We start from the raw sequence: 55832 nt of genomic DNA, 5'->3' as shown, positions 1-55832 counted from the left end.
TGTGCAGACCGGCAGCCAGACCGGGCGCTTGTCCAGCACCGATCCGAACCTCCAGAACATCCCGGTGCGCACCGAGGAGTCGCGCCGCATCCGCAGCGCGTTCGAGGTGGGGGAGGGCTACGAGTCGCTGCTCACCGCCGACTACTCGCAGATCGAGATGCGCATCATGGCGCACCTCTCGGGCGACGAAGGCCTCATCGAGGCGTTCAACAGCGGCGAGGACCTGCACCGGTTCGTCGGTGCCCGCGTGTTCGGCGTGGAGCCGAGTGAGGTCACCCCGGCCATGCGCACCAAGGTCAAGGCGATGTCGTACGGCCTCGTCTACGGTCTGTCGGCGTTCGGCCTGTCCAAGCAGCTGCGCATCGAGCAGTCCGAGGCCAAGCAACTGATGGTGGAGTACTTCGCGCGGTTCGGTGCGGTGCGCGACTATCTGCGCGCCTCGGTCATGAAGGCCAAGGAGGTCGGCTATACCGAGACGATCTTCGGCCGTCGACGTCCGTTCCCCGACCTCTCCAGTCCCAACCGCGTGCTGCGGGAGAACGCCGAACGCGCGGCATTGAACGCCCCCATCCAGGGCAGCGCTGCCGACATCATGAAGATCGCGCTGCTCCACATCCATGAGGACCTCCGAAGCGAAGGCCTGGGATCCCGTGCGTTGCTGCAGATCCACGACGAACTCGTGGTCGAGGTCGCACCGGGGGAGTGGGACGCCGCCGAGCGCATCGTCCGTGCCCGCATGGGCGATGCGGCGCAGCTCACTGTTCCGCTCGACGTGCAGGTCGGTCGTGGCCGCGATTGGAACGAGGCTGCGCACTGAACGCTGCCATCGTCACTGAGCAGCGGCCGATGGAGTGAGTTCCGGGGCCGCGAACGGAGGTCTGCGGCCGCGGGAGTGACGGGGATAGGCTGAAAGGTATGACTTCAACCCCCCGCACTCCCTCTGCCATCGACAAGGTCGCCGATGAATGGGTCGACACCATCGCGGTGCTCGCACCGACGCTCGGCACCTACATCGGACGCACGGAGGCGAACGACCGCTTCGGCGATCTGAGCCCGGAAGGGCACGACGAGGTCGCCGCGGCGACGCGCAAGACCCTCCAGCAGCTCGATGCGCTCGAGCCCGTCGACGCGATCGACGAGGTCACGAAGGCGGACCTCACCTCGGAGTTGCGGCTCGACCTCGAGTTCCACGACGCCCAGTGGCACCTGCGCGACCTGAACGTGATCGCCTCAGCGGCGCAGGACGTACGTGCGGCCTTCGACCTCATGCCGACGGCGAGCGTGGACGATTGGGCGGTCATCGCGACGCGTCTCGCGGCCGTGCCCGATGCGTTGCGCGGCTACACCGAGACGCTCCGCGCCGGCATCGCCGCAGGTGTCACGCCGGCACGCCGTCAGGTCACCGAGGTCGCCACCCAGATCGACCGCTACACGGCCGACGACGGCTTCTTCGCCGCGTTCGTCGCCGAGGGCGGTCCTGAGGAGGGGCAGCTGCCCGCATCCCTCGCTCGCACCCTCGCTGACAACTCGGCCGCCGCGCGTGTCGCCTACGACGGGCTGCGCCGTTTCCTGGCCGAGGAGCTGGCGCCCGCGGCGAGCGAGGTCGATGCCGTGGGGCGCGAGCTCTACGCGCTCAATTCCCGCCGCTTCCTCGGCGCGACGATCGATCTCGACGAGACCTATGAGTGGGGCCGGGAAGAGCTCGCCCGTATGGTGGCGGAGCAGACTGCGATCGCGAACGAGATCCTTCCCGGCGCCTCGGTCGAAGAGGCCGTCGCGCACCTCGAGGCCGACCCGGCGCGCAAGCTGGTGGGGACGGAGGCGCTGCAGCGCTGGATGCAGGAGACCAGCGACCGTGCGGTGGCGGAACTGGGCGCCTCGCACTTCGACATCCCGGAAGCGATCCGCACACTCGAGTGCATGATCGCCCCGACGCAGGAGGGCGGGATCTACTACACCGGGCCGACCGACGATTTCTCCCGTCCAGGGCGCATGTGGTGGTCCGTACCCGAGGGTGTGACGGAGTTCGACACCTGGCGCGAGCTCACGACCGTCTACCACGAGGGGGTGCCGGGCCATCACCTGCAGATCGCGCAGGCGGTGCACAACCGCGCCGAACTCAACTCCTGGCGACGTCTGCTCGCCGGAACGTCGGGCCACGCCGAGGGCTGGGCGCTCTACGCCGAGCGACTGATGCAGCAGCTCGGGTATCTCGACGACCCGGCAGACCGGCTCGGGATGCTCGACGGGCAGCGCATGCGTGCCGCTCGCGTCGTACTCGACATCGGCGTGCACCTCGGCAAGCCCCGCCTCGACGGAACAGGGGTGTGGGATGCGGAGTACGCACTCGACTTCATGCGCAAGAACGTCAACATGTCGGACCAGTTCGTGCAGTTCGAGGTGAACCGCTACCTCGGCTGGCCCGGGCAGGCGCCGTCGTACAAGGTCGGTCAGCGCATCTGGGAGCAGGTTCGCGACGCGGTGCAGGAGTCGCAGGGCGACGCGTTCTCGTTCAAGGACTTCCACAAGCGCGCCCTCGACCTCGGCGGCGTCGGCCTCGACACGCTGCGCACAGCCCTCCTTCCGCGCTGACGGGAATGCCCGCCGGAACCCCGGTGTTCATTCACCTGAATAGGAAGGGCTGACATGGCTATCGAATTCGGGCTGGACACGTTCGGCGACATCACCCGCGACGCGGACGGAGAGCTCCTCACCGGCGCGCAGACGATCCGCAACATCGTGGCGCAGGCAGAGCTCGCGGACTCCGTGGGTGTGGACTTCTTCGGCGTGGGGGAGCACCACCGCTCCGAGTTCGCTGTCTCGGCCCCGGAGATGGTGCTCGCAGCGATCGCCGCACGCACGGAGCACATCCGATTGGGCACAGCGGTCACAGTGCTGTCCTCCGATGACCCGGTGCGCGTGTTCGAGCGGTTCTCCACCTTGGATGCCATCTCGAACGGGCGGGCGGAGGTCGTGCTCGGTCGCGGCTCCTTCATCGAGTCGTTCCCGCTGTTCGGGTACGACCTGCGGGACTACGACGCCCTGTTCGAGCAGAAGCTCGAGCTCTTCGTCGAGCTCCTCAAGGAAGAGCCGGTGACCTGGTCCGGCACGATGCGTGCATCGCTCGACAATGCGAACGTGTTCCCGAAGACCGAGAAGGGCCTGCGCACGTGGGTCGGCGTCGGCGGAAGTCCCGAGTCGGTCGTCCGCGTCGCCCGTCACGGGCTGGGCTTGATGCTCGCGATCATCGGCGGTTCGGCGGCCCGTTTCCGCCCCTTCGTCGACCTGTACCACCGCTCGGTCGCGTCGTTCGGAACCACTGAGCATCCGATCTCGGTGCACTCGCCCGGACACATCGCCGACACGGACGCCGAGGCCTGGGACGCCGCATACTCCGGGTTCGAGGCGATGAACAACACCATCGGCCGCGAGCGCGGGTGGCCGGCATACAGCCGCGCACGGTTCCAGAACGACATCGGCCCCGAAGGCGCGATCTATTCCGGTTCTCCTGATCGTGTCGCGGCCAAGATCGCCGAGACCGTCACCACTCTGGGCCTCGGTCGCTTCGACCTGAAGTACGCGACCGGAACCCTGTCGCACGAGGCGATGATGCGCAGCATCGAGCTGTACGGCACCGAGGTGATCCCGCGCGTCCGGGCGCTGCTCGCCAAGGAGTCCTGAGCGCGCGCCACGGTCGTCCTCGTCACCCTACGATGTAGAGCATGCCCTCCGAGGATCTGCCGAGCCGTGCGTCGCTCGCAGCGCGTCTTGACGACCTGCCCTTCACCCGGCGACACCTTCGACTGCTGAGCGGATCAGGGGTGGGCTGGGCGCTGGATGCGATGGATGTCGGTCTCATCTCCTTCATCCTCGCCGCGCTCACGCAGCAGTGGGATCTGACGAAGGGGGAGGCCGGCTGGATCGCCTCGGTGGGCTTCATCGGGATGGCGTTGGGCGCGACGCTCGGCGGTCTGCTCGCTGACCGCTTCGGGCGCCGTCAGGTGTTCGCGCTGACATTGCTCATCTACGGCGTCGCGACCGGTGCGAGTGCGCTCGTCGGCGGGATCGCGGCCCTCCTCGTGCTGCGGTTCCTCGTCGGTCTCGGCCTCGGCGCCGAGCTGCCCGTCGCGTCGACGTATGTGAGCGAGTTCGCGCCCGCGCGCATCCGCGGACGGCTGATCGTGATCCTCGAGGCGTTCTGGGCGGTCGGGTGGACGGCTGCCGCACTGATCGGCTTCTTCGTGATCCCGGCGTCCGATGACGGATGGCGCTGGGCGTTCGCGCTCGGGGCGATCCCGGCGGTCTATGCGCTGATCGTGCGGTGGGGGCTTCCCGAGTCGCCGCGCTGGCTCGCCTCCCGCGGGCGCGTCGCCGAGGCCGAACGGATCGTGTCCGCCTTCGAGGTCGATGCCGGTGTGCTCCGCGGGCCGGCGATCCGGAAAGAGCCGCCTTCCCGCGCCATGGCCGTGACGGTTCGGGCGCGGCTGGCGACGCTGTGGAACGCCGAGTTCCATGTACGGACGCTCTGCCTGTGGGCCGTCTGGCTGTGCGTGAACTTCGCGTATTACGGAGCATTCATCTGGATCCCCAGCATCCTCGTCGATGCCGGCTTCGATCTGGTGCGCTCCTTCGGTTTCACGCTGATCATCACGCTCGCTCAGCTTCCCGGCTACGCGGTCGCCGCGTGGCTGATCGAAGTATGGGGGAGACGCTCGACGTTGTCGGTGTTCCTCGTGGGCGCCGCAGTCTCTGCGGTGTTCTTCGGTACTGCGACGACGGAGCCGGCGATCATCGGAGCCGGCATGGCGCTGTCGTTCTTCACGCTGGGAGCCTGGGGCGCCCTGTACGCCGTCACTCCGGAGATCTACCCGACGTCGTTGCGCGGAACCGGAGCGGGCTGGGCGGCAGGCATCGGCCGGATCGCCTCGATCATCGCGCCTCTCGCCGTACCGGTGCTGCTGATCGCCGGAGGAGCCCCGCTCCTCTTCGTGATCTTCGGCGCCTGCTTCCTGGTCGCTGCCGCCGCTGCCTGGGGCCTCACCGATCGTCGTGGCATGACGTTGGACGACCGGTGAGCGCCGGCTCCGAGGTCGCTGCGACGGGAATAGGCTGGTCCGATGGCTGATGTGCGCTTCGTTGCGATTGGGGACTCATTCACCGAGGGCGTCGGCGACGAGCTGCCCGACGGTCACGTACGGGGGTGGGCGGACCTCGCGGCCCAGGGATGGGCGAATGTTCGAGGGCAGAGCATCGAGTATGCCAACCTCGCCATACGCGGGAAGCTCATCTGGCCGATCATCGAACAACAGCTGGAGCCTGCCCTCGCTCTCCAGCCGACCTTTCTCGCGTTCAACGGCGGCGGAAATGACATTCTCCGACCGCGCGCCGATGTGGAGCACATCGCCGACGCGTTCAGCAGGGTTCTGCGTCGATGCGATGAGCAGGGTGTCAGGCTGATCCTTCTCTCCGGAGCGAACCCCAGCGCGCAGCTCCCGCTCGGAGACGTCTTCCAGAAGCGCGGCGACCTGCTCTCAGCGGCCGTGCTGCGTCGGGTCGATGACCGCCCCGACGTCGTGCGTGCTCTCAACTGGCCGGATCGGACGTTGAGTCAGCCCGAGTTCTGGTCGGAGGACCGCTTGCACATGAACTCGGCCGGACACCACAGAGTGGCGGCGCGCGTGCTCGAAGGTCTGGGCATGGATCCCGACCCGGCGTGGTGGTCGCCCTCGGGTCCTGCGGCCGCCGGAGTCGCCGGCCTCGCTTACTACCGGCAGTTCGTCGGACCGTGGATCAAGCGCCGACTGACAGGAACGTCATCCGGCGACGGCCGAATGCCGAAGTACCCCTCATGGACCGAGATCGCGCCCACGGTGTGACGACCGGCTGTCCAGGACCCAACGCGGAAGCGTCGAAGAACACCTCTGGCTCTTCCTGATCGCCCTCGCCACGCTCGCGGCACTCGGCGGCGGAGCCGGTTCGTCCGCGGCCCTCACTGGAGGATCTACGTTGCTAGCGTTCGTGCACCGCAGCCTGCCTGCCATCTCGCCCCCTGACCAGAGAGTCGCCTCTCACCGCAGGGGGAAGTCATCGGCTGCCCACATCTGCTTCTCGTCGACGGCACCATCGGGCACGCGGACGTCATACCGGGAACCCCACCAGCTCGAGCTCTTCGCCCTCGTGTTGATGAAGCCCTGTCCGTCAACCGTCGAGTACCGGATCGTGACGGAGACGCCGTCCGGGCTATGCACGTCGAGTTCTCTCGCGCCCCACTGATCGGTGGTGACGGACTCGGTGGCCCACCCCGACGACTGCAACGTCTCGGCGATGCCGGTGAAGTCCGGTTCTTCGGCGGCTTTGAACACGAACCTCGCATCGAGCGCGTAGCAGTCCGCTGCTTGCGTCACCCACGGACACGTGCCCGACACGGTGCCTGATTGCGCGCCGGTCCAGTCAGTGGCAGAAATGAGGCCGCGCACCTCAGAGAGGGCTTCCTGCATGGTCGTATACCGCTGCTGATCGAGCTCGTCGCGGGCGCTGCCGCCCCTGGCCGCCGCGACCGCCTGGGTGTCGCCGTCCGCGTCGGTCGCCGACACGCCCAGCTGCACACCGACCACACAGATCACGATCAGCGCGGCCGGAATCGCAACCGCCGCCACCCAGGCGACGATCACACCCGCACGGCTCGGACGGCTGGGCGCTCTCCCTGCGCGTGCCCTGTTCGACAGTGCGATCGAGCTGGCGACGACAGCGATCCACGCGATCGTTCCTGCGAGCATCCCACCGACCATCAGCATCAGCTCGATGGCAGATGGGAGCCTCTCCCCGGTTAATGAGTTCGCGATCGACGGCAGCGGGGAGCTGTCCGTGATGCCGGGCATCGCGGCACCCACGCAGGTCCACCCCCACCAGATGACGAACAGGAGCGGGACGGTCGTCAAGGGGGCACTTCGGTAGCCGCGCTTGCGGAGCAGGAAGCGGGGGAGTGAGCCGAGCAACGCGAACGCGGGGACGATCAGCACGGCCCCGTAGATGAGCAGCAGGCTCTCCCAGCCACCGTTACCGGACAGCCCGTGAAGGCAGACGAACGCGGGTACGATCCAGTTCATCCACGGCCAGATCACCCACGTGAAGCGAGCGATCGGCGGCTCGACATGTGGCGAGGCGTGCGTGTGTGTCTTTGTTGCCAGCGATGGCTCGGTCATGACTGTCCTCGGGTACTCGTCCCATACAGCACGAGCGGGACGTGGAGTCGGTCGGGAGCTACAGGCATGATGCCGAGGCTATGCCGGCCGGCCGTCGGAAAGGCGTAGGCGGGCAGGCGCGCCACCCCGACCCACCCCTTCGAGGGGTCATGATCTTCGCGACGATAGGGCACGTGCATGGCCGGCGACGCAGGCCCACCCTGCCTGAAAGGCAGGGGCGTGATCGACGGATGGGTCACGCCGCTTCCAGTTCGTCGATGCGGAAGAGGCGCCAGGTCCGCGCGCCGACGAGCAGAGAGAGGAATGCGATCACGGCGGGGACGACGAGCCACGCCCACCCGCCCGACCAGCCGATACCGAAACTCTCGTCGTCGGAGAATGCGGTGACCGGAACGAAGAAGAACACGGCATCTGCGCTCATCGGCGCCGCGGAGTCCACTGCCGCCAGCATGCCACCCACGAACATGCCGAACATGATCCAGTAGGTCAACAGCGCCGCACCGGCGATCAGCGCGCCGATCGACCAGAGAGGGCGTGGTTTCCCGCCCTCGGCATAGCGTCCGGCGAGGGTTCGCGGCGATCCGAGGTCTTCCAGCACGGCGTCCAACGACCGCATGTCCGCGTCGATCTCGTCGCGCAGCGTGCGGATGATGCGTTTGCGTTCGGCTCGGGGCACCAGCCCTTCGAGATGCCATTCGAGGCGCTGCAGATAGAGCGACGCGCGGAGTCCCGCTGATCGAGTCGCGGTTTCGGTGCGTGACATGACTACCCCTTCTCGGGCTCGAGCGTCTTGTTGACGGCTGCGGCGGTCTGCTCCCACTGCGCCCGTGCAATGGCCAGCGCGTCGACGCCGGCATCCGTGAGCGCGAAGTACTTGCGCGGTGGCCCGCTGGGTGACGGCTTCGACGTCGTCGTGACGAGTCCGTCGCGCTCCAGGCGGTTCAGCACGGGATAGACCAATCCCGTGCTCACCTCTACGCCGAGGGCCACCACTCGTTCGACCAGCTCGTAGCCGTACGACTCGCGCTGCTGAATCAGTCGCAGCGAGAGGAGCGGCAGTACGGCGCGGATGAACTGCGCGTCCTGCCGTGCCTGTATGCGTGACATGCTAGTAGTGAAACATTAATAGTGCTGTCCGTCAATCCGTCCTCCCCGCATCGACACAGGGGAATCGGCATCGTCGAGGACGAGCGAAGATTGATGCATGTCTGAAGAAGCGTCGCCGTGACCGATATCGAGATGGCCCCTATCGGCGGAGGCGAGATCATGTTGCATGATGCGCGCGCGAGGACGCGCCGAGCCGTGACCCTCCGGCCGTTCCAGATCGGCGTGTACGCGGTGACAGAGGAGCAGCTGGCAGAGGTGCTGGGCATTGCCTCACGGCATCCGCGACGCCCGGCCGCGGACGTGAGCTGGTTGCGCGCCGTGCACTTCTGCAATGCGGCGTCGGAGTGGGAGGGGCTGGACCCTGTCTATCTCTTCGACGGCGAGGACGTGGCCTGGGATGTGACGGCGGACGGGTACCGGCTGCCCACGGAGGCCGAGTGGGAGTTCGCCTGCCGGGCGGGCTCGACCGGTCCTCACTACGCGCCTCTCGCCGATGCGGCGTGGACCAGCGCCGATGGGACGGCGACTCCCCAGAACGTCGGGGGGAAGCTGCCGAACCTGAACGGTCTGTTCGACACCCTCGGCAACGTCTGGGAGTGGTGCTGGGATCTGCTCGATCCCGCCCGATACGACGAGTACCGGGTGTTCCGTGGCGGCGGTTTCGCAGACGACGCCTGGAGCGTGCGCGCGTCGGTACGGCGCGGGGGAGCGCCACGCATGCATCACGAGGACGTCGGGCTACGCCTGGCGCGAGGAGAGTTCGACACTCCAGGCGAAGCGCAGGGCTGGTCCGCTCTCGCTGACCGGGAACGCGCGGCGGCAGGAGACGGCCCCACTCCGACAGGATGGACGCCGCGCGGTCGCTGACGCTGCTTCTTTTGCCTCCGGATGCGCCGGGATGCCAGGCTGGATGACATGACCTCTCCGTTCTCGCTCATCGTCTCCCAGGGCCGTGTGGCCGATCGCACCGACGGAGCACTCGTCGGCGCCAGACGGACGGCAGAGGCCCTTTCGACGCTCCTGCACCTCACCCCGACCGTCGTCGGCACGCCGTCCGCGGCGGCCACGGATGACTGGTCGGTCGCACTGCCGGCGGCCGAGGCGACCTTGACGGGGCTACGCGATGCGGTGCGCGGAGCGATCGACGCCGGAGACATCCCGCTGCTGGCGACGAACACCTGCGCGGCGAGCCTGGGAACGCTGCCGACGGTGGCCGAGAGGCACCCGGATGCCTTTGTGCTCTGGATCGACGCACATGGCGACTTCAACACTCCGGAGTCCACGGACTCCGGATATCTCGGCGGCATGGTGCTCGCGGCCGCCTGCGGGCTGTGGAACAGCGGACACGGCGCCGGTCTGAACCCGCACCAGGTCGTCGTGGTCGGCGGACGGGACATCGATCCGGTCGAGGGTGAACTGCTCTCGAGCTCGGGAGTCACGGTGGTGTCGCCAGCGGAGAGCACCCCTGAGCGCATCACCGAGCTGGTCGCCGGTCGCCCCGTCTGGATCCACGTGGACTGGGATGTGCTCGAGCCCGGCTACATCCCCGCGGCTTATCGTGTGGGGGCCGGTCTGCTGCCCCACCAGATCGCGGCGATCTTCGCGGCGATTCCCGCAGATGCGGTGCGGGGTGTCGAGCTCGCCGAGTTCGAAGCCGGCGATGAAGAGGTACCGGAGCGGGTGAGCGTCGAGCTCATCCTCGAGACCTTCCAGCATCTGCTGCGCTGAATGCGCCCTCCGCCCCGCGGCGTGGACGATATCAGCGGCGTCGTTCGGGATCGAGTCCTATCCGGATGCGGGTGCGCTTCCGCTCGATGAGGATGAAGATCACGCCGACGATCCACAGTGGCACGGGCATCAGGAAGGCGAGCCGGAACGCATCGAGCGAGTAGGTCTCCGGTGTGCCCGCGCCCTGAAGGTCGAGCGCCAAGCCGATCAGGAAGATCGCGATCAGAGCGGCGATGAAGCCGCCCGCGTTCGTCACACCGGTGGCCGTGCTGAGCCGGTGCGAGGGGTTGTGCGTGCGGGCGTGGTCGAAGGCGATCATCGACGCCGGTCCACCGGTCGCGAGCGCCACCGCCAGTACGTAGAGCAACCACAGCGGCGCCGGCTCGGGGAGCGCTATCACCAGGAGCCACGCCGTCATCTGCACGCCCACTGCGGGGAGCACGAGCGCGAGCGAGCGGTGGTTGGGCAACCGCCGCGAGAGATCTCCGATCACCGGACCGAGTGCCATGCCTGCAACGACATACACCGAGACGATCCCGGCCGCGTGGGCAGTATCGAGGCCCTGGGCGGCCGTCAGGAAGGGCATTCCCCACAGCAGTACGAACGCCGTGCCGGCGAACGGGGTCGTGAAGTGCGACCAGAACGCGAGACGTGTGCCGGGGTGCGCCCACGCGGCCCTGATTCCGACGCCGGTGTCGATCGCCGAGGTGACGACACGGATGACTCCGGTGTCGGTGTTCACCGTGACATCCGCGCCGCGTTCGGCCGGGTGATTGCGGATGACCACGGCGACGAGGATCGTGAAGAGCACACCGAGACCGGCGATGCTGCCGAAGGTGATGCTCCAGCTGGTCGCGTGCAACAGGGCGGCGAGCGGGACCAGCGCGATGAGCTGACCGGTCTGCCCGAGGATTCCGGTGAACTGCACCATCAGCGGTCCGCGCTGCGCGGGGAACCAGGTCGCCACAAGTCGCAGCACGGCCGGGAAGATCGCCGCATCACCGGCCCCGAGCAGGATTCGCGCGAACACCGCGATGCCGATGCTCGGTGACAGGGCCATGGTCAGCTGTCCCGCCGCCATCAGCAGCATGCCGACGGTCATGATCGGACGAGAGCCGAAGCGATCCAGGAGCACGCCGATCGGGATCTGCATCCCTCCGTACACGGCGAGCTGCACGACCGCGAACAGAGCGAGCGTGGACGCATCCGCCTGGAAACGATCAGCAGCGTCGACACCGACAGCTCCGAGCGAGGTTCGGTTCGTGATCGCGAGGATGTAGGCGGCGACGCCGACCGACCAGATCACCCATGCCCGCCACCCCGGAGTCGAGACGGGGGAGAGGGGGACACGCTGCACCCCTCCACGCTACTCCTCATAGTCTCGAGTGCCGGGCCCGAGACGGAGAACGGTGCCCCGCGACAGCATGTCGCGGGGCACCGTGTCAGAGGCGACGAGATTCAGCCGGCACAGAGCGTGCTGAGCGCCGTCGACGACTCCTGAACGTCAGCCATGATCGTGCTCATCTCGGATGCCGCAGCGGTGTCCTGGTCGATCAGGACCTTCGAGAGCACGTCGCGGAGAGCGCCGAAGTCGTCGTAGACGTCGCCCACGGCAGCCTTGACCTCCGGGTTGCCCACTGAGTCAGCGGCAGCGCCGATCGCGTCGACCGTCTTGCTGAACGCGTCGACGGTGCCCTGCGGGTCGGCTGCTGCTGCCGAGACGTCGAGCGACGACAGCTCCTGAGATGCGGCCTGCACCTTTGCGCCGGCCTCCGTGCAGGCGTCGGCGACACTCTGGTCGGTGTTCTGCGACGTGGAGCTGTCACTCTTGTCCGTTGCGCTCGGCGAACCCGAGCAGGCGGTGAGGCCGAGGACGGCGACAGCGGCGATGGTGAATGCGGCAATACGACGGTTCATGAAAAATCCCCCTTCATGGGCGCTGTCGATCGACAGCGTCTTCTGTACAAACGGGAGCCAGTCAATCACATCCGGGTGTCGTCATGGGGTCGGCAGGCGCCGGCCCCCTCGCATCCGCGGTGAAGACGGCGGACCTAGAGTGGAAGTGGGGGACGTCGCATCGGCGACAGGGGATGACGGGCCGGCCTTAGGGGAGTGGGTGGATGATGTCTGAGGTCGACACGCGCGCGGCGGATCTGAGCGGGCCCGACGCGGCCGTCGTGAGCGCGCTCGCGAGTACGTATCTGCTCCAGACCGAGCAGGAGAAGCGGGCGCACGGCGTCACAGCCGCACCGGACGGCCCCCTTCCCGCGATCTATCAGCGGGAGGTCGGCGACCCCGCAGCCGCGTACACCGGGTACCGCGTGTTCCTCGCCCAGATGGGTGGGCAGCCCGCCGGGGTGGTGGTCGTGGGCGGGGCCCAGGGAGCATCCGAGATCAAGCGCCTGTGGGCGGAGCCACGAGCTCGCGGACGAGGGGTCGGTCGAGCATTGCTGGCAGCGGCGATCGATTCGTCGGAGGGGCCGCTGAGGCTCACCGTGTGGCGGTGGCGTGCTCCCGCGATCCGCCTCTACGAGGAGTTCGGCTTCATCCGTGTCCCGTCGTGGGATGCCCGCCCCGGACTGGTGTGCATGGTGAGAAACGCTGCACCTTCCCCCTGATCCGGCGCGGAGGCCGAGCGCGTCACCGCACGGGTTCGGCACTGTTGTCCGCGACCGGAGGGGCGGGCGCAGGACGGCGCACCACCAGGGAGAGTAGCGCCGCGATCGCGCAGAGGGCGGCTCCACCCCACCAGGCGTAGGTGTACGTGCCGAAAGTGTCACGGATGACGCCGGCCCCCAGCGCCGCACCGGCCGCGCCGACCTGGTGGGCCGCGAACACCCAACCGAACACGATCGTGCCCGGGTCGCCGAAGATCTCACGGCACAGCACTGCCGTGGGTGGCACGGTCGCGACCCAGTCCAGACCGTAGATCACGACGAAGAGCACCATGCTGGGGTGCACGACGTCCGAGAGCAGCCACGGGAGCAGCACGAGGCCCAGGCCGCGGAACGCGTAGTACGTGACCAGCAGGATGCGGGGATCGAACCTGTCGGTCAGCCATCCGGACGCGATCGTTCCCGCGATGTCGAAGATCCCGACCACCGCGAGAAGTCCGGCGGCAGTAGTGGTTGCCATGCCGTGGTCGTGGGCCGAGGGGATGAAGTGGATACCGATGAGTCCGTTCGTCGTCGCACCGCAGATCGCGAAGGCGAACACCAGCGCCCAGAACGACGGCTTCTTCGAGGCGTAGGCGAGGGCCTCCAGTGCGCGCCCCGCGGCGTTGCCCGTGGCCCGGGCTGGCGGCTTGTACGCATCAGGATCTGCACCGAGCGGCAGCACGCCGCGATCCTCAGGGTGGTCGCGCAACACCAGCCAGACCACGGGGACGGCGGCGATCGCGACACCGGCGACCAGCAGCGAGGCGACGCGCCACCCCGAGGTCTCCGCGAGTGCGGCGACCGGAGGCAGGAAGATCAGCTGTCCCGTGGCCGAACCCGCCGTCAGGATGCCCATGACGAGCCCGCGTCGCCGCACGAACCACCGGTTGGCGATCGTGGCGGCGAAGACCAGGGCCATGGACCCGGTGCCCAGTCCGATCAGCACGCCCCAGAAGAGCAGTAGCTGCCAGGATGCGGTCATCAGAACGCTTCCGCCGGCACCGAGAGCGACAAGGGTGAGAGCGGCCGCAACGACCTGACGAACACCGAAGCGGTCCATCAGAGCGGCGGCGAACGGCGCCGTGAGCCCGTAGAGAAGAAGGTTGATGCTCACCGCGAGCGACATGATCGTGGTCGACCAGCCGAACTCCTCGTGCAGCGGCACCATGAGCGCGCCGGGGGCTGCGCGGAATCCGGCAGCGGCGAGGAGCGCGAGGAAGGCGACGGCTGCGACCCACCAGGCCGGATGGATCCGGCGCCGGCCCCCTGGGCTGCCGCCCGCGCGGAGGGCGTCGTCGGGGTCGCGGGGATCTGTCATCGGCGGGCCTCATCGTCAGCGGTATGTAACTTTCGTGAAGAAAGCTACACTAGATTCGATACTCACCGCCACCAGAAGGGGAGCGCGATGCCACTACGGTCCGACTGGTCCTCGGAGTTCTGCCCCGTCCGCCGTTCCCTCGACGTGCTGGGGGATCCGTGGGTGCTGTTGATCATCCGCGATGTCCTGCACGGCCGAGGTCGTTTCGACACGTTGCGAGACAATCTGCAGATCTCGGACCCCGTGCTCAGTCGTCGACTGGCCGCAATGGTCGAAGCGGGGTTGCTCACGCGTGTCGACTACCAGGACGGTGCGCGGACACGGCAGGGCTATGCGGCCACCGACGCCGCCGCTGAACTCCTGCCGGTGCTCCAGCAGCTCGCGGTATGGGGAGAGCGACACACGCCGATGCCCGTGGGCGGCGCGCACATGGCGATGATCCATGAGACCTGCGGTGAGGAGACGACGGACGGTGGGGTCTGCAGCGCGTGTGGAGAGCGCCTCATTCCGGAGCAGATGACGTGGGTGAAGCCGTGGAAGAACGCACGGGATCGACTCCAACCGGCCGGCACACTCCGCTGATCCAAGCACATCCTCAGATCACACGACCAGTGGCCGGCACGGCACCGGGGGATCGAGCCATCGCGCACGTCGTCCCCGGACAGCGGGGCGCACGATGCATGCCGCTTCGGGAATATGGGACGCGGATGCCTGGCAGGGTTCTCGTGCTCGCTCGATACTCGAGGTACGGCGCGCGTCACCCCAGAACTCGTTCGATCCAAGCGCGTCATCAGGGGAGGGGCGTGTCGGGAAGAGCGTCATCCGACCAGCGGTGCCAGCGTTCGTCGGGAGCCTCCGGGGACGATCGCCGCGCCCCGAGCGAGATCGCCAGGACACCCAGGAAAGCGACTCCTGCGGCCGGACCGTAGAGGCTGAGGATGGCGCCGAAGCTCGCAATCGGCGTGCCGAGCGGGGCCGCCGAGAAGACCGTCACCCCGATTGCGAACGTCACAGGTGTCCAGAGCATGACCCACAGAGGTGCCCAGCGCCACGGTGAGGGGATAACCCCGGCGCGCACGATCGCGCTGACGGAGATCACGGCCAGCACGACCAGAACTCCGAAGTACGCCGCTGCGACCAGCACCCATGCATCTTCGGCCGCGTTCGGATCACCCGCGCTGTCAGGAACTAAGGCGAACCAGTACAACTGGGTCACCGGCGCGAGGACCAAGAGGATCGTCGAGACGGTACCCACGAAGCGACGCCCGGTGATGCTTCCCGCATGGCCGATGCCGATCGCGAGGAGGACCCCCGCCGCCGCGAAGAGCCAATCTCTGCCGGGGGAGAGGGCCGCCAACGGCCCGCGGGCGCCGAGGCCGACAGCCACTGAGAGCAGCAGGAGAACGCCACCGGCCACCCAGGTGAGCCGTCTCTGCTGATGCCGTCTCCGTTCGGTCGTCGCATCGTGGCTCACGCGATCACGATAGCCCGATACGCTCGCGACAGCACCCGTGTTCGTCGCGCGCCGTCCTCGCTGCGCGTGTTGAATAGGCAGATGCCTCACCTCGAGCCACCCGATGCCACTGAGAAACCTTCCGTGCATACCCGCCGGGGCTTTCTGATCGCAGCGGGCGCGGGTCTGACGGTCACAGCGGCGGGAGTCTGGTTCGCGACAAGCCCCGGGACTCCAGAGGTCGCGATCGCCCCCGTGGATCCGGAGAACCCGCGCGGCCTGGCGGAATATGCCCCTGTCTACGACCGCGCGGTGAAAGGGCTCGATCTGCCGCTGGGATACGCGGACTGCGCGCATCCCGCCACGCGGGCCACGCGTGACACCGCAGGAAGCGACCGGCACACAGTGACGCCGGTCATCGACCGGTTCATCATTCATCACACCGGCACGACCCATGACCAGTTGGACTTCTTCTCCCGCTGCAACAGACGATCGTCGGCTCCGACGTTCTATCTGCGCCACGACGGAACCGTGATCGAGCTCATCCGCCCGGGCGCGAAGCCGTCGTCATCGGGCGCGGACTGGAACTGGCGCTCCCTGGCGGTCGAGACCCTGGACCACACCGGGGCTCCGGAGTACGCCGTGACCGACGCGCAGCTCGAGGAGCTCGCACAGATGATCGCGTGGCTCGCGACCTTCGACGGCAAGAGGCTCGACGGCGTGCCGGTGTCGTTCACGATCGACCGGACGCACGTCATCAGCCACCAGGAGACATGGTCGGGAACCGAATGCCCTGGGCCGTACCTGCAATCCCGCCTGGACGGCATCGTGGCGCGCGCCCGCCAGATCTTCACCGAACGGCTCTCCGCATGAGCGTGCGACGCTCGTCGTATCCCTGTATGAGTCGGAGTGCTTCGGGGGAGTGGGCAGCAGACGCAGGCCGCGGTGCTTCTCGGCGTGCACCTGCGCTCGGGATGCTGACGCTCATGGAGTTCTTCGCGGGCGGAATGGTGCTGTTCGTCACGGCGATCGTTCTCATGGTGGAGATTCCGTCCGCCGCGCAGTACGACGGCATCGTGTCGCTGATCGGGTGGGGCATCGCCGCCGTCGTCATCTCCGTGGCGTCGATGATCGTCGCGATGGTGATCGGGCTCCCGGTTCGACTCGCGCCCAGGCTCCGGTCTCGTTGGTTGGCGAACGGCGAGATCACCATCGCGGGTGCGGCGGTGGGACTCGTCTCGTGCCTCGCCATCGTCGCGAGCATGGAAACACCGGATGCATCCGAGACATCCGGTGCACCGGATCCGCTGATGTGGGCGCTGCTCGTCGCCAGGGCGCTGTTCGCGATCTCGATCGCGCACTTCGTCTGGCCGATGCGATGGACGACACGCGTCAGGGACTGAGAACTTCGTCGCTTTCTGCTCACCCCGCGGAGGAGTGACGATCGGCGGCCGACCATTCCAAACTGACATAATGTGCATTATCGGCTACTTCGCGAGAGTGGTCGTCGTGCACATACGACGGGTGCCGCGGTCAGGCATGAACTCTCAGTTCCTGTCTGGAACTGATCAGCGCCTCACGCGCCGACGTACGCGGCGAGATGTTCGCCTGTGAGCGTGGATCTGTCGGCGACCAGATCGGCGGGCGTTCCTTCGAAGACGACTCGGCCGCCGTCGTGTCCGGCGCCGGGCCCGATGTCGATGATCCAGTCTGCGTGGGCCATCACCGCCTGGTGGTGCTCAATCACGATGACGGTCTTGCCGGATTCCACGAGACGATCGAGCAGGCCGAGGATCTTGTCGACATCCGCCAAGTGCAGGCCGGTGGTCGGCTCATCCAGCACGTAGACATCGCCCTTCTCACCCATCTGGATCGCCAGCTTGACGCGCTGACGCTCACCACCGGACAGCGTCGACAGCGGTTGCCCGAGTGACAGATAGCCCAGCCCGACGTCATCCAGCCGGCCGAGGATCGCCATCGCAGCCGGGATCTTGGCCTCGCCCTCCGAGAAGAAGACGCGCGCTTCGGATACCGGAAGATCGAGGACTTCGGTGATGTCCTTGCCCGCCAGCTTGTACTCCAGCACGCTGGCCTGGAAGCGCTTACCGCCGCAGTCCTCGCACGGCGTCTCGATCGTATCCATGAAGCCGAGCTCGGTGATGATCACACCCGCGCCCTTGCAGGTGGGGCACGCTCCTTCGGAATTCGCGCTGAAGAGCGCCGGCTTCACACCGTTCACCTTCGCGAATGCCTTGCGGATCGGCTCCAGGAGTCCGGTGTAGGTCGCCGGGTTGCTGCGTCGCGAGCCCTTGATCGCGCTCTGGTCGATGGCGACGACTCCCTCGCGGCGAGTCACAGAGCCGTGGATCAGTGAGCTCTTGCCCGATCCCGCGACGCCCGTGACAACGGTGAGGACGCCGGTGGGGATGTCGACGTCGACGTTCTGGAGGTTGTTCTCCGTCGCGCCGCGGACTTCGATGGCCCCGTCTCCCCTGCGCACGGAATCCTTCAATGTGGCGCGGTCCTCCAGATGGTCGCCGGTGAGCGTACCGCTGGATCGGAGACCCTCCACCGATCCCTCGAAGCAGATCTCTCCGCCGGCGCTTCCGGCGCCGGGTCCGAGGTCGACCACGTGATCGGCGATCACGATCGTCTCGGGCTTGTGCTCCACGACGAGCACGGTGTTTCCCTTGTCGCGCAGCTTCAGCAGCAGCCCGTTCATGCGCTGGATGTCGTGCGGGTGCAGGCCGATCGTCGGCTCGTCGAACACGTAGGTGATGTCGGTGAGCGAGGAGCCGAGGTGTCGCAGCATCTTGATCCGCTGCGCCTCTCCCCCGGACAACGTCCCCGACGGACGCTCCAGGCTGAGGTAGCCGAGTCCGAGACTCACGAAGGCGTCGAGATTGGCGCTCAGCGCCTCCAGCAGAGGCCCGGCGCCCGGCAGATCCAGCCCGCGAACCCAAGCGGCGAGATCCGTCACCTGCATGCGGCATGCGTCGGCGATGCTGATGCCGTCGATCTTCGACGATCGCGCGCCCTCGGTGAGTCGGGTGCCATCGCACTCGGGGCACACCGCGAACGTCGCGACACGCTCGACGAAAGCACGGACGTGCGGCTGCAGGGCATCGAGATCCTTCGAGAGCATCGACTTCGTGATCTTCGGGATCAGACCCTCGTAGGTCATGTTGATCCCGGAGATCTTGACCTTCGTCACCTCGCCATAGAGGAAGAGATGACGCTGCTTCTCGCTGAACTCCGAGATCGGCTTGTCTCCCGGGTAGAAGCCGGACTGTGAGAACCCCTTCACCATCCATCCGTCGGCGGTGTAGCCCGGCACCATGATGGCCCCCTCATCGAGGGACTTGGACTCATCGACGACCTGGGTGAGATCGATGTCGGACACCGCTCCCCTCCCCTCGCAGCGCGGACACATGCCGCCGAGATAGATCGCGTCCTTGACGATCTTCTTCTCGCCGCCGGGGCCGGTCATGACACCGCTCGCGCGCTGCGTGGGAATGTTGAAGGAGAATGCCGTCGGCCCCCCGATATAGGGGGTGCCGAGCTTGCTGAACAGGATCCGCAGCATCGCGTTCGCGTCCGTGACGGTTCCGACGGTGGAGCGCGGGTTGGCGCCCAGTCGCTCCTGATTGACGATGATCGCCGTGGTGAGTCCTTCCAGCACGTCGACGTCCGGACGCGGCACCGAGGGCATGAAACCCTGCACGAAGGCGCTGTAGGTCTCGTCGATCATGCGCCGCGACTCGGCGGCGATCGTATCGAAGACGAGCGAGCTCTTCCCCGAACCGGAGACACCCGTGAACACCGTCAGACGGCGTTTGGGGATGTCGACGCTGACCTCTTTGAGATTGTTCTCGCGGGCGCCCTGAACCCGGATCAGGTCGTGGCTGTCGGCGGCATGTGAGGAAGAGGACATCGCCATCCTTCGGGGTGAGGGCTGAAGGCTCAGCCGGCCTGGTTGATTCGGAGCAGGTTGCCCGCGGGGTCGCGGAACGCGCAGTCGCGCACACCGTAGGGCTGATCCATCGGCTCCTGCACGACATCGGCGCCCTGCGCGACAAGGTGATCGAACAGCTCATCGACATCATCGGTCGCCAACGTGAGCGCGCCGTAGCTGCCTTTGGCGATCAGCTCGAGGATCGTCCGACGCTCGTCTTCGGTGATCCCCGGGTCCGTTGCCGGCGGATGCAGCACGATCGAGGTCTCCGGCTGTCCGGCCGGCCCCACCGTCAGCCAGCGGAGACCGTCGTAGCCGACGTCGTTGCGCACCTCGAATCCGAGCGCGTCTCTGTAGAAGGCGAGGGCCGCATCCGCGTCGGTGTGCGGGAGGAAGGCGTAGTGGATGTTGATCTTCATGATGCTCACGTTAGGTGCGCGTCTGTGCGCGGTGCTTCTTGATTCCTGATCGGTCTGGTGACCTGCTTCGCCTGGAACACGGGGATGCCCTCCACGTTCGCGGCTCGTTCACGGTACACGCTGGGTGGGACACCGACGAGCTCCGTGAAACGCGTGCTGAACGTGCCGAGCGATGAGCAGCCCACCTCGAAGCACACCTCCGTGACGCTGAGGTCGCCGCGCCGCAGCAGGGCCATCGCCCGCTCGATGCGTCTGGTCATCAGATATGAGTAAGGAGACTCGCCGTACGCGTCGCGGAACCGGCGGCTCAGATGCCCGGCTGACATGTGCACCCCCGCGGCGAGAGCCTGCACATCGAGAGGTTTTGCGTACTCCCTGTCGATGCGGTCCCGCACTCTTCTCATCACTGCGAGCTCGTGCAGATGAGCGTCGTCGTCCGGTGTCACGAGATGATCCTGCCATGACGGCGCGTCTCGCTCCATGACCTCCGGCGACGCGCTGCGCCACTCCTCCCCCATCGGTCTCGGCCCGAGCGCTACTCTGAGTGCATCCCTCACAGGATCTTCTCAGAAAGGGGTCCCCATGTCCCAAGCAGTCAATGAAGCGAAGTCGCTGTTCACGTCGATCCGCATCACTCTCGCCGTCTCCGGTGTCATCGCGCTGATCGCCGGAATCGTCCTCCTCGTGTGGCCGATCAAGTCCGCCGTGATCGTGACCGCGATCTTCGCGTCCTATCTCGTCGTCGCCGGTGTCGTATACATCGGTCTCGGCATCTTCTCGAAGGCCAAGGGCGGGTGGGCGCGCGTCGGACATATCGTGCTCGGTCTGCTCTACATCGTCGCCGGTGTGATCGCCTTTGCAAACCTGGGCGCCGCAGCCGCCACGCTGGCACTCGTCGTCGTGATCTTCATCGGCATCAGCTGGATCGTCGATGGGGTCGTCGCGCTCACGCTCCTCGGCCAGGACGGGTCGCGCGTCTGGACGCTGCTGTACGCGATCCTCAGCATCATCGCCGGAATCATCGTGCTGTTCTCGCCGCTGATCGCCGGTCTGGCCTTCTGGCTGTTCCTGGGCATCTCGCTCATCGCGCTCGGCATCGTGCAGATCGTGCGTGCGATCACGATCGGCAAGGAAGCGAAGGGCTTCGTCGCCTCCGTGCAGGACGGCGTCACCAGCTGACGCTCCCCAGAGAGAAATCGGCCCCGACCTGCAGCAGCAGGTCGGGGCCGATTCGGTGTGCGAGCCGCTATTCGGCGGTGAAGGCGCTGACGTCGCCGACGAGGCGCGTGTTGTCGGCGGGAACCGGATCGACGGCGGCCTGAGCGACCTCGGCGGCGAACTCGGACACGTTGTAGAGCTTGCCTGCGGATTCGCGACGCTCGGCGATCGCGCCGGGGTTCGCCCGCTCCAGCAGCGTGGCGGTGATGGTGCCCTCGATCATGTCGCCGGACACGACGGTGAAGCCGATGCCCTTCTCGGCCAGAGCCGGGATCAGTTCGCGGAGTGCATCCTCGCCGGCGCGCTTGGACAGAGCGACGGGCTCGTACTCGGGCATGGTCGGGGTGGTGCGGATGAAGTGCGCCTGGTGGCTGGTGACGAACACCACGCGGGCTCCCTCTCCGAGCAGGGGGGTCGCAGCGTTCAGGACGTTCAGCTGTGCGTCGCGGTTGAGCGTGAGGGCGTAGTCCTCCGCCATGCCGGACTCCATGCCGCCGGATGCATTCAGGACGAGCACGTCCAGGCGCCCGTACTCGGCCCGGATGGCGTCGAACATCTGCGCCACGGACTCGGGGTCGGTCAGGTCAGCGCCGACCACGAGTGCGCGACGACCGAGCTCGCGGAGCTCACCGGCGAGCTTCTCCGCCCGGGGCGCCTTGTTGCGGAAATTGATGACCACATCGGCTCCGGCCTCGGCGAGGTACCGCACCGTGTCGGCGCCGATCCCCCGTGACGAGCCGGTGACAAGAGCGACCTTGCCGTCGAGAGAACCTGCGGGAAGGACATCGGTCACGGTGACTCCTCTTGATGCGTGAAACGCCGCGTTCACGCGACGTCCCCAGACTATCAAGACCGCTCTCGACGGCCCGGGTGGCGCGGATCCTCCGTGATAGGTTGACCGCAAAGGAGGCCGCATGGACAACTTCGCGACATTCGTACAGTTCATCGACCAATGGGCATGGATCGGCTGGCTGATCCTGATCGCCGTCTTCCTCGTGATCGAGATGCTGACGCTGGATTTCACCTTCCTGATGCTGAGCTTCGGCAGCGCTCTCGGCCTGGTGACCGACCTGGTCGGGATCCCCGTCTGGGCCCAGGTGATCATCGCCGCTGCCGCCGCAGCGATCTTCATCCTCTTCCTGCGCCCACCGCTGCTCAAGCGGCTCCGCCGCGGTGAGGACCCGACAAAGTCCAATGTCGACGCGCTGATCGATCTGCGTGGGATCGCGCTTCACGACATCACCCAGATCTCCGGGCAGGTGAAGCTGAGCAACGGCGACACCTGGACCGCCCGCACCGCCACGTCCGTTCCGATCCCACAGGGGTCCCCGATCGCCATCACCGCGATCAACGGCGCGACCGCCATCGTCCGACCCGTCAACGACTAGGAGAACCCCGTGAACGACTCCTCGTTCATCCCCACCGCCATCGGCTGGATCCTCGCGATCGCGGTGCTCATCTTCGTGGTGGTCACCCTCGCGCGCGCCATCCGCATCATCCCGCAGGCCACGGCCGGCGTGGTGGAGCGCCTCGGCCGCTACCACAAGACGCTCATGCCGGGACTGAACATCCTGGTCCCCTTCATCGACCGTCTCCGGCCGCTGATCGACATGCGCGAGCAGGTCGTGTCGTTCCCGCCGCAGCCCGTGATCACCGAGGACAATCTCGTCGTCTCGATCGACACGGTGGTCTACTTCCAGGTGACCGACGCACGCGCCGCCACCTATGAGATCGCCAACTACCTGGGCGCCGTCGAGCAGCTCACCACCACGACACTGCGTAACGTCGTCGGTGGCCTGAACCTCGAAGAGGCGCTGACGAGCCGCGACAACATCAACGGACAGCTGCGGGTCGTGCTCGATGAGGCGACCGGAAAATGGGGTATCCGCGTCGGACGAGTCGAGCTGAAGGCGATCGACCCGCCCATCTCCATCCAGGACTCGATGGAGAAGCAGATGCGGGCCGAGCGTGACCGTCGTGCGGCGATCCTGACCGCGGAGGGCACGAAGCAGTCCGCGATCCTCGAGGCCGAGGGCTCCCGCCAGGCGGAGATCCTGCGCGCAGAGGGAGACAAGCAGGCCGCGGTGCTGCGCGCCCAGGGTGAGGCCGAGGCCATCCAGAACGTCTTCAGCGCGATCCACCAGGGCGCGCCGGACGACAAGCTCCTCGCCTACCAGTACCTGCAGATGCTGCCGAAGATCAGCGAGGGTCAGTCCAACAAGCTCTGGATCATCCCGAGCGAGCTGACCGAGGCGCTGAAGGGTATCGGGAGCGCATTCACCCCGAAGCCCGGACAGGGTCCGACGAACACCCCTCCCGGCGTGTGACGCACCCGTACTTCGAGAAGGCACGGTACCCCCGAGTCCTCGCTCACCGTGGTCTTGTGACCGCGGCGGGCGAGGACTCCGGCGTCTGGGAGAACTCCGCCGCCGCCTTCGCCGCCGCACACGCCGCGGGGGCTGACTTCATCGAGACCGATTGTCAGGTCAGCGCCGACGGCGATGTGGTGCTGTTCCACGACGCGACTCTCGAACGCCTCACGGGCGATCCCCGCGCTGTCAGCGAAGTGCGCACGCGGGAGCTCGAGAAGATCTTCGCCTCCCACGGCGGGCTGCTGACCGTCGCAGAGGCCCTGCAGCTCTTCCCGGAGGCCCGCTTCAATATCGACGTGAAGACGGACGCCGCGATCGAGCCTCTCGGCCCCGTCCTCGCAGACCATGTCCATCGTGTGCTCGTCACCAGCTTCTCGGACGCCCGGCGCCGGGCTACGATCGCGTCGGTGCTGCGCGCGGGCGCGTCTCTGCGCCCAGCGACATCTGGGGGCAGCAGGACGATCGCGACCGTGCGCGGGCTCACCGCTGCACGCCTCTCCCCCACCAGGACGCTGCGCGATGTCGACGCCCTCCAGATTCCGGAGAAGCAGGGCGCGCTGCGCGTGCTGACGCCGGCCCTCCTCCGCGCGGCCCGTCGACATGGCGTGGAGGTGCACGTCTGGACGGTCAACGACCCGGCTGCCATGCAGCGGCTGATCGCCGCGGGAGTGGACGGGATCGTCTCCGACCGTGCCGACGTCGCTCTCAGCACGCTCTCCCGTCAGGACCCGCCACGCCGCTCATAACCCGCCGCGCTGGGATTCCGCTGTGAATACCGCCGGGAATCCGCCGACGTGGATGAAGCGCACAGGCTGGAGCGTTATACCTGACAGCGACGAGAGGACCACAAAATGGCAGATCGCAGCCTGCGCGGCATCCGACTCGGCGCCCAGAGCCTACAGAGCGAAGAGGGCGTCGTTTTCATGGAGCGCCGCGAGACCACCTACACCTGTGACACATGCGGTCACGTGACCAACCTGATGTTCTCGGCTGACGCAGAACCGCCCCAGACCTGGGAGTGCCGGTCGTGCGGAGCCGATGCCCGCCTGAACATCGACGGCCAGGCCGTGACCCTCGAGGTCACGGACGAGAAGGCCGCGCGCACGCACTGGGACATGCTCCTGGAGCGTCGCACCCGCGCCGAACTCGAAGAGCTCCTCGAGGAGCGTCTGGCGTTCATCCGGGCCCGCCGCGGCGCCGGTGAGGACCCGACCAGGGAGAAGATCGGCGCCTAACGCGCCCGGGCCCGCCACCATCCGACGAGGAGCGTGGCCAGCCCGCCCCAGAGCAGCAGCTGCTGCACCCAGGGGCCCAGCACCACACCAGCTGTGAGGCCGGAGCGGAGCTCGACATCCTCGAGCATCGCGCCGGCCTCTCCTGCATCCAGGCTCGTGATGGTCGTGCCGTCCGGACGGATGATCTGACTCGTGCCGACCGTGGAGATGTTGACGACGCTCCGCCCCGTCTCGATCGCACGCATGCGAGCGAAGGCCAGCTGCTGGAGGTTCTCGTCGGTGCCGCGGAAGTCCGCGTTGTTCGTCTGGAAGACGAGCACCTGTGCTCCTGCGTTCATGCTCTCGGTGATGACGTCGTCGTAGATCACGTCGAAGCAGATGGCGAGCCCGACCCCGACGCCGTCGATGTCCATGACGGGCGGATTCTCGCCGGGCGTGTACTCACGTTGGATGAGGCCGATCAGATCGGGGGCGAGCGCGTAGAAGAAGGGGCGATCCGGCACGTACTCGCCGAACGGCACCGGGTGCCGCTTGTCGTGCAGCTGCGTCGCTCCTCCGGCATCCGTCCACAGCATCGAGGTGTTGTAGTAGCGACCGCCTCGACCGGTGGCCGCGTTCGCCAGCAGAGGCGCACCGATGCGCGTGCTGATCAGCGTCATCCGCCTCGCCAGGTTCTCATTCTGGAACGGATCGGTGTCGAGCGAGCCTTCCGGCCAGACGAGCAGGTCGACATCCTCTCCGTAGAGAGGGGCGGTCGCATCCGTCTGCGCATCGATGACCGAGAAGGGAGGCCGTTCATCGAAGTATCCGGTGGGACCGTTGCCCTGCACAGCCGCGATCCGCATCGAACCGGAGACGGCGGTCGGGAACACGGGAGTCAGGACCAAGACCGCGATGAGCCCGGCGGGAACGAGCAGCGCAAGCGGGCGCCGCCAGAGTCGCAGCCGTACCGTCTCGATCACGATCGCCACCAGCAGCACCATGAGGAACCCGAGGCCGCTGACGCCGAGCCAGGAAGACACCGGCGCCAGGGGACTCTGCGCCTGGCTCATGCCGATACGTGCCCAGGGGAAGCCTCCATAGGGCCAGGAGCCCACGAACAGCTCCCGTCCGACCCACAGCGCCGCCACGACGACCGGGAGCAGCAGGAGGCGTCCTGCAGTGCCAGGGAACGCCCGGGGCAGCCAGCGGTAGGCGAGGGCGATCGGCACGAGCGCGAACGCGGTGAGGGCGCCCTCGAGGACGCTGAGCGCCGCCCACGGTACCGGGCCCAGATAGCGCGACGTCCAGGACACCAGCAGCGCGAAGAAGAGGATGCCGTAGACGAGCCCGACCAGGAGCGCACCCCCGAACCGTCGCCCGATCAGCGAGATCAGCAGCAACGCGGTCGCCGGGAAGACGAAGATCCACACCGCCGCCCCCGGGTAGGCGAGGTACATCAGCAGGCCGGAGACCGCAGCGGCGATCACGGCTGCCCACAGCGGCAGGAGGGGGCGCTGGAGCGCGCGAGACTCGGACATCCGTCCTATTCTCACATCGAGGAGTAGGCGACGATGCCACGTCGGACGCCGTCCAGCGCCAGGCGTGCGGTGCGGGCGAGGGCCCCGTCTTCCGCCACGATCGACAGCTGGTCGAGCAGATCGATCGTCTGCTTCGCCCATCGCACGAAGTCACCCGCCGACATGTCGGCGTCGACCAGCACCTGGTCGAGCATCCCTCCGCGCGCCCAGGCGTGCATGGGACCGGCCAGTCCGGCCGCCAGCGGCTCGGTCCCCGGGAGATGGTGGTCCTTCTCCAGATCGTCCAGCTGGGCCCACAGCGTGGTGGTCTTCTCGTAGGCGGCGCGGAACGAGCCTCGCGGCAGCCCCCGCTCCCCCGAGTTCGCCTCGTCGCGACGCGGCTCGTAGACCAGGCAGCACGCCATCGCCGCCAGCGAGGGCGCATCGAGGCCCTTCCAGAGGTTCTGTCGCAGCGATTCGGCCACCAGGAGATCCCGATCGCCGTAGATCCGGCGCATCGTCCGCCCGTCTTCCGTAAGGACGGTCTTCCCATCCTCTTCGCCGAGATAGTCGAGGGTCTCGAGCACCTCCACGACACGGTCGAAGACGCGAGCGACGGTGCCGGTGCGCGTCTCGATCTGTCGGCGGATGCGGTCGGTCTGCCGCTTGAGCTTCCAGTAGCGCTCCGCCCAGCGCGCATGCGCCTCACGGTCGGGGCAACGGTGGCAGGGATGGCGCTGCATGCGCGTGCGCAGCGACTGGATCCGCTTCATCCGCTTCTCACGGGATGCCCGAGGCGCCTGGGTGTCCTGGCGGTTCTTCTTCTCGAGGTCGCTGAGTTCACGTCGGATCGCCGCATACTCGGGGAAGTCCCCGTGCTCGCAGGCCATGGACTTCTCGTAGCCGGCCAACGAACCTTCGGCTTCACGGACCTGCCGTGCGAGACCGACGACCGAGCGGTCGGCCTGGAACTGGGCGAAGGATGACTCGAGAACCTGTCGGGCGCGCGGCTTTCCGAACAGGTCGATCAGGTTGACGGCCATGTTGTACGTCGGTCGGAAGCTCGAGTTCAGCGGGTAGGTCCGTCGCGACGCGAGTGCGGCGACCGCCTGCGGGTCCATACCCTCGGTCCACTGCACGACGGCGTGGCCCTCCACGTCGATCCCTCGGCGCCCGGCGCGGCCGGTGAGCTGGGTGTACTCCCCCGAGGTGATCGCGACGCGGGCCTCGCCGTTGAACTTCTCCATCTTCTCGAGCACGACGGTCCGCGCCGGCATGTTGATGCCCAACGCCAGCGTCTCGGTCGCGAAGACGGCCTTGACGAGCTTGCGCCGGAAGAGCTCCTCGACGACCTCCTTGAAGGCGGGAAGCAGCCCGGCATGGTGTGCGGCGACGCCCCGTTCGAGGTTGTCGAGCCAGTCCCAGTAGCCGAGGACGCCGAGGTCCTCCTCCTGCAGGCTGCGCGTGCGCTCCTCCACGAGAGCACGGATCTCCGCGCGCTCCTCCGTGGTCGTGAGACGGATGCCGGAGCGCCGCACCTGCTGCACTGCGGCATCGCAACCGACACGGCTGAAGATGAAGAAGATCGCGGGGAGCAGATTGGCGCGTTCGAGCAGCCGCACGACATCCGGCCGATCCATGCGCTCGATGCGTCGCACGTTCGCCGAGCGCACGGGGCGTCGCCCTCCGCGCTGCGGTCTCTTGGCCTGTCGTCCGGCATGGCGGTCACTGACGTACGACTGTGCTCGCCGGTTGTTCTCGTAGTGCGATCCGGTGAAGGACCTGATGCGCATCAGCTCCTGGTTCACCTGAGCGGTCGCGATCCCTGCCCTGTCGTCGAACAGTGGGAGCAGGTCATCACGGACGAGCACATGCTGCTCGAGGGGCACAGGGCGGATCTCGGAGACGATCACCTCGGTGTCACCTCGCACCGTGTCGAGCCAGTCTCCGAACTCCTCGGCGTTCGAGACCGTGGCACTCAGCGAGACCAGCCGCACGTGCTGCGGCAGGTGGATGATGACCTCTTCCCACACCGCGCCGCGGAAGCGATCGGCGAGGTAGTGCACCTCGTCCATCACGACGTAGCGCAGGTCGCGGAGGGCCGCAGAATCGGCATAGATCATGTTGCGCAGCACCTCGGTGGTCATCACCACGATGCGCGCGTTGCCGTTGATGTTGGTGTCGCCCGTGAGGAGCCCGACGTTCTCGGCGCCGTAGACCTCGACGAGCTCACGGAACTTCTGGTTCGAGAGCGCCTTCATGGGCGTCGTGTAGAACGCCTTCTGACTCGGCGTCTGCATCGCGAGATGGATCGCGAACTCGCCGACGATCGTCTTGCCTGCCCCCGTCGGGGCGGCGACCAGCACGCTGCGTCCGCGCTCGAGCGCATGGCAACCAGCTACCTGGAAGGGGTCGAGGTCGAACTTCTGTCGCGCCGCGAACGCCACCGTCTCAGGATTGTCCGCCGCCTCGCGCGCTGCGGCGTACCGCTCCGACGGTGAGCTCATACGGGGTCCGGCAGAATCCCGCTTGCGGCATCCCGCTTGCGTTTACGCCGGTCGAAGATGAGTGAGAGTCCTGCGGCCGCGAAGAACAGAACGATCAGGATTCCCGCGAGCATCAACATGCTGACGACGTCGGCGGCCGGCGTCGCGAGTGCGGCGAACACCGTCGCGATGATGATGGCGACGCGCCATCCCTTGAGGATCGCTCGCCCCGACATGATCCCGGCCAGGTTGAGCGCTACGAGGAACACCGGCAGCACGAAGGAGATGCCGATCACGATCATCAGCTTGAAGATGAAGTCGTAGTACTCCTGAGCCTGATAGAAGTTCGTCCCGCCTTCCGGCGTGAAGCTCCACATGAGTTCGATCACGTGCGGCATGATCATGATGCCGAGGTAGCAGCCGGCGAAGAACAGCGGCACGGCAGCGACGACGAAGCCGATCGTGTACCGGATCTCCTTGCGCGTGAGTCCGGGCATGATGAACGCCCAGACCTGCCAGAGCCAGACCGGCGCAGACAGGAAGATTCCGATCGAGAACGCGATGCGCATGCGCATGTCGAACGCGGAGGTGATCGTGCCGAAGTTCAGCGCGCTGAACTGATCGCCACGCTTCTCTGCGATGATGCGGATCGGCTCGGTGATCAGATGGATGACCGGGTCGGCGATGATGAACGCGACAACCATGCCGACCAGAAGCGCCAGTGCTGCGAACATCAGACGCTTGCGAAGTTCGACCAGATGCGCGCCGAGCGACATCCGCCGATCCCGACCCGCCTTCGTCTCCCGGGTCGGCTCGATGGCTACCACGGGCGGTCAGGCTCGGGGCGGGGTCTCAGGGGTGGTTCCCGAGTCCTTCACCGTGGTGGGCTCGACCGCGACATTGTCCGCACGGTCTGCGTCTTCTTCCTTCATGGCCTTCATCTCGCCCTTGAAGACGCGAGCCGACTGGCCCATGCTCTTCGCGAGCGCCGGGAGCTTCGCTGCCCCGAACAGGAGAAGGATGACAGCGAGCACGATGAGCAGGTGCCAGCCTTGCATTCCAGCGAACATGTGAATAATCCCGTCGTCGGTGGGCGATTCCTCTCAGTCTACAGATCAATCGTCCGTATCGGGCTGGCGATAGAGCGCGAGTCCGGATGCCGCCCACTCCCTGGCCGCACTGCGGGCGATGACCGGATCAAGCACTTCCAGGTGTCCGCCGAACCGTGCGGCGAGACGCTTGATGCTGCGGGGATCCGCGAGGTGGAGATGCGCGGTGAGAGCACCGGACTCGGTCTCGTGGTTCCCTGCGGTGAGGAAGTCGCCGAGCAGCGGCGCGAGTCGTTCTGGGAGGCGCACCGTGACCTCACGTTCGTCCTCAAGGCTCGCGAAGGCCTCGGGCACGTGGTCGCCGGCATGAGTGATCGGGATGTCCGTGAGCTGCGGATCGCTCACCCGATCGAGATGGAAGGTGCGCATCGCCTGACGCAGATGACACCAGCCCTGCAGATACCACTGCGCATTGGTGATGAGGATCTGGACGGGATCCACGGTTCGCGTCGTCGGCTCCGCATCCGGGGACTGATACGTGAACGAGACGGCCCGCCCCTCCTGCACGCCGCGGGACACGACCTCGCGGACCGCGTCGACAGCGCCGGGGGCGACCACCACATCGGCCGGCGCATCGGCCGCACCGCGGGAGAGCTTGGAGATCAGGCCGGCGACCAGTCCTGAGTCCGACACCGCGGGCACAGCGGCCACCATCTGCAGTCCGGCCAGCAACGCCGCGGCCTCGCGCGCCGTGAACCGCGGCACTCGACGCAGGGCGACGTCGTTGGTGATCTCGATGACATCCTCCTGGTCCAGCAGATCCCAGTTGATGTCGAACATCTCCTGCGGCTGCTGCCAGAAGCCGGACTCTCCCGGGAGTCCGATCACGGTGAGCTTCTCGACCATGGCGCGCATCTCGCGCGGAGAGACCCCGAACTCCTCGGCGGCCTCAGCCAGCGAGACCTGGCCGTGCTCGAGCAGATACGGAACGAGGGTGAGATACAGCCGGACGCGATCGCCCGCGAGCAGAGGCTTCGGCTGGGCGTTCATCGAGCATCCCCCTCATCGTGTGCGTCGACCACGGCCCGCAGGCGCGCGATGACCTCGTCGCGCAACGATGCGGGTTCGACCACGCGCACCTCTGGACCGTACGACGCGAGTTCGTCGGCGAGGATGTGCAGATCGACGAAGGGCACGAGGATCCCCTGTGCCGCGGGACGTGCGCGGCGGCCGAGTCGCAGCGCGGCCTCCGTGCCCGGCGTGATCTCGAGGAGCGCCGAGTTCTCGGCTGCCACGCGGGCGAGCCCGGTGAGCGCCCGCTCCCCCGCACCATCACGGAGCGACGCATCGAACGTGGTCGACGTGGTCACGACATCACCGACGATCCGTCCGAGCAGGAACGTCCGATCCTCATCGACGCTGACGTCGATGCCGAAGACGTGCCATCGCGCTTCGTAGTCGACCAGCGCGAGCGGCCGGATGGTGCGCCGCCGGGGCGCGTCCTCGCCCGGTTTGAGGTAGTCGAACGCCACCACGCGACTCTTCTCGATCGCAGCCTGGAGCGTCGCGAAAGCAGGATCCTGCGCCGTGATGCGCGGAGCGAAACCGATGATCGGCTCATCGCCATCGATACCGAGCGCGCGGATCTTCCGCACGCCGGCCTGCGCGTCGCCCGACGCCGATTCCGCACTCCAGACACTGCCTGCGAGCCGCAGCACCGCGAGTTCCGCCGGAGTGAACTCGATGTCGCTCGGAAGGTCGTACTCCGCCTGGGGAATCCGGTAGCGGGCTTCACGGAGGTCGTTGGGATCCGACGCGTCACCGATGGTCTCGATCGGGACGCCGAGGGAGCGCAGCTCCTCCTTGTCGCGCTCGAACATCTTCTCCAGGGCGTCCGACCGTGTGCCGGCGTTCGCTCGCTGCCGGTAACCGGAGACGTTGTCGAGGATCTGCTGTTTGGTGAGCCCGATCTCCGTGGCCATCAGCGCCACGACGAGATTCGTCAGGCGCTCCTCCGCGGGTATCCGGGCAGCCATCACTGCGTGGGGGCCGGAGCGACGCCCAGGACGTCGACGACGTAGACGATGGCGGATGCCTGGTCGAGTCCCGGCACGACGACCAGCAGCTGAGAGCCCACCGGCGCACCGACCAGCGCCTTGCCGACCTCCGGAACGGCGGTGCCGAGGTCGACACGCGGCGTCGTGCCCCACGTGGTGGTGACGACCGACTTGTCATCCCAGTTCACGGCCGTCACGTTCACGACCGGCGTCTGGTCGGCGGTGAGCGCGGGCCCGTCGCCCTTGATCAGAGTCTGCACCACGGTCTTCTCAGGTGCCGCGGTGTCGGGGACGATGACACCGGGGGTGCCGTCCGACGCGCGCACGACGGTCGGCATGCCCGCGGCATCGTTGAACTGGAGCGTTCCCTCCGCCTTCGACGGGAACACGTCGACCACGTCGATCACGAACACGACGTTGTCGTCGTCGTCGAGACCGATGCCGCTGAGCGACTTGGCCCCGAACGCGTCGGGGGTCAGCCCGGCGACGATCCGCGAACCCGCGGTGGCGCACTGGAGGACCTCGCCGAGCCCCGGCGACTGCTCCGACCAGGACGCGGTCGTCGACAGGCCTCGCTGACTCTCGTCGTATGCGGTGGAGAAGACCTTCTTGCCGGTGTCTCCGCTGTACAGCGACAGCTCGAGGGACACCACCTGGTTGGGGTTCTCGATCGCGCGGCCGTCTCCGACCGTGAGGTCTGCGTAGGCCGGTTCCGTGAGGGTGAGCGGCGAGAAGACCGTGACATCAGGAGCGGCGCCGACGTCGCCGGTGACCGTCACAGCGTCCTTGATGCCGTCTCCGGCTGCGGCGCGATCGCACGCGGCCCCATCGAACGACGGCGCTGCGGTGCACCCGGTCAGGGCGAGGACGGCGAGGCTGAGAGTGGCCAGAACGGCGGACGTTTTACGCACGCGTTCCAGTCTATTCCGTCGGCTGGTCCGATTCGCGCGATGTGGCAGCCAGGCGCGCCCCTTCAGCGGCACGCGCCGCCTCCCTCGCTCGTTTGCGCAGGTTCTTGTCGTTGATCTCCCTGTCGCCGACGGCACCGGGCGTCCACTGCTCGACGTCGTCGTCGCCGTAACTGCTCTTCGACGCACGTCGCTTCACCGACGGGGCGATGGCGCCCGGCGCGAGGCGACGGGCGGTGATCAGGAAGCCCGTGTGCGCGACCATGCGGTGGTCCGGTCGCACGGCGAGCCCTTCGACGTGCCAACCGCGCACCATCGTCTCCGACGCATCCGGCTCGGTGAACAGGCCGGTGGCTCGGATGTACTCGGCGACGCGGGACAGCTGTGTGGCGGTCGCGACGTAGCAGAGCACGACCCCGCCGGGAGTGAGGGCGTCGGCGACGACGTCGATGCACTCCCAGGGCGCAAGCATGTCGAGCACGACGCGGTCGACGCTGCCGGGCTCTGCCTGGGTCGGAAGAGCTTCGAGCAGATCTCCGACGACCACGCTCCACGTTTCGGGCGTTCCGCCGAAGAAGGTCTCGACGTTGCCACGGGCGACGTCGGCGAAGTCTTCGCGTCGTTCGAAGGAGATCAGCTTGCCGTCCGAGCCGATCGCGCGCAGCAGAGAGAGCGACAGCGCCCCCGAGCCCACGCCCGCCTCGACCACGGTGGCTCCGGGGAAGATGTCGGCCTGCATGACGATCTGCGCGGCGTCCTTCGGGTAGATGATCGCCGCGCCGCGGGGCATCGACATCGCGAAGTCCCGCAGCAGGGGCCGCAGCGCGAGGTACTCGTGACCGGAGCTGTTGGCCAGCACCGAACCGTCGGGAAGACCGATCAGATCACGATGCCGGAGCACGCCCTGGTGGGTGTGCAACTCGCCGTCCTCACGGAGCGTCACGGTGTGAAGACGGCCCTTCGGGCCGGTCAGCTGCACCCGGTCGCCTTCGCGGAAGGGGCCGCTGGGGCGCTGCGTGCGGGTGTCAGTCATCGGGTGGCTCCGGTCGTGGCGTGCTGGCGGTCGAAGAGATCGATCAGGTCGGCGGCACTGCGGCCCTCCAGCGTCGGCCAGAGCTCGTGCGCGCCCACCTGGTCGAGCGGGACGATGTGGGGCACGCCGAGGGTCACGGCGCCCGCGGCGATACCGGCGCGCAGCCCGGTCGGCGAATCCTCCACCACGATCGCATCGGCGATGTCGATGTCGAGCAGCGCAGCGGCCTGCAGGTAGGGCTCAGGGTGCGGCTTGGGGTTCTCGACGTCATCGCCGGCGACCACGAGGTCGAACGCGTCGAAGTCGATCAGCTCCACCACGCCGAGAGCCATGCGGCGCAGCGACATGGTGACCAGCGCGGTCGGGATGCCGGCCGATCTCAGGTCGGCCAGCAGCTCTCTGGCACCCGGTCGGAAGGGCACACCCTGCGTGCGCAGGGCCTCTTGCACGGAGTCGGTGAGGAGCGAGATGATCGCCTCAGCCTCCATGTCGACGCCGGCGTTCTGCAGGATGATCGCGCTGTCGATGAGGCCGTTGCCGACCAGCTGGAGCGCATCCTCGTGGCTCCAGGTGCCTCCGAAGGATGCCACCAGTGCTGTCTCCGCCGCCATCCAGTACGGCTCGGTGTCGACGAGTGTTCCATCCATGTCCCAAAGGACCGCGCGGGGCTGTCTGCTCACTGAACCCATGCTAGCCCGGGCCGCCGCCCACTTCCGGCCCACGCGGACTAGCCTGGAGGGATACGTCCCCGACCTCGGAGGGAGCCCCGGATGGATGTTCTCGGTTCGCGCATCGTCATCGTCGCCTTCGACGGCTGGAACGATGCGGGCGAAGGCGCCAGCGGCGCGGTCGAGGCTCTGCGCGCCGCGAACGACTACGAACTCGTGCACGCCGTCGACCCGGAACTCTACTTCGACTATCAGTACACGCGCCCGTCCAGTCAGATGGACGCCGAGGGGCGACGCCAGCTCACGTGGCCGGAGGCGGGTCTCTGGCGTCCGCGCCATCCTGCACCGGGCCCGGAGTTCTGGGTGCTCACCGGCGTCGAACCGGCCAGGACCTGGCAGGCCTTCGCCTCGGAGTTCATCGACGTCGCACTCCGCGACGACATCACGGGTGTCGTGACGCTCGGCGCCATGCTCTCCGATGTCCCGCACACCCGCCCGATCTCGATCTTCGCGTCCAGTCAGAACGAGCAGGTCCGCGAAGCGCACGGTCTCGAGAGGTCGCTCTACGAGGGCCCCGTCGGTATCCTCAGCGTGTTCGAGCACTTCGCGGAGAGCGCGGGTATCCCGACGGCCAGCCTCTGGGCCAGCGTGCCGCACTACGTCGCCACCGCGACGCCATCGCCGAAAGTGACCCTCGCCCTCCTCGATCGACTCGAGGAGTTGACAGGCGTCGACGTCCCCCGCGACAGCCTGCGAACCGAGGCAGCCGCCTGGGAGGCGTCGATCGACGCCGCTGCCGCCGACGACGAGGACATGGCCGAGTACATCCGACAGCTCGAGCGCACGCGCGACACCTGGGACTCCCCCGAAGCGTCCGGCGATGCGATCGCCCAGGCATTCGAGAGGTATCTCCGCCGCCGCGACGACGGCCCCGGCGACCGCAAGCGCTGATCAGCATCCCCGCCCTGTGGCGAACGGGGATGCTGAGCTCGCGCTCAGGCTGCGATGACTCCGGTGCCGAGCAGGACCAGCAGCGTCGTGCCGAGCAGGATGCGGTAGATCACGAACGGCAGGAAGCTGCGCTTCGAGATCCAGTTCATGAAGAACGCGATCACGCCGAGCGCCACCACGAAGGCGATGCCGGTGGCCGCCAGGGTGTCGCCGAACGAGAAGAAGGACGGCTCACCCCAGCTCTTGTAGACCTGGTAGAAGCCGCTTCCGAACACGGCGGGGATCGCGAGCAGGAACGCGTAGCGGGCCGCGGCGGCTCGCTCGTAGCCGAGGAAGAGCCCCATGGTGATCGTGCCGCCGGAGCGCGAGACTCCCGGGATCAGCGCGAGCGCCTGGGCGAATCCGTAGGCGACGCCATCCGGATACGTGAGGTCCTTCAGACTGCGTCGTTTGGCTCCGACGTGATCGGCGATTCCGAGAAGGATGCCGAAGACGATCAGCATGATCGCCACGATCCAGAGCGACCGCAGCACACTCTCGATCTGGTCCTGGAACAGCAGCCCGAGCAGCACGATCGGGATGCTGCCGATGATGATCAGCCATCCCATGCGGGCGTCCGGATCGTTGCGAGGCACGCGGCCGAACAGTGAGCGGAACCACTGTCCGATGATGCGCACGATGTCGCGCCAGAAGAAGACGACGACCGCGGCCTCCGTGCCGATCTGGGTGATCGCGGTGAACGCGGCACCCGGGTCCTCACCCGACGGCAGGAAGGTGCCGAGGATGCGCAGGTGTGCGCTGGAGGAGATCGGCAGGAACTCGGTGAGTCCCTGGACGATGCCGAGGATGAGCGCTTCAAGCAGATGCATGGAGGTGAGGCCTTCTGAGTCGAGGTCGGCGCGGGAGCGGTCTTGCGTCGCTCAGAACGAGCGCAGCAGATCGGTCAGCACCCGCTGGCCGAAGACAAGCGATTCTACGGGTACCCGCTCGTCGACACCGTGGAACATGCCTGTGAAGTCGAGGTCGGCCGGGAGCTTGAGGGGCGCGAACCCGTATCCGGTGATGCCGAGCGCCGCGAGCGCCTTGTTGTCGGTCCCCGCTCCCAGCAGGTACGGGATCACGGGAACACCGGGGTCGTGGCGACCGATGCTCGCGACCATCGCCTCGACGAGATCGCCCTCGAACGGGGTCTCCATGCCGATGTCGCGCACCACGGTCTCGATCACGATGTCGTCGCCGACGATGCGTTGGAGCTCAGCCAGCACGTCTTCCTCGGTGCCGGGGATCACACGTACGTCGATCAGGGCCTCGGCGCGCTCGGGGATCACGTTGTGCTTGTACCCGGCGTTCAGTGCCGTCGGGTTGGCGGTGGTGCGGAACGACGAGCGCAGGAAGGCCTCCGCGGGACCGGCCGCCGCCGCGAGTGCGTCCGGATCCTCCGTGCTGCGCCCCGTGAGAGCGCTGAGCCCCTCGAGGAGCGCGGTGGTGGTCGGCGTGAGGCGGATGGGCCAGCGGGTGCGTCCGATGGCCGCCACCGCCTCGGCGAGCCGCGTCACGGCGTTCTCCTCGTGCAGGCGGCTACCGTGTCCGGCCCGTCCCTTGGCGACCAGCCGGATCCAGATCAGCGCCTTCTCACCCACCTGCAGCAGGTATGCGCGCCGATCGTCCACGGTGATCGAGTAGCCGCCGACCTCGCTGATCGCCGCCGTCGCGCCCTCGAACCACTCGGGGCGGTCCTTGACCACGAGCGCCGAGCCTTCGACCCCGCCGTTCTCCTCATCCGCGAAGAAGGCGAGGATCAGATTGCGCTCCGGCTGCTTGCCCGCACGCAGGATCTCGGCGACAGAGGTGAGGATCATCGCATTCATGTTCTTCATGTCGACGGCCCCGCGACCCCAGAGCATCCCGTCGCGGACGAGACCGGCGAACGGGTCGACGCTCCAGTCCTCGGCCATCGCCGGCACCACGTCGAGATGACCGTGCACGACGAGCGCCGGCTTCGAGCGGTCGCGCCCCGCGACCCGAGCCATGACGTTCGTCCGACGAGGGATCGGCTCGTAGTACTCGACCTCGAGACCCAGCGCTTCGAGGTAGGCGCCGACATACTCCGCGGCTTCGCGCTCCCCCTCGGCCTTGCCTCCACCGAAGTTGGACGTGTCGAAGCGGATCAGGTCGCTCGCGATGCGGACGACCTCCGGAAGAGACGGATCAGTCATGGCTCCAGGCTATCGAAGCCGCGCGCCACGCCCGGGCGTGCGGGTCGGTTCGAGAGGCCGCGGAGGACGTGGTAATGTCATTCTTCGGTCGGCAACGATCATCCAAAACCTGCGCGGGTGGCGGAATGGTAGACGCGCTACGTTGAGGTCGTAGTGCCCGTAAGGGCGTGGGGGTTCAAGTCCCCCTCCGCGCACAGAAGAAGAAGGCTCCCGAGAGGGGGCCTTCTTCTGGTTTATGCCCTCTTCGCCGTGTCGACGCGCTTCTCGACGGATCCCAGCGTGCGACGGCCCTCCCCACGGCGGAATACGTATCCGCGCTGCGCGAGGAATCCGCAGGTGTAGACGGCGGCATCGGCGAGCAGCTTGGCCCAGAGGACAGGAACGCCCCAGGCGACGAACAGCGCCATCGACGCGTATCCGCCCGCGAGCAGCGCGAGAGCAAGCGCGGCGTACCGCCCGAGCTGTCGGCGCACACCTCCTGAGGATCCGTCACGGAAGACGAACGAACGATTGAGCGTGAAGTTGACGGCGGCGCTGAGCACCCGGGCGCCGACCGCGGAGAGCAGGAGGTCTCCCGTGACCGCGTAGAGCAGCTGGAGCAACGCCACATCGAGCAGGAACGATCCGAACGACACCAGGACGTAACGCAGCAGCGGCCGAAGCACGTCGAGAGAGTCACGCAGCGGCCGGAAGTGCGAGGAGGCGTTGTGATCGAGGTAGACGGTCTCGATCGGCACCTCTCGGATCGGGATCCCGCGCCGGGTGAAGTCGAGCAGTACGTTCATCTCCCACGCGAAGCGCTCGCCCGACACGGCCACGACGTCGGTGATGAGCGCGGCGGGGATGCCGCGGAGTCCTGTCTGCGTGTCGTGCACAGCTCCCCCGCTGAGCCGGAACAGCCACCGCGACACGGCGTTGCCCAGTCTGCTGCGCACGGGTACCTCACCGGTGAAGGAGCGTCCTCCGAGCACCAGCGCGTCGCTGCCGACGGTGGCAGCTGCGACGGCGGCGATGTCGGACGGCCGATGCTGTCCGTCGCTGTCGGCGGTCACCACATCTTCGCCCGGCCAGCGCTCTGCGATGTAGGCGAGGCCGTGGCGCAGCGCGCGCGCTTTGCCCTCGTTCCGCGGCTGGCGCAGAACCGTGGCTCCCCGACGCGCGGCCTCGGCGAAGTGCGGCGAGTACGCCGCTCCGCTGCCGTCGTCCACGACCACGGTCTGGAAGCCGTTCGTATCGAGCGCATCCACCAGCTCGCGCATGCGCTCATCCGGCTCGTACGCGGGGATCAGGACGATCACGGCGCGCTCCCTGCGATGTACAGGATGTCGCTGGTGCCGCGCTCCTGGTTCTTGCCGAGCGGGTTGTTGACCAGTGCGCCGTCGAAGTACATCGTCGACGAACCGCCGCCATCGATGTTGTACGCGGTCGTCGCGCCGAGAGAGATCATGATGTCGGCGAGCTCCGTCATCGTGACACCGCGGCTGTAGCCGGCGCTCCGGCCGTCGACCACCACGAAGACGAGATGGTTGTCGTCGATCACTCCGACAGCGGTGCGCGGCTGCTCGCCCTGGATCGAGTGGTTGCCGAAGTTGGTGTCGACCTCGACGTCCTCGATTCCATCGACGACGGTCCCGTGCTCGACGAGCGCAGGGCCGAACGACAGCGTGTTCCAGACGCCGTCCGCAACGAGCGCGGCTGCGGTGGTCGCGGTCTCGTCATAGACCTCGACATGCCCGTCCTCGTAGAACGCCAGGCCTTCACGTGCCCCCTCGTCGCGATACACCACACCGTTGCGGATGACGATGCCGGTGTCACGGAAGCCGTAGTAGTCACCGTTGATCGCGAACACCGCATCGTTCGCCGCCGCGATCGCACTCGTCGTCTCGGTGATGTTGGTGCCGAACGCATCGCCGGCGAATGCGGAGCGCAACGCGGTGGCATCCGTCAGCGTGACATCTGCGACGTAATAGGTGACGGTGTCATCGCCTGACCCGGTCGATACCGTGGAGAGCGCGATGTCAGCCTGGTCGGAGTCGTACGCGGTGTCGGTGACCGTCGCGTTGGTGGTCTCGGTGATGCTGTCGCTCGTGTTCGAGTTCGCGGCCTCGTACGACGAGACGTCCGTGATGCTCACATGCTCGATGAGGAATCGGTCTGCGGCCCATGCGGCTCCCCCGCCGGCGCTGAGGGCGAGTGCGAGCCCTCCCGCGAGCAGGATGCGGCGCCGCCGCCGCTTCGGTCTGGGGTGGTGCTGTCGAGTGTCCATCCCCCACAGCTACGGGTCCGCGCTATCGGGCTGCTATCCGTTGCCCGTGCGTCACCGAGGTGTCCGTTCGGGGGTTCCTATGCACAGCGACATTCTTGAACCTGGCATAGACAGCACATAGCAAGGACATAGCCAGCTAGGTCGGAATGGGAGGGAACCTCCACCCCCGACCGAAGGAATCCACTCGTGTACACGCTCGTCATGATCGCCGCCGACCTCGTCGCCATCACGATCCTCGCCCTGGGCATCTACTACCTGCGCCACCGCCGACGCGACCTCGTGGTCGCATTCGTCGGGGTGAACGTCGGCGTACTGGCGGTCGCGGTCGTTCTGGCGGGAACGTCGGTCGCGCTGGGACTGGGTCTCGGCCTGTTCGGTGTGCTGTCGATCATCCGATTGCGTTCGTCGGAGATCTCGCAGCGCGAGGTGGCGTACTACTTCGCATCCCTCGCGCTCGGCCTCATCGCCGGTCTGAGCACCACCCTCTCCCCCGTGTCGCTCGCACTCATGGCCCTGATCATCGCCGCGATGTTCGTCGCGGACCACCCGCGGCTGCTGTCGCGCTCGCGGCAGCTGACGATGACTCTCGATCGTGCCGTCGGGGATGAGACGGAACTGGTCACGGAGCTCGAACGCGTGCTCGGCGGCACGGTGACCCAGGTCTCGATCCTGCAGCTCGATTTCGTCAACGACACCACGCAGGTCGACGTGCGTTATCGCATCGGCGCGCCGTCCGGAGTGAGCGCCGCACTGTCGGGAGCGCGACGATGATCCCCCGGCTCGATCCCGTCGGCCTGGACGAGCTCGTGGCCGAGGCGGCGCTGCTCACGCGGGTCGACCGCAAGTACGTGATGACGGTGGATGAGGCGGCCTCCGTCCTCAGCGAACTGCCCTCGCAGACCCGGGTGCTCACCCTGGAGGGTCGCCGCTCCTTCGCCTACGAGTCGTACTACTTCGACACGGCGGACCTGCTCAGCTTCCGCATGGCGGCGCTCGGACGCCGCCGCAGGTTCAAGCTCCGCACCCGCAGCTACGTGGACTCCGAGGACGCCTTCCTCGAGCTGAAGACCCGTGGGGCGCGCAGTGCGACCGTGAAGGAGCGCATCGGCTACGAGTTCTCCGCGCGCGACGAGCTCACCGCCCGGGGGCGGGAGTATGCGGCGCTCGGGCTCGAGTCCCTCAGCCTCCGTGATCTCGACACCACCGACCTCGTTCCCACGCTCGCCACACGCTATGACCGCACGACGCTGCTCGCCCCTCGTGGTGGCGGCCGCGCGACCATCGACACCTCTCTCTCCTGGGAGCTCGCCGACGGACAGCAGTTGCACGTGCCCGGGTTGGTGATCGTCGAGACGAAGTCGGGGTTGCGCACGGGAGACACCGATCGTCTGTTGTGGCGGCACGGCATCCGCCCCTCCACGATCAGCAAATACGGCACGGGGCTCGCGGCCCTGCGTCCCGACCTCCCCTCGAACAAGTGGGCGCGCGTGCTGCGCCGACGCTTCCACCCCGCGGCGATCGCCGTCTGACCGAAAGAGAGACTCTCATGCGCACCAAGAACCGCTTCCTTCTCACCGCCGCACCGTTCGTGCTGACCGGAGTCGTCCTGGCCGGCTGCACCGCCGTCACCGCGGATGCCGACACCGCGTCGAGTACGGCCGAGGCGACGTCCGTGCAGAACGTCGACGCCTCACTCACTGCCGAACAGGTGCTGGCCGACAACGCCGATGCCACGACCGTGTCTGCGGATGAGGCGGACACGACCGCGGAGACCACGATCGCCCTGACGGGCGACAGCGCGACGGTCGACGGAGAAGGAGCGACCGTCGACGGGAACTCGGTGACGATCACGGCGGGCGGCACGTACCGCCTGTCCGGCTCCTTGGAGGGATCGGTCGTAATCGCCGCCCCGGACGACGCCGTGGTGGCACTCATCCTCGACGATGCCGACATCTCGAACACCGAGGGCGCCGCGGTCGCGATCACCGGTGCCGACGACGTGGCGCTCGTGCTCGCCGACGACAGCGACAACACGCTCTCGGACGCATCGAGCTATGCCGACGACGCGGAGGTCGACGCCGCGCTCTATAGCGATGCGGACCTCACGATCAGCGGCACGGGCTCACTGACCGTCGCGGGCAACGGCAACGACGGTATCACGAGCAAGGACGACCTCACGATCCTCAGCGGCACGGTGACCGTCGACGCGGCCGACGACGGCATCCGCGGCAAGGACGCACTGATCGTCGAGGGGGGAACGATCACGGTGACCGCGGGCGGCGACGGCGTGTCCAGCGATCAGGACGCCGATGAGACGCAGGGCTACGTGTGGATCTCCGCCGGCGACCTCGAGATCACCAGCGGCGGCGATGCCGTGGCCGCGGCGACGGATGTCGTGATCACCGGAGGCGACCTCACGCTCGTCAGCGGCGGCGGGTCCACTGCCGCGATGGAGGACGGGCTCTCGGCCAAGGCGATCAAGGCGGGCGTCTACGTGGTCATCGAGGGCGGGACCATCGATGCCGATGCCGCCGACGACGCCATCCACTCGAACGGAGCCGTCCACGTGAACGATGGCACGCTCACCCTGGCATCCGGCGACGACGGCGTGCACGCCGACACGGCCCTGGTCATCGACGGCGGCGACACGAGCGTGTCGGAGAGCTACGAGGGTCTCGAGAGCGCCGACATCACGATCGCCGGCGGGAAGGTCGCAGTCACCGCCTCCGACGACGGCCTGAACGCCTCCTCCGGCAGCGGGGAGAGCATGCAGGACAGCGGAGAGACGATCACGATCTCCGGCGGCGAGACGACAGTCAACGCGGGCGGCGACGGCTTCGACTCCAACGGATCGGCCACCATGTCCGACGGGTCGTTGACGATCTGGGGACCGACGAGCGACGGGAACGGTGCGATCGATGTCAACGGCACATTCGACATCAGCGGCGGGACCCTCCTCGCAGCGGGCAGCGCGGGGATGGCGGTGGCGCCGTCCACCGATTCCGCGCAGGGATGGGTGTTCGCCACGACCTCCGGCTCCGCAGGCTCCACGGTCGAGATCGTCGCAGACGGCGAGGTCGTCGCCGAGTACACGGCCGACACCTCATTCGCGACCGTCGTCTACTCCGGAGCGGAGATCATGTCCGGGACCGCGTACGAGGTCGTGGTGGACGGCTCCGCGACGACGGTGACCGCCGGCGAGGGCGGCACGAGCGGGATGGGGCCGGGTCAGGGCGGACAACAGGGCGGTGGGATGCCCGGAGGCAACCGGCCCGACGGCTCGGATGACGGACAGTCTTGACCTGAGGAGCGCTCAGACCGCCCCGACGCCGAAGAGCAGTCCCAAGAGGTAGGTGACCGCCGCTGCACCGAAGCCGATCGCCAGCTGGCGCAACGCCCGACGCAGCGGCGGTCCGCCGGACAGGATGCCGACCATCGCACCGGTGGTGAGCAGGGCGATGCCGACCAGGATCAGCGCGACGACCACGGCCGCGGTTCCCTGCAGGCCGAAGATCCACGGCAGCACCGGGATGATCGCGCCGGACGCGAACAGCAGGAAGCTGGAGATCGCGGCGGTCCAGTCGCTGCCGACGATGTCATGGTCTTCTCCGCCGTGGGTGCGGATCGGGCCGGTGGCGGCGCGCCGCACCCCGGCCTGCGCAGCCGTGACGAGGACGCGTGCGCGCTCCAGCGCCTCCTCCTGATCCATGCCACGGGCGCGGTAGACCAGGGCCAGCTCGTTCTCGTCGATGTCGAGATCGCCCGCGGCGGCAGCTGCGTCATCGTTCGCCTCGGTGGCCGCCAACAGCTCGCGCTGCGAACGCACGGAGACGAACTCGCCTGCTCCCATCGACAGGGCTCCGGCCAGGAGTCCGGCGATGCCGCTGAACAGCACGAACCCTGAGCTCACACCGGTCGCGCCGATACCGAGCACCAGGGCGAGATTGCTGACGAGACCGTCATTCGCTCCGAACACCGCTGCCCGGAAAGAGCCGGACAGCCGCCGCCGTCCGCGCGCGGCCAGACCCCGCACGACCTCGTAGTGCACCTTCTCGTCGGCGCGCATCGCGGGCGTTGCGTACTGCTCCGCGTCGTAGGGCGAGCGCGCCTCCGCGCTCTGCGCCAGTGCCAGCACGAAGATCGACCCGAACCGCCCGGCCATCCAGCCGAGCAGACGGGAACGCATGCCCGCGCGCGGCAGCCGCTTGGGCTCATCGCCGAGCAGGTCGAGCCAGTGCTGCTCGTGACGGCGTTCCGCCTCGGCGAGGCTCAGCAGGATGTCGCGCTCTTCGCCGATCCTCCGTGCGGCCAGTCTCTGATACACGGCGCCCTCGGCGCGTTCCTCGACGAGGTAGCGCGCCCAGCGCCGGCGATCGGCGGCAGTGGGCTCAGCGGCAGCGGGGGCTGTCATGGGTCCTCCAGATGTGACGGTGCCCGGTGCGCGGGCAACCGTTCAACGCTAACCGTGAAGCTGCGCGCACACCCCGCTCAGACGCGGATTGACAGCATTTCGGGGATCCGAAGCGCCGCACCGAAGGGCGCGGGGACAGCGTCGAACCGTGCCGTCAGGCACGCACGCGCTTGCGGAGCACCTCGATACGCGACTGCAGCTGGGTCACGGTCGCCTGCGCGACGGCCGGCCCGCCGCAGATGCGGCGGAGCTCCGCGTGCACGGCGCCGTGCGGCTCCCCCTTCTGGCGGGCGTAGAGCCCGACCAGACTGTTCAGAAGCTGGCGCTGCTCCTTGAGCGTGCGGTGCAGCGGCGGAGGCAGCGTCGTCGTCTCCGCCGGTCCGGCCGAGGCCTCGCGCGCTTCTCGCAGGCGGGACTGGCGGGACTGCCGCTGCATGAGCAGCTCGTGCACGTGCTCCGGCTCGAGGAGCCCGGGGAACCCGATGAACTCCTCCTCCTCCGGTGTGCCCGGCTCGGCCAACTGTCCGAACTCCTGGCCCTCGAACACGACCCTGTCGAAGTGGGCGACCGAGGACAGCGCCTGATAGCTGAACTCCTGCGTCAGCGCATCCGATGTCTCCTCTTCGCGGTTCGCGCTCTCGAGCAGCGAGTCGTCGAGGCCGTCTTCTTCTTTCGACTGGCGGTCGAGCGCGTGATCGCGCTGCTTGTCCATCTCGTTCGCGAGCCCCATGAGCACGGGCACCTGCGGGAGGAAGACGCTGGCGGCCTCGCCCCGACGGCGGGCGCGCACGAAGCGGCCGATGGCCTGCGCGAAGAACAACGGGGTCGACGACGACGTCGCGTACACGCCCACTGCGAGCCGCGGAACATCGACGCCCTCCGACACCATGCGCACCGCGACCATCCATCGGGCATCGTTCGCGCTGAACTTCTCGATCCGCTCCGACGCGGTCGCGTCGTCGGAGAGCACGATGGTCGGCTGCTGTCCCGTGATGCTGTGCAGGATCTTGGCATAGGCGCGGGCGACCGTCTGATCGGTCGCCAGCACGAGTCCGCCGGCATCGGGAACATGGTGGCGGATCTCGGTGAGACGGCGGTCGGCGGCGGACAGCACCGCCGGCATCCAGTCCCCTTCCGGGTCGAGCGCCGTCCGCCAGGCCTGCGACGTCACGTCCTTCGTGTTGTCCTGGCCCAGGTGCGTCTCGAGCTCGTCACCCGTCGTGGTGCGCCAGCGCATCTTGCCCGCGTACATGTGGAACAGCACCGGGCGCACGACGCCGTCGGCGAGGGCCCGGCCGTAGCCGTAGTTGTAATCGGTGCGGGAGATGCGTGCGCCGGACTCGTCGGGGTGGTACTCGACGAACGGGATCGGTGCCGTGTCACTGCGGAACGGAGTCCCGGAGAGGAGCAGGCGCCGCTTCGCGGGACCGTAGGCGTCGCGGATGGCGTCGCCCCAGCTGAGCGCGTCACCACCGTGATGCACCTCGTCGAGGATCACGAGCGTCTGGGCGTCTTCGGTCAGGTGCCGGTGCACCGAGGACTTCGCGGCCACCTGCGCGTAGGTCACGACCGCTCCGTGGTAGTGGCGAGCGGGTGCCCAGTCGCTGTTGCGGAAGCGGGGGTCGAGCCGAATGTGCACACGTGCTGCCGCGTCGGCCCACTGCGTCTTGAGGTGCTCGGTGGGGGCTACGACGATGATGCGGTTGACCTCGCCCATGCGCATGAGCTCGACCGCGAGAGTGAGTGCGAACGTGGTCTTGCCGGCGCCGGGGGTGGCGGCGACGAGGAAGTCGCGCTGGTCCGCCGCGAAGTACTGTTCGAGGGCCTCCTGCTGCCAGGCGCGCAGCTTGTTCGCGGTACCCCAGGGGGCGCGCTGAGGAAAGGACGGTGAAAGCATCGACTCCACGATAATCGCTGCCGACGACACCGGATCACGCGCCACGGTTCCCGCGCGTTCCCCTCCCCCGGGCGCACCCCTGCGGGTAGGCTCTGACACTGCGCCGCGGTCACCACCGCGTCGCAGAACGTTCGCGAAGGAGAGCTGGATGACCGACCAGGATTCGACTCGGACCCCGTATGTGGACAACGAGGCGCCGCACCCGTGGCGCCGTTTCGTGGCGATCGGGGACTCGTTCACCGAGGGGATCGGCGACCCCGACCCGCGCACCCCGGGCAGCCACCGCGGTTGGGCAGACCGCGTCGCCGAGGTGCTCGGACAGCAGGTCGACGACTTCGCCTATGCGAACCTCGCGGTGCGCGGAAAGCTCATCGCCCAGATCGTCGCGGACCAGATCGAGCCGGCCGTCGCGCTGCACCCCGATCTCGTGTCGATCTGCGCGGGCGGCAACGACGTGATCCGACCGGGAACCGACCCAGACGCCATCGCCGAACAGCTGGAGGACGCGGTCAGCCGCCTGTCGTCGACGGGCGCCGCGGTCGTGCTCTTCACCGGTATCGACACCGCCTTCACCCCGGTCTTCCGCCCCTTCCGCGGCAAGGTCGCGATCTACAACGAGAACGTCCGAGCCATCGCCGAACGTCATGACTGCATCGTCGCCGACCAGTGGGCCCTGAAGGTGGTGCAGGATCCCCGCTTCTTCGACGACGACCGTCTGCACTACAACGCGCTCGGTCACCATGAGGTCGCCCGCATGGTGCTGCGCGCGCTGAACGTTCCGAACGACCTCGAGTCCATGCAGCCCGAGCCGTTCCCCGAGCGCACCTGGCGGGAGGCGCGAGCCGGCGACCTCGGCTGGGCGCGCGAGCACCTGGTGCCGTGGGTGCTGCGTCGTCTGCGGCACCAGTCCTCCGGCGACAACCTCGCGGCCAAGCGGCCTGAACCATCGCCGGTGTTCCTGCCAGAGCAGGACTGACCGGGTCGGCGGGTCAGCGCTTCATCGACCAGAGCGCCACGGCAGCCGCGGAGGCGACGTTGAGGGAGTCGACCCCGCCGGACATCGGGATCGTGACGATGGTGTCCGCGCCCGCCATCGCCTCGCGCGAGAGACCGTCACCTTCGGAGCCCATGACCAGGGCGACGCGGGCGGGGCGGTCGGCGGCGTAGGCGTCGAGCGTCACGGCATCGTCGCGCAACGCCAGCGCTGCGATGTCGAACCCGGCCGCATGAAGATCGGCGATGGCGCTGTCCCAGTCCAGGATGCGCGTCCACGGCACCTGGAACACGGTGCCCATGCTCACCCGCACGCTGCGACGGTAGAGCGGGTCCGCCCCGCCAGGCGACACGAGCACGGCATCCGCACCCAGCCCGGCGGCTGCGCGGAACGCGGCGCCGACGTTCGTGTGATCGCCGATGTTCTCCAGGATCAGCACGAGGGACGCGCCGTCGAGGACGTCCCTCACCGGCGGCAGCGTCGGCCGATGCATCGATGCGATGGTCCCCCGGTGCACGGCGAAACCGGTCACCGCCTCGGCTACCTGATCGGGGACGACGTACACCGGCACGTCGAGGTCGCCGACGATCGCTCGGATGTCGTCCACCCGACGCTCCTGCACGAGAACCGATCGAGGGCGGTGTCCGGCCGCGACCGCACGGGCGATCACCTTCGTCGATTCCGCGATGTACAGCCCGCCGGCCGGTTCCGACAGGGCCCGCAGCGCTGTGTCGGTGAGGCCGCGGTAGTCGTCGAGGCGTCGGTCGTCGGGGTCGGTCACTGGCAGCAGGTCCACGGGGTCCACTCTGCCATCGCCGCCGGGCCGGACCGAACCGCCGGCTGCGGAGGCGGCTCTGATCACGTGGGCCCGAGTCACTCGCGCACCGTAGACTCACTCGAGGAGGTCCTGTGAGCGTGTCGAATTCTGCCGAGATGTCGGCCACCATCGCCCACGCGGCAGAGTTGCTGCGAGGCAAGCGCATCGCCCTCCTGACCGGTGCCGGCATCTCGACCGACTCCGGCATCCCCGCATATCGCGGCGAAGGTGCGAGGACGCGCAGCGACCCGATGACGATCCAGACCTACCTCGGCGATGAAGCCGCGCGCCGCCGGTACTGGGTCGGCGGCCATCTCGGCTGGAAGGCGTTCGCCCAGGCGGGGCCGAACGCCGGTCACACCTCCCTCGCCGAGATGGAGGCCGCCGGCCTCGTCTCCGGAGTCATCACGCAGAACGTCGACGGACTGCATCTGCGCGCCGGCAGCTCTCACGTCATCGAAGTGCACGGCACCATGCGTCGTGTGCTGTGCCTGCACTGCGGCCAGGTGTTCGATCGTCGCGACGTGGCCGTGCAGATCGAGGAGCTCAATCCCTGGATCACGGTGCCGGAGAACATCGAGCTGGCACCGGACGGCGACGTGCTCCCCTCGTCGACCGAGGGCTTCGTGGTCCCGGTGTGCACGGTCTGCGAAGGCATGCTGAAGCCGGACGTCGTCTTCTTCGGCGAATACGTTCCGCAGGACCGCTTCCGGGCGGCGGAGTCGTTGCTGCGCGCCAGCTCCGCGCTGATCGTCGCCGGTTCCTCGCTCGTCGTGAACTCGGGCGTGCGCTTGGTGGAACGCGCGCGCCGGCGCAGCATCCCCCTGATCATCGTCAATCGCGAGCCGACGCGCGCGGACGCCTGGGCCGATGTCACCATCGCCGCAGGCACCAGCGACGTGCTCCCCGCACTCCAGGAACTCCTCTCGTGACCTACCTCACCCTCGTCCGCCACGGTCAGACCGACTGGAACCTCGCCAAGCGCATCCAGGGGTCCACCGACATCCCGCTCAACGACACCGGTCGCGCCGATGCGCGGTGGGCGGCTGAGAAGCTCGCCTCCGACACGCACCACGCCGTGTACACCAGCCCGCTGCTGCGGGCGAAGGAGACAGCCGAGATCATCGCGGACCGTCTCGGCCTGGAGATCGCCGGCGTCGTCCCCGACATCCGTGAGCGCGAGTTCGGCGAAGGCGAAGGCATGCTGGTCCCCGACTACATCGAGACCTACGGCGACTGGCATGCGGAAGTGCCAGGTGCCGAGTCCTTGACAGCGGTCGGCGAGCGGGCGATCGCCGCGCTGCACGCCATCGCGCGTGAGGCACGCCGCCGCTCCACTCCGCGTGCGGAATCGGTCATCGTCGTCGCGCACGGTGGCGTGATCCGTGCGGTGATCGATCATGTCTCCGGCGGTACGCTCCCCCGCGACGGGCAGGTCCTCCGGAACGGCTCGGCCCACCGGTTCGTCGCGGCGCCCGGATATCTGCGGCTGCTCGAGGAGTCTCCGGTCCTCTGACCAGAGTGGATGGCCGCTCAGATTCGCGGGCGCTGTGCGAGCGGTTCAGCCGGCCCGCGCCACCACGGAACGCGCGTGCCGGAGAACCGGTTCGTCGATCATGCGCCCCTGGAAGCGGAACACTCCACGCTCCTCCTCGGACGCCGTGAGCACGGCCCTGGCCCACGCCACAGTCTCGTCATCCGGCTGGTAGGCGGTGCGAATGACGGCCACCTGGCTCGGATGGATGCATGCCGTCGCGGCGAACCCGGAGGCCGCGGCGTCCGCCGCCTCCTGGGCGAGCCCCTCGACGTCGTCGATGTCGATGTGGACGGCGTCGATCGCACGCTTTCCGTGCGCTGCGGCCTCGAGCAGCACCCGAGACCGCGCGTAGCGCGCGACATCCCGATACGCCCCGTCCGCCCGACGGCTCGACGTGCCCCCGATCGAGGCGACGAGGTCCTCCGCTCCCCACATCATGGCGACCACCTGCGGATGAGCGGCGATGCGGTCAGCGGCGTGCACGCCCCGGGCCGTCTCGCACAGTGCGATCAGGGAGAAGCGGGGATCGAATGCTGCCAGAGCCTCCGGTTCCTCCGTCTTGGCGACCATCACGGTGCGGAAGTCCGTCTGGCTCAACGTCGCGAGGTCGGACACGAACGCCTCGGTGCCCGGCGCATTGACCCGCACGATCACGCGATCAGGATCGATGTCCGCATCGATCAGGTTGCCGCGCGCCGTCGCCTTCGCCGCAGGCAGCACCGCATCCTCCAGATCGAGGATGACCGCGTCCGCACGGTCGAGCGCGGTGCGGAAACGCTCAGGGCGGTCGGCGGGGCAGAACAGGATCGCGGGTCCGAGCGCGAACGTCATGGTGCGGGAGTCCCTTCGGGAAGAGTGCGGACGAGCACCGATCGGGTCGCCGTCGCCACCACCGTACCGTCCTGATTCCGACCGGTGTGCGCGATGCGGACGATGCCCTGACCCGGTCGCGAGGAGGAGAGCCGTCTGTCGAGCACGACGCTCTCGGTGTACAGGGTGTCGCCGGCGAACAGCGGGTGCGGGAAGGATATCTCCCCGAAGCCGAGCTGGGCGACGAGTGTGCCCTGCGTGAGCTGCGCGACCGAGGCTCCGACCATCGTGGAGAGGGTCCACATCGAATTCATGAGACGTGCGTGGAACGGCTCCTGGGCATCCGCGAACGCCGCGTCGAGGTGCAGGGCCTGTGTGTTCATCGTCAACGTCGTGAACAGCACGTTGTCCGCCTCGGTGGCGGTGCGTCCGGGCCTGTGGAGGTAACGGGCGTCGACCACGAACTCCTCGTAGTACAACCCGCGCTGGAGGATGTCCTGCGTCACGTCGCCTCCCTCCGGTCGATCGGTGTCTGGCATGCTGCCACGCTACCCGGCGAGTCCGAGCCCACGCGCGATGATCAGCAGCTGGACCTCGGTCGTGCCTTCGCCGATCTCGAGGATCTTCGAATCGCGGTAGTGGCGGGCCACCGGGAACTCGTTCATGAACCCGTTGCCGCCGAAGATCTGCGTGGCGTCGCGGGCATTGTCCATCGCCGCTTCGCCCGCCACGAGCTTGGCGATCGCGGCCTGCTCGGCGAAGGGCCGCCCCGCGTCGCGAAGTCGTGCGGCATGGTGCCAGGCGAGTCGCGCCGTGTGCACGCGGGCGCGCATCCGGGCGAGCGTGAACTGGGCATTCTGCCGGGTGCTCAGCGCACTGCCGAAGATCGTGCGGCTCTTGGCATACTCGACGGATGCCTCCAGACACCCCTCGGCCGCGCCGGTCGCCAACGCGGCGATCGCGATGCGGCCCTCGTCGAGGATGCTGAGGAAGTTCCGGAACCCGGTCCCGCGTGCGCCCAGGAGGTTCGCGGCAGGCACTCGTGCACCGTCGAAGGTGAGCGGATGCGTGTCGGAGGCGTTCCAGCCGACCTTGTCGTACGGAGCCTCGACCGTGAACCCCGGGGTGCCGTTGGGGACGATGATCGTGGAGATCTCCTTACGCCCACCCTCGTCGCCGGTCACCGCGGTGACGGTCACGAAGCGCGTGATCGCGGTGCCGGAGTTCGTGATGAACTGTTTCGACCCGTCGATCACCCATTCCTCACCGTCGAGTCGGGCCGTGGTGCGCGTTGCCCCGGCATCGCTTCCTGCCTCCGGCTCTGTGAGTCCGAAACCGGCGAGAGCGCGACCGGCGAGCAGATCGGGCAGCAACGTCTGCTTCTGCTCCTCGGTGCCGAATCGGTACACCGGCATGGCCCCCAGGCTCACGCCCGCCTCGAGGGTGATCGCGATGGACTGGTCGACGCGTCCGAGCGCCTCGATCGCGATAGCGAGCGCCATGTAGTCGCCGCCCTGTCCGCCGTACTCCTCCGGGAACGGCAGACCGAACAGGCCGAGGTCGCCCATCTGACCCACGACGTCCATCGAGAGCGTGTGGGTGCGATCGGCCTCGTACGACTGCGGCGCGACGACCTGATCGGCGAACTCGCGCACCATCCCGGCGAGCTCGCGCTCCTCCTCGGTCAGCTCTTCCATCATCGACTCTCCTCCGTCATCACACGGGCGACCGCTTGATCGCGACGCACCTGTTCTCCGACCGCGACCAGGAGGTGCACGGTTCCGTCCTGGGGGGCGAGCACCTGGTGCTCCATCTTCATCGCCTCGATCGAGACGAGCGGTGTTCCCGCTGTGACCGTCGCCCCGTCTTCGACATGCACAGCGACGACACTCCCCGGCATGGGGGCACGCCCCTCCGGACCGCCCCCTCCGCTCTCCGCCCGCGAGGCGGACAGTCGGCGGCGCGTCATCGCACGCCGATCGAGCGGACGCAGACGAGAGGTGATCCCATCCTGAGCGACCCAGACCGCTCCCTCGCCGTCGACAGCGGCCCGCGCGGTCCCCCGAGAGCGGCGGTCACCGACTTCCACGCTGAGCAGTTCGTCATCATCGGTGACGAAGTGCGGCTGCGGACGCTCGACAGCCGGCGCGCCCGAGCGCCATCCGGGCAGTTCGCGCCAGAGTGCGCTCGTCCTGACCGGTTCCGATGCGGCGTGCACCACCTCGGCGGCGGCACTGAGCATCGCCGCGGTGGGCGGCGCCGCGGTGACCGGGAGCAGTGTCTCGATCAGTCCGGTGTCCAGATCCCCGGCGACGACGCGTTCGTTGCGACAGAGGCGGCGCAGGAAGGCGATGTTGGTGTCGACCCCGAGAACGACGGTGCGCGACAAAGCGGAGTCGAGGAGCGCCAGCGCGGTCGCCCGGTCGTCGGCGGTGGCGATGACCTTCGCGATCATCGGATCGTAGAACCCGGTGACCTCGCTCCCCGTCTCGATCGCGGCATCCACTCGCACGCCGGCCGGCGGGTCGAAGCGCAGGATCATCCCCGTGGACGGCAGGAAGCCGCGCTCCGGAGACTCCGCGTAGACGCGCGCCTCGACGGCATGTCCGTGCACGGACGGCACGATGTCGAGCGGCAGTCCGGCCGCCATTCGGAGCTGGAGCGCGACGAGGTCGAGGCCGGTGACCTGCTCGGTGACCGGATGCTCGACCTGCAGGCGGGTGTTCATCTCGATGAAGAACACCTCGTCCGGTGCGTCCGCGTCGACGAGGAACTCCACCGTTCCCGCTCCGACGTACGAGACGCTCTCGGCCGCGCGCACGGCCGTCTCGAGCAGGCGGTCCCTGGTGCCCGCGCCCAGCCCCGCGGACGGGGCCTCTTCGATGACCTTCTGATGCCGTCGCTGCAGCGTGCACTCGCGCTCGCCGAGGGCGAGGACCGTGCCCTGGCGATCACCGAACACCTGAACCTCGATGTGGCGGGGACGCCGGATGAGCCGTTCGAGGATCAGCGCGTCATCGCCGAACGATGCCGATGCGACCCGACGAGCCGATGCGAGAGCGGTCGCGAGACCTTCGGCACTCGTGACGACCTCCATGCCTTTGCCACCGCCACCGGCACTGGGCTTGACCAGCAGAGGGTAGCCGACGCGCTCGGCCTCGGCCGCGATCTGCACGTCCGACAGTCCGGATGCATCGAACCCGGGGACCACGGGGACGCCGTGCTGCACGACGTGCTCACGCGCCCTGGCCTTGTCGCCCATCACCTCGAGCGCCAGGACGTCGGGACCGATGAACACGATGTCCGCCGCGGCGCAGGCCTGCGCCAGACCGACGCTCTCCGACAGGAAGCCGTAGCCGGGGTGGATGGCCTGCGCACCGGTGCTCTTCGCTGCGTCGACGACGGCGGAGATGTTCAAGTAGGACTCCGAGGCCGGAGCGGGACCGATGCGCACCGCGACATCGGCCTCGCGAACATGAGGCGCCGTCGCATCGGCGTCGCTGTAGACCGCGACGCTGCGGATGCCGAGCGCGCGCAGCGTGCGGATCACGCGCCGCGCGATCTCGCCCCGGTTCGCGACGAGAACGGTGTGGAACAGGTGGTCGGTCATCTCTCTCACATCCGGAAGACGCCGAAGCGCGGTTCGGGCAACGGGGTGCGCGCGACCACATCGAGCGCGAGCCCGAGCAGATCGCGCGTCTGCGCGGGGTCGACGATCCCGTCGTCCCAGAGGCGGGCGGTGGCGTAATAGGGCTCGCCCTGCACCTCGTACTGTTCGCGGATCGGCTCCTCGAACGCACTCCGCTCCTGAGCGGACCACTCCTCGCCGCGCGCGGCGAGCTGATCCTCCTTGACCGTGGCGAGCACGGACGCCGCCTGCGGGCCGCCCATCACAGAGATCCGACTCGCAGGCCAGGTCCACAGGAACCGCGGCGAGTACGCCCGGCCGCACATCGAGTAGTTCCCGGCGCCGAATGAGCCGCCGATGATCACGGTCAGCTTGGGCACTCTGGTGCTCGCCACCGCGGTGACCATCTTGGCGCCGTCCTTCGCGATGCCGCCGGCCTCGGCCTCCGAACCGACCATGAAGCCGGTGATGTTCTGCAGGAACAGCAGCGGGATGCCGCGCTGGTCGCTCAGCTCGATGAAGTGGGCGCCCTTCTGCGCCGATTCACTGAACAGCACACCGTTGTTGGCGATGATGCCGATGGGATGCCCGTGGAGTCGGGCGAATCCGGTGACGAGAGTCGTGCCGTACTCGGCCTTGAACTCGCGGAAGCTGTCGGCGTCGACGAGCCGGCTGATGACCTCATGGACGTCGTACGCGGCATTCACATCGACGGGGACCACGTCGTACAGCGACGATCGCTCCTCGGGTTCCCGACTGTCGATGATCTCCCACGCCGGCTCCGCGGGCGGAGGCAGCGTGGCGACGATGTCTCTGAGGATCTCGAGCGCGTGCTCGTCGTCCTCTGCCAGATGATCGACCACTCCGCTGCGCCGGGCGTGGAGCTCTCCGCCGCCCAGCTCCTCCGCCGTGACGATCTCCCCGATCGCCGCCTTGACCAGCGGAGGTCCGCCGAGGAAGATCGTGCCCTGTCCGCGCACGATGACCGTCTCATCGCTCATCGCCGGTACGTAGGCGCCCCCGGCCGTGCAGGATCCGAGGACGGCGGCGAGCTGAGGGATGCCCTGCGCCGACATGTTCGCCTGGTTGAAGAAGATGCGTCCGAAGTGGTCCCGGTCGGGGAACACCTCGTCCTGTCGAGGGAGGAAGGCCCCGCCCGAGTCCACGAGATACAGGCACGGCAGCCGGTTCTCCCTGGCGATCTCCTGCGCGCGCAGGTGCTTCTTGACGGTCATCGGGTAGTACGTGCCGCCCTTGACGGTGGCGTCGTTGCAGACGACCATCACGTGGCGACCGTGCACCAGGCCGATGCCGGCGATCACACCCGCTCCCGGCGCCTCTCCCCCGTACAGGCCGTCCGCGGCGAGAGGTGCGACCTCGAGGAACGGGCTGCCCTCGTCGAGCAGTCGGGCGACGCGTTCGCGCGGCAGCAGCTTTCCACGGGCGACGTGACGTTCGCGGGAGGCGGCCGGTCCTCCCAGCGCCGCCGTCGCGAGACGATCGCGCAGCGCTTGCGCCAGAGATTCCTGGGTGGCGGGCATCGTGAAGTCCTCCTCGACCCACGTCACGAAGCGACCCACGGTGGCGCTCCGCGTGCTGATTCGGTTAGTGTTCACTAACCCGTACATTCAGGTTAGCGAGGATTAACTGGAATGACAACCCCGACGACTGCTCGAGATCGCGCCAAAGCCGAGCGCTCCGATGCGATCCTCCATGAAGCCGCGCGGCTCTTCGCCGTGGGCGGGTACAACGGCGTCAGTCTCGAGGACATCGGCGCTGCCGTCGGCGTCTCCGGTCCCGCCGTCTACCGGCACTTCGCCGGAAAGCAGGCGCTCCTCGGTGCCGTGCTCGTCAAGGTGAGCAACGACCTCGTCGCCGGAGGAACACGCGTCGCCGAGGCGCCCGCAGAGCCGGAAGAGCGGATGCGGGCACTGATCCGCT

The 55832-nt window shown here is 67.8% G+C and carries 56 protein-coding genes and 1 tRNA gene (2 of these 57 cut by a window edge); 25 read left to right on the top strand and 32 right to left on the bottom strand.

The window, feature by feature from the left end; translation table 11 throughout:
* The 5 genes from polA to ACIOVG_RS11915 form a co-directional block, all read left to right on the top strand.
* A protein-coding gene (gene polA / locus ACIOVG_RS11935; protein WP_400873467.1) for a DNA polymerase I crosses the window boundary here: on the top strand, positions 1 to 817 show its 3' portion. The gene continues 1817 nt to the left of window position 1, outside the view; 817 of the gene's 2634 nt are visible here — the last part of the coding sequence; its start codon lies off the left edge, out of view; it ends in the stop codon at positions 815 to 817.
* A gap of 98 nt (positions 818 to 915) precedes the next feature.
* The gene (locus tag ACIOVG_RS11930) at positions 916 to 2592 is read left to right on the top strand and encodes a DUF885 domain-containing protein (protein WP_400873465.1); all 1677 of its coding nucleotides are present in this window, start codon (positions 916 to 918) and stop codon (positions 2590 to 2592) included.
* Between the two features lie 54 nt (positions 2593 to 2646).
* Positions 2647 to 3681 (top strand): LLM class flavin-dependent oxidoreductase, encoded by a 1035-nt coding sequence (locus ACIOVG_RS11925; RefSeq protein ID WP_400873462.1) that lies wholly within the window; start codon positions 2647 to 2649, stop codon positions 3679 to 3681.
* A 41-nt stretch (positions 3682 to 3722) separates the two neighbouring features.
* Positions 3723 to 5075, top strand: coding sequence for an MFS transporter (locus ACIOVG_RS11920; RefSeq protein ID WP_400873459.1), 1353 nt, complete (start codon positions 3723 to 3725; stop codon positions 5073 to 5075).
* Positions 5076 to 5117: 42 nt separating this feature from the next.
* Positions 5118 to 5876 carry an SGNH/GDSL hydrolase family protein gene (locus ACIOVG_RS11915; protein WP_247630111.1) on the top strand — a complete coding sequence of 253 codons (759 nt, stop codon included), beginning with the start codon at positions 5118 to 5120 and terminating at the stop codon, positions 5874 to 5876.
* A gap of 192 nt (positions 5877 to 6068) precedes the next feature.
* Here the strand turns inward: ACIOVG_RS11915 and ACIOVG_RS11910 are convergent, their stop codons facing one another.
* The 3 genes from ACIOVG_RS11910 to ACIOVG_RS11900 form a co-directional block, all read right to left on the bottom strand.
* Positions 6069 to 7202 carry a hypothetical protein gene (locus ACIOVG_RS11910; protein WP_400873457.1) on the bottom strand — a complete coding sequence of 378 codons (1134 nt, stop codon included), beginning with the start codon at positions 7200 to 7202 and terminating at the stop codon, positions 6069 to 6071.
* A 235-nt stretch (positions 7203 to 7437) separates the two neighbouring features.
* Positions 7438 to 7965 (bottom strand): HAAS signaling domain-containing protein, encoded by a 528-nt coding sequence (locus ACIOVG_RS11905; protein ID WP_400873454.1) that lies wholly within the window; start codon positions 7963 to 7965, stop codon positions 7438 to 7440.
* A gap of 2 nt (positions 7966 to 7967) precedes the next feature.
* Entirely contained in the window at positions 7968 to 8309 is a 342-nt protein-coding gene (locus ACIOVG_RS11900; protein ID WP_247630108.1) for a PadR family transcriptional regulator, read from the bottom strand.
* 117 nt (positions 8310 to 8426) lie between these two features.
* On the opposite strand from ACIOVG_RS11900, the gene ACIOVG_RS11895 reads away from it, so the two are divergent.
* Both ACIOVG_RS11895 and ACIOVG_RS11890 read left to right on the top strand, forming a co-directional pair.
* Positions 8427 to 9176 (top strand): formylglycine-generating enzyme family protein, encoded by a 750-nt coding sequence (locus ACIOVG_RS11895; protein WP_400873451.1) that lies wholly within the window; start codon positions 8427 to 8429, stop codon positions 9174 to 9176.
* Between the two features lie 48 nt (positions 9177 to 9224).
* Entirely contained in the window at positions 9225 to 10037 is an 813-nt protein-coding gene (locus ACIOVG_RS11890) for an arginase family protein (protein WP_400873448.1), read from the top strand.
* Between the two features lie 31 nt (positions 10038 to 10068).
* Here ACIOVG_RS11890 and ACIOVG_RS11885 read toward each other — a convergent pair whose 3' ends face one another.
* Entirely contained in the window at positions 10069 to 11394 is a 1326-nt protein-coding gene (locus tag ACIOVG_RS11885) for a nitrate/nitrite transporter (protein ID WP_400873445.1), read from the bottom strand.
* Positions 11395 to 11495: 101 nt separating this feature from the next.
* Positions 11496 to 11954, bottom strand: coding sequence for a hypothetical protein (locus ACIOVG_RS11880; RefSeq protein ID WP_400873442.1), 459 nt, complete (start codon positions 11952 to 11954; stop codon positions 11496 to 11498).
* Between the two features lie 203 nt (positions 11955 to 12157).
* Between ACIOVG_RS11880 and ACIOVG_RS11875 the strand changes: the two genes are divergently transcribed.
* Entirely contained in the window at positions 12158 to 12655 is a 498-nt protein-coding gene (locus tag ACIOVG_RS11875) for a GNAT family N-acetyltransferase (RefSeq protein ID WP_400873439.1), read from the top strand.
* A 22-nt stretch (positions 12656 to 12677) separates the two neighbouring features.
* Here the strand turns inward: ACIOVG_RS11875 and ACIOVG_RS11870 are convergent, their stop codons facing one another.
* Complete coding sequence (locus ACIOVG_RS11870) at positions 12678 to 14012, bottom strand: MFS transporter (protein WP_400873436.1); 1335 nt, start codon at positions 14010 to 14012, stop codon at positions 12678 to 12680.
* An 87-nt stretch (positions 14013 to 14099) separates the two neighbouring features.
* Here ACIOVG_RS11870 and ACIOVG_RS11865 point away from each other — a divergent pair, with 87 nt between their 5' ends.
* Positions 14100 to 14594, top strand: coding sequence for a winged helix-turn-helix transcriptional regulator (locus ACIOVG_RS11865; protein WP_400873433.1), 495 nt, complete (start codon positions 14100 to 14102; stop codon positions 14592 to 14594).
* A gap of 208 nt (positions 14595 to 14802) precedes the next feature.
* Here ACIOVG_RS11865 and ACIOVG_RS11860 read toward each other — a convergent pair whose 3' ends face one another.
* Positions 14803 to 15486: a hypothetical protein gene (locus tag ACIOVG_RS11860; protein ID WP_400873430.1), complete on the bottom strand. Its 684-nt coding sequence runs from the start codon at positions 15484 to 15486 to the stop codon at positions 14803 to 14805.
* A gap of 123 nt (positions 15487 to 15609) precedes the next feature.
* Between ACIOVG_RS11860 and ACIOVG_RS11855 the strand changes: the two genes are divergently transcribed.
* Both ACIOVG_RS11855 and ACIOVG_RS11850 read left to right on the top strand, forming a co-directional pair.
* A complete protein-coding gene (locus ACIOVG_RS11855) occupies positions 15610 to 16338 on the top strand; it encodes an N-acetylmuramoyl-L-alanine amidase (protein WP_400873428.1) in 729 nt (242 codons plus the stop codon).
* 113 nt (positions 16339 to 16451) lie between these two features.
* On the top strand, positions 16452 to 16868 hold the full coding sequence (locus tag ACIOVG_RS11850; RefSeq protein WP_400873425.1) for a hypothetical protein: 417 nt from the start codon (positions 16452 to 16454) through the stop codon (positions 16866 to 16868).
* 173 nt (positions 16869 to 17041) lie between these two features.
* Here the strand turns inward: ACIOVG_RS11850 and ACIOVG_RS11845 are convergent, their stop codons facing one another.
* The 3 genes from ACIOVG_RS11845 to ACIOVG_RS11835 are packed head-to-tail and all read right to left on the bottom strand — an operon-like array spanning position 17042 to position 20321.
* Positions 17042 to 19399 carry an ATP-binding cassette domain-containing protein gene (locus tag ACIOVG_RS11845; RefSeq protein WP_400873422.1) on the bottom strand — a complete coding sequence of 786 codons (2358 nt, stop codon included), beginning with the start codon at positions 19397 to 19399 and terminating at the stop codon, positions 17042 to 17044.
* A 29-nt stretch (positions 19400 to 19428) separates the two neighbouring features.
* The gene (locus tag ACIOVG_RS11840; protein WP_400873419.1) at positions 19429 to 19839 is read right to left on the bottom strand and encodes a VOC family protein; all 411 of its coding nucleotides are present in this window, start codon (positions 19837 to 19839) and stop codon (positions 19429 to 19431) included.
* A gap of 5 nt (positions 19840 to 19844) precedes the next feature.
* On the bottom strand, positions 19845 to 20321 hold the full coding sequence (locus ACIOVG_RS11835; RefSeq protein WP_400873417.1) for a helix-turn-helix transcriptional regulator: 477 nt from the start codon (positions 20319 to 20321) through the stop codon (positions 19845 to 19847).
* Positions 20322 to 20421: 100 nt separating this feature from the next.
* On the opposite strand from ACIOVG_RS11835, the gene ACIOVG_RS11830 reads away from it, so the two are divergent.
* Positions 20422 to 21018, top strand: a complete 597-nt coding sequence (locus tag ACIOVG_RS11830; RefSeq protein WP_400873414.1) for an HdeD family acid-resistance protein — start codon at positions 20422 to 20424, stop codon at positions 21016 to 21018.
* A gap of 67 nt (positions 21019 to 21085) precedes the next feature.
* Here the strand turns inward: ACIOVG_RS11830 and ACIOVG_RS11825 are convergent, their stop codons facing one another.
* Positions 21086 to 21850: an SDR family oxidoreductase gene (locus ACIOVG_RS11825; protein WP_400873411.1), complete on the bottom strand. Its 765-nt coding sequence runs from the start codon at positions 21848 to 21850 to the stop codon at positions 21086 to 21088.
* 121 nt (positions 21851 to 21971) lie between these two features.
* Between ACIOVG_RS11825 and ACIOVG_RS11820 the strand changes: the two genes are divergently transcribed.
* The 4 genes from ACIOVG_RS11820 (at position 21972) to ACIOVG_RS11805 (ending at position 24664) form a co-directional block, all read left to right on the top strand.
* Positions 21972 to 22445 carry an NfeD family protein gene (locus ACIOVG_RS11820; protein ID WP_400873408.1) on the top strand — a complete coding sequence of 158 codons (474 nt, stop codon included), beginning with the start codon at positions 21972 to 21974 and terminating at the stop codon, positions 22443 to 22445.
* Between the two features lie 9 nt (positions 22446 to 22454).
* A complete protein-coding gene (locus ACIOVG_RS11815) occupies positions 22455 to 23384 on the top strand; it encodes an SPFH domain-containing protein (protein ID WP_141872032.1) in 930 nt (309 codons plus the stop codon).
* A complete protein-coding gene (locus ACIOVG_RS11810; protein WP_400873404.1) occupies positions 23381 to 24175 on the top strand; it encodes a glycerophosphodiester phosphodiesterase family protein in 795 nt (264 codons plus the stop codon). The genes ACIOVG_RS11815 and ACIOVG_RS11810 overlap by 4 nt, the downstream gene beginning before the upstream one ends.
* Positions 24176 to 24280: 105 nt before the next feature.
* Complete coding sequence (locus ACIOVG_RS11805) at positions 24281 to 24664, top strand: RNA polymerase-binding protein RbpA (protein ID WP_141872034.1); 384 nt, start codon at positions 24281 to 24283, stop codon at positions 24662 to 24664.
* Here the strand turns inward: ACIOVG_RS11805 and lnt are convergent.
* From lnt to ACIOVG_RS11760, 9 genes are read right to left on the bottom strand one after another with little or no spacing between them, the layout of a single operon-like run.
* Positions 24661 to 26184 carry an apolipoprotein N-acyltransferase gene (gene lnt / locus ACIOVG_RS11800; RefSeq protein WP_400873400.1) on the bottom strand — a complete coding sequence of 508 codons (1524 nt, stop codon included), beginning with the start codon at positions 26182 to 26184 and terminating at the stop codon, positions 24661 to 24663. The genes ACIOVG_RS11805 and lnt overlap by 4 nt on opposite strands.
* An 11-nt stretch (positions 26185 to 26195) precedes the next feature.
* Positions 26196 to 28670 carry a DEAD/DEAH box helicase gene (locus ACIOVG_RS11795; protein WP_400873397.1) on the bottom strand — a complete coding sequence of 825 codons (2475 nt, stop codon included), beginning with the start codon at positions 28668 to 28670 and terminating at the stop codon, positions 26196 to 26198.
* Complete coding sequence (gene tatC, locus ACIOVG_RS11790; protein WP_400874763.1) at positions 28667 to 29425, bottom strand: twin-arginine translocase subunit TatC; 759 nt, start codon at positions 29423 to 29425, stop codon at positions 28667 to 28669. The genes ACIOVG_RS11795 and tatC overlap by 4 nt, the downstream gene beginning before the upstream one ends.
* 57 nt (positions 29426 to 29482) lie before the next feature.
* A complete protein-coding gene (gene tatA / locus ACIOVG_RS11785; protein ID WP_400873395.1) occupies positions 29483 to 29719 on the bottom strand; it encodes a twin-arginine translocase TatA/TatE family subunit in 237 nt (78 codons plus the stop codon).
* Between the two features lie 45 nt (positions 29720 to 29764).
* Complete coding sequence (locus tag ACIOVG_RS11780) at positions 29765 to 30748, bottom strand: helix-turn-helix transcriptional regulator (RefSeq protein WP_400873392.1); 984 nt, start codon at positions 30746 to 30748, stop codon at positions 29765 to 29767.
* On the bottom strand, positions 30745 to 31734 hold the full coding sequence (locus ACIOVG_RS11775; protein WP_400873389.1) for a helix-turn-helix transcriptional regulator: 990 nt from the start codon (positions 31732 to 31734) through the stop codon (positions 30745 to 30747). Before ACIOVG_RS11775 ends, ACIOVG_RS11780 begins: the two co-directional genes overlap by 4 nt.
* The gene (locus ACIOVG_RS11770) at positions 31734 to 32666 is read right to left on the bottom strand and encodes a hypothetical protein (protein WP_400873387.1); all 933 of its coding nucleotides are present in this window, start codon (positions 32664 to 32666) and stop codon (positions 31734 to 31736) included. The genes ACIOVG_RS11775 and ACIOVG_RS11770 overlap by 1 nt, the downstream gene beginning before the upstream one ends.
* A 10-nt stretch (positions 32667 to 32676) precedes the next feature.
* On the bottom strand, positions 32677 to 33696 hold the full coding sequence (locus ACIOVG_RS11765; protein ID WP_400873384.1) for a tRNA (adenine-N1)-methyltransferase: 1020 nt from the start codon (positions 33694 to 33696) through the stop codon (positions 32677 to 32679).
* Positions 33693 to 34385, bottom strand: coding sequence for an HAD family hydrolase (locus tag ACIOVG_RS11760; protein ID WP_400873382.1), 693 nt, complete (start codon positions 34383 to 34385; stop codon positions 33693 to 33695). The genes ACIOVG_RS11765 and ACIOVG_RS11760 overlap by 4 nt, the downstream gene beginning before the upstream one ends.
* 81 nt (positions 34386 to 34466) lie before the next feature.
* Here ACIOVG_RS11760 and ACIOVG_RS11755 point away from each other — a divergent pair, with 81 nt between their 5' ends.
* A complete protein-coding gene (locus ACIOVG_RS11755) occupies positions 34467 to 35315 on the top strand; it encodes a PAC2 family protein (protein ID WP_400873379.1) in 849 nt (282 codons plus the stop codon).
* 44 nt (positions 35316 to 35359) lie between these two features.
* Here the strand turns inward: ACIOVG_RS11755 and ACIOVG_RS11750 are convergent, their stop codons facing one another.
* A complete protein-coding gene (locus ACIOVG_RS11750) occupies positions 35360 to 36184 on the bottom strand; it encodes an undecaprenyl-diphosphate phosphatase (RefSeq protein ID WP_400873376.1) in 825 nt (274 codons plus the stop codon).
* A gap of 51 nt (positions 36185 to 36235) precedes the next feature.
* Positions 36236 to 37531, bottom strand: a complete 1296-nt coding sequence (locus ACIOVG_RS11745) for a M20/M25/M40 family metallo-hydrolase (protein ID WP_400873373.1) — start codon at positions 37529 to 37531, stop codon at positions 36236 to 36238.
* A 111-nt stretch (positions 37532 to 37642) separates the two neighbouring features.
* On the opposite strand from ACIOVG_RS11745, the gene ACIOVG_RS11740 reads away from it, so the two are divergent.
* Positions 37643 to 37725: transfer RNA gene (locus tag ACIOVG_RS11740), tRNA-Leu, on the top strand.
* Between the two features lie 39 nt (positions 37726 to 37764).
* Here the strand turns inward: ACIOVG_RS11740 and ACIOVG_RS11735 are convergent.
* Complete coding sequence (locus tag ACIOVG_RS11735) at positions 37765 to 38829, bottom strand: GtrA family protein (RefSeq protein ID WP_400873370.1); 1065 nt, start codon at positions 38827 to 38829, stop codon at positions 37765 to 37767.
* On the bottom strand, positions 38826 to 39797 hold the full coding sequence (locus ACIOVG_RS11730; protein WP_400873367.1) for a phosphodiester glycosidase family protein: 972 nt from the start codon (positions 39795 to 39797) through the stop codon (positions 38826 to 38828). The genes ACIOVG_RS11735 and ACIOVG_RS11730 overlap by 4 nt, the downstream gene beginning before the upstream one ends.
* A gap of 186 nt (positions 39798 to 39983) precedes the next feature.
* Between ACIOVG_RS11730 and ACIOVG_RS11725 the strand changes: the two genes are divergently transcribed.
* The 3 genes from ACIOVG_RS11725 to ACIOVG_RS11715 are packed head-to-tail and all read left to right on the top strand — an operon-like array spanning position 39984 to position 43098.
* A complete protein-coding gene (locus ACIOVG_RS11725; RefSeq protein ID WP_400873364.1) occupies positions 39984 to 40568 on the top strand; it encodes a DUF4956 domain-containing protein in 585 nt (194 codons plus the stop codon).
* On the top strand, positions 40565 to 41326 hold the full coding sequence (locus tag ACIOVG_RS11720) for a polyphosphate polymerase domain-containing protein (RefSeq protein WP_400873361.1): 762 nt from the start codon (positions 40565 to 40567) through the stop codon (positions 41324 to 41326). The genes ACIOVG_RS11725 and ACIOVG_RS11720 overlap by 4 nt, the downstream gene beginning before the upstream one ends.
* A 17-nt stretch (positions 41327 to 41343) precedes the next feature.
* Positions 41344 to 43098, top strand: a complete 1755-nt coding sequence (locus ACIOVG_RS11715; protein WP_400873358.1) for a carbohydrate-binding domain-containing protein — start codon at positions 41344 to 41346, stop codon at positions 43096 to 43098.
* A gap of 12 nt (positions 43099 to 43110) precedes the next feature.
* Here the strand turns inward: ACIOVG_RS11715 and ACIOVG_RS11710 are convergent, their stop codons facing one another.
* Complete coding sequence (locus tag ACIOVG_RS11710) at positions 43111 to 44208, bottom strand: VIT1/CCC1 family protein (RefSeq protein ID WP_247630076.1); 1098 nt, start codon at positions 44206 to 44208, stop codon at positions 43111 to 43113.
* Positions 44209 to 44362: 154 nt separating this feature from the next.
* Complete coding sequence (locus ACIOVG_RS11705) at positions 44363 to 46105, bottom strand: DEAD/DEAH box helicase (protein WP_400873354.1); 1743 nt, start codon at positions 46103 to 46105, stop codon at positions 44363 to 44365.
* Positions 46106 to 46253: 148 nt separating this feature from the next.
* On the opposite strand from ACIOVG_RS11705, the gene ACIOVG_RS11700 reads away from it, so the two are divergent.
* Entirely contained in the window at positions 46254 to 47081 is an 828-nt protein-coding gene (locus tag ACIOVG_RS11700) for an SGNH/GDSL hydrolase family protein (RefSeq protein WP_400873351.1), read from the top strand.
* Between the two features lie 13 nt (positions 47082 to 47094).
* On the opposite strand, the gene ACIOVG_RS11695 is transcribed toward ACIOVG_RS11700, so the two are convergent.
* The gene (locus tag ACIOVG_RS11695) at positions 47095 to 47895 is read right to left on the bottom strand and encodes a TrmH family RNA methyltransferase (RefSeq protein WP_400873348.1); all 801 of its coding nucleotides are present in this window, start codon (positions 47893 to 47895) and stop codon (positions 47095 to 47097) included.
* 137 nt (positions 47896 to 48032) lie between these two features.
* On the opposite strand from ACIOVG_RS11695, the gene ACIOVG_RS11690 reads away from it, so the two are divergent.
* A complete protein-coding gene (locus ACIOVG_RS11690) occupies positions 48033 to 48848 on the top strand; it encodes a Sir2 family NAD-dependent protein deacetylase (protein ID WP_400874759.1) in 816 nt (271 codons plus the stop codon).
* Positions 48845 to 49432 (top strand): histidine phosphatase family protein, encoded by a 588-nt coding sequence (locus tag ACIOVG_RS11685; protein WP_400873345.1) that lies wholly within the window; start codon positions 48845 to 48847, stop codon positions 49430 to 49432. Before ACIOVG_RS11690 ends, ACIOVG_RS11685 begins: the two co-directional genes overlap by 4 nt.
* A 45-nt stretch (positions 49433 to 49477) precedes the next feature.
* On the opposite strand, the gene ACIOVG_RS11680 is transcribed toward ACIOVG_RS11685, so the two are convergent.
* Genes ACIOVG_RS11680 through ACIOVG_RS11660 form a run of 5 tightly spaced genes read right to left on the bottom strand, consistent with a single transcriptional unit; the run spans position 49478 to position 55432 of the window.
* Positions 49478 to 50284, bottom strand: coding sequence for an HpcH/HpaI aldolase/citrate lyase family protein (locus ACIOVG_RS11680; RefSeq protein WP_400873343.1), 807 nt, complete (start codon positions 50282 to 50284; stop codon positions 49478 to 49480).
* Entirely contained in the window at positions 50281 to 50802 is a 522-nt protein-coding gene (locus ACIOVG_RS11675; protein ID WP_400873341.1) for a MaoC family dehydratase, read from the bottom strand. Before ACIOVG_RS11675 ends, ACIOVG_RS11680 begins: the two co-directional genes overlap by 4 nt.
* Positions 50803 to 50811: 9 nt before the next feature.
* Positions 50812 to 51960, bottom strand: a complete 1149-nt coding sequence (locus ACIOVG_RS11670; protein ID WP_400874757.1) for an acyl-CoA dehydrogenase family protein — start codon at positions 51958 to 51960, stop codon at positions 50812 to 50814.
* Entirely contained in the window at positions 51960 to 53873 is a 1914-nt protein-coding gene (locus ACIOVG_RS11665) for a biotin carboxylase N-terminal domain-containing protein (protein WP_400873338.1), read from the bottom strand. Before ACIOVG_RS11665 ends, ACIOVG_RS11670 begins: the two co-directional genes overlap by 1 nt.
* 5 nt (positions 53874 to 53878) lie before the next feature.
* Positions 53879 to 55432 carry a carboxyl transferase domain-containing protein gene (locus tag ACIOVG_RS11660; RefSeq protein WP_400874754.1) on the bottom strand — a complete coding sequence of 518 codons (1554 nt, stop codon included), beginning with the start codon at positions 55430 to 55432 and terminating at the stop codon, positions 53879 to 53881.
* Between the two features lie 111 nt (positions 55433 to 55543).
* Between ACIOVG_RS11660 and ACIOVG_RS11655 the strand changes: the two genes are divergently transcribed.
* Positions 55544 to 55832, top strand: the 5' end (the start) of a protein-coding gene (locus ACIOVG_RS11655) for a TetR/AcrR family transcriptional regulator (protein WP_247630066.1). It continues 305 nt past the right edge of the window; 289 of the gene's 594 nt are visible here — the first part of the coding sequence; the start codon lies at positions 55544 to 55546; its stop codon lies off the right edge, out of view.

The organism is Microbacterium sp. NPDC087591, from assembly GCF_044743625.1.
Classification (GTDB): Bacteria; Actinomycetota; Actinomycetes; order Actinomycetales; family Microbacteriaceae; genus Microbacterium.
The sequence above is the reverse complement of the archived record's forward strand: the minus strand, read 5'-3'. Positions and strand labels throughout refer to the sequence as shown.

Excerpts from the sequence above, each read along its gene's own strand:
- ACIOVG_RS11705 (WP_400873354.1), bottom strand. The coding sequence starts at position 46,105 with ATGCTTTCACCGTCCTTTCCTCAGCGCGCCCCCTGGGGTACCGCGAAC.
- ACIOVG_RS11865 (WP_400873433.1), top strand. The coding sequence starts at position 14,100 with ATGCCACTACGGTCCGACTGGTCCTCGGAGTTCTGCCCCGTCCGCCGT.
- ACIOVG_RS11910 (WP_400873457.1), bottom strand. The coding sequence starts at position 7,202 with ATGACCGAGCCATCGCTGGCAACAAAGACACACACGCACGCCTCGCCA.
- ACIOVG_RS11745 (WP_400873373.1), bottom strand. The coding sequence starts at position 37,531 with ATGACTGATCCGTCTCTTCCGGAGGTCGTCCGCATCGCGAGCGACCTG.
- ACIOVG_RS11820 (WP_400873408.1), top strand. The coding sequence starts at position 21,972 with ATGGACAACTTCGCGACATTCGTACAGTTCATCGACCAATGGGCATGG.
- ACIOVG_RS11755 (WP_400873379.1), top strand. The coding sequence starts at position 34,467 with ATGGATGTTCTCGGTTCGCGCATCGTCATCGTCGCCTTCGACGGCTGG.
- ACIOVG_RS11875 (WP_400873439.1), top strand. The coding sequence starts at position 12,158 with ATGATGTCTGAGGTCGACACGCGCGCGGCGGATCTGAGCGGGCCCGAC.
- ACIOVG_RS11780 (WP_400873392.1), bottom strand. The coding sequence starts at position 30,748 with ATGAACGCCCAGCCGAAGCCTCTGCTCGCGGGCGATCGCGTCCGGCTG.
- ACIOVG_RS11830 (WP_400873414.1), top strand. The coding sequence starts at position 20,422 with ATGTCCCAAGCAGTCAATGAAGCGAAGTCGCTGTTCACGTCGATCCGC.
- ACIOVG_RS11900 (WP_247630108.1), bottom strand. The coding sequence starts at position 8,309 with ATGTCACGCATACAGGCACGGCAGGACGCGCAGTTCATCCGCGCCGTA.
- ACIOVG_RS11675 (WP_400873341.1), bottom strand. The coding sequence starts at position 50,802 with ATGCCAGACACCGATCGACCGGAGGGAGGCGACGTGACGCAGGACATC.
- ACIOVG_RS11850 (WP_400873425.1), top strand. The coding sequence starts at position 16,452 with ATGGAGTTCTTCGCGGGCGGAATGGTGCTGTTCGTCACGGCGATCGTT.
- ACIOVG_RS11760 (WP_400873382.1), bottom strand. The coding sequence starts at position 34,385 with ATGGGTTCAGTGAGCAGACAGCCCCGCGCGGTCCTTTGGGACATGGAT.
- tatA (WP_400873395.1), bottom strand. The coding sequence starts at position 29,719 with ATGTTCGCTGGAATGCAAGGCTGGCACCTGCTCATCGTGCTCGCTGTC.
- ACIOVG_RS11670 (WP_400874757.1), bottom strand. The coding sequence starts at position 51,960 with ATGGAAGAGCTGACCGAGGAGGAGCGCGAGCTCGCCGGGATGGTGCGC.
- ACIOVG_RS11690 (WP_400874759.1), top strand. The coding sequence starts at position 48,033 with ATGTCGGCCACCATCGCCCACGCGGCAGAGTTGCTGCGAGGCAAGCGC.
- ACIOVG_RS11915 (WP_247630111.1), top strand. The coding sequence starts at position 5,118 with ATGGCTGATGTGCGCTTCGTTGCGATTGGGGACTCATTCACCGAGGGC.
- ACIOVG_RS11680 (WP_400873343.1), bottom strand. The coding sequence starts at position 50,284 with ATGACGTTCGCGCTCGGACCCGCGATCCTGTTCTGCCCCGCCGACCGC.
- ACIOVG_RS11835 (WP_400873417.1), bottom strand. The coding sequence starts at position 20,321 with ATGGAGCGAGACGCGCCGTCATGGCAGGATCATCTCGTGACACCGGAC.
- lnt (WP_400873400.1), bottom strand. The coding sequence starts at position 26,184 with ATGTCCGAGTCTCGCGCGCTCCAGCGCCCCCTCCTGCCGCTGTGGGCA.
- ACIOVG_RS11890 (WP_400873448.1), top strand. The coding sequence starts at position 9,225 with ATGACCTCTCCGTTCTCGCTCATCGTCTCCCAGGGCCGTGTGGCCGAT.
- ACIOVG_RS11870 (WP_400873436.1), bottom strand. The coding sequence starts at position 14,012 with ATGACAGATCCCCGCGACCCCGACGACGCCCTCCGCGCGGGCGGCAGC.
- ACIOVG_RS11775 (WP_400873389.1), bottom strand. The coding sequence starts at position 31,734 with ATGGCTGCCCGGATACCCGCGGAGGAGCGCCTGACGAATCTCGTCGTG.
- ACIOVG_RS11710 (WP_247630076.1), bottom strand. The coding sequence starts at position 44,208 with ATGACAGCCCCCGCTGCCGCTGAGCCCACTGCCGCCGATCGCCGGCGC.
- ACIOVG_RS11730 (WP_400873367.1), bottom strand. The coding sequence starts at position 39,797 with ATGGACACTCGACAGCACCACCCCAGACCGAAGCGGCGGCGGCGCCGC.
- ACIOVG_RS11930 (WP_400873465.1), top strand. The coding sequence starts at position 916 with ATGACTTCAACCCCCCGCACTCCCTCTGCCATCGACAAGGTCGCCGAT.
- ACIOVG_RS11905 (WP_400873454.1), bottom strand. The coding sequence starts at position 7,965 with ATGTCACGCACCGAAACCGCGACTCGATCAGCGGGACTCCGCGCGTCG.
- ACIOVG_RS11665 (WP_400873338.1), bottom strand. The coding sequence starts at position 53,873 with ATGACCGACCACCTGTTCCACACCGTTCTCGTCGCGAACCGGGGCGAG.
- ACIOVG_RS11805 (WP_141872034.1), top strand. The coding sequence starts at position 24,281 with ATGGCAGATCGCAGCCTGCGCGGCATCCGACTCGGCGCCCAGAGCCTA.
- ACIOVG_RS11840 (WP_400873419.1), bottom strand. The coding sequence starts at position 19,839 with ATGAAGATCAACATCCACTACGCCTTCCTCCCGCACACCGACGCGGAT.
- ACIOVG_RS11750 (WP_400873376.1), bottom strand. The coding sequence starts at position 36,184 with ATGCATCTGCTTGAAGCGCTCATCCTCGGCATCGTCCAGGGACTCACC.
- ACIOVG_RS11880 (WP_400873442.1), bottom strand. The coding sequence starts at position 11,954 with ATGAACCGTCGTATTGCCGCATTCACCATCGCCGCTGTCGCCGTCCTC.
- ACIOVG_RS11795 (WP_400873397.1), bottom strand. The coding sequence starts at position 28,670 with ATGAGCTCACCGTCGGAGCGGTACGCCGCAGCGCGCGAGGCGGCGGAC.
- ACIOVG_RS11765 (WP_400873384.1), bottom strand. The coding sequence starts at position 33,696 with ATGACTGACACCCGCACGCAGCGCCCCAGCGGCCCCTTCCGCGAAGGC.
- ACIOVG_RS11660 (WP_400874754.1), bottom strand. The coding sequence starts at position 55,432 with ATGCCCGCCACCCAGGAATCTCTGGCGCAAGCGCTGCGCGATCGTCTC.
- tatC (WP_400874763.1), bottom strand. The coding sequence starts at position 29,425 with ATGTCGCTCGGCGCGCATCTGGTCGAACTTCGCAAGCGTCTGATGTTC.
- ACIOVG_RS11925 (WP_400873462.1), top strand. The coding sequence starts at position 2,647 with ATGGCTATCGAATTCGGGCTGGACACGTTCGGCGACATCACCCGCGAC.
- ACIOVG_RS11700 (WP_400873351.1), top strand. The coding sequence starts at position 46,254 with ATGACCGACCAGGATTCGACTCGGACCCCGTATGTGGACAACGAGGCG.
- ACIOVG_RS11715 (WP_400873358.1), top strand. The coding sequence starts at position 41,344 with ATGCGCACCAAGAACCGCTTCCTTCTCACCGCCGCACCGTTCGTGCTG.
- ACIOVG_RS11845 (WP_400873422.1), bottom strand. The coding sequence starts at position 19,399 with ATGTCCTCTTCCTCACATGCCGCCGACAGCCACGACCTGATCCGGGTT.
- ACIOVG_RS11720 (WP_400873361.1), top strand. The coding sequence starts at position 40,565 with ATGATCCCCCGGCTCGATCCCGTCGGCCTGGACGAGCTCGTGGCCGAG.
- ACIOVG_RS11920 (WP_400873459.1), top strand. The coding sequence starts at position 3,723 with ATGCCCTCCGAGGATCTGCCGAGCCGTGCGTCGCTCGCAGCGCGTCTT.